The organism is Actinophytocola sp. (assembly GCF_035634895.1).
In the GTDB taxonomy this organism is placed as follows: Bacteria; Actinomycetota; Actinomycetes; order Mycobacteriales; family Pseudonocardiaceae; genus Actinophytocola.
This window is the reverse complement of sequence record NZ_DASQCC010000053.1, coordinates 1-56778: the sequence shown is the minus strand read 5'-3', so window position 1 is coordinate 56778 and position 56778 is coordinate 1. Positions and strand designations below refer to the sequence as shown.

Below are 56778 nucleotides of genomic sequence, written 5' to 3'. Positions count from 1 at the left end.
GAAGTCCTGCAGGAAGTCGCCGGTCGCGGCGTGGGCGGCGCGGAGCAGCGCCTGGTCCCGGACCAGCAGTACGCCGGTGCCGAAGGGCAGGAACATGCTCTTGTGCGGGTCCAGCGTGATCGAGTCCGCGCCGGTGATCCCGGTGAGCACCTCCCGGCCGCGTGCGGTCAGCTGGAACGCGCCGCCGTACGCACCGTCCACGTGGAACCACATGTCCTCGCGGCGGGCCAGCTCACCGGCGTCCGCCAGCGGGTCCACCGTGCCGGTGCTCGTCGTGCCGGCCGTGCCGACCAGCAGGAACGGCCGGCGGCCCGCGGCACGGTCGCGGGCGATCAGCGCGGCGGCCGCGTCGACGTCGAGGCGCAGCGCGGCGTCGACGGGCACCGTGCGGACCTGGCCGGCGGTCAGCCCGGCGATCCGCGCCGCCTTGGCCACGCAGTAGTGCGCCTGCTCGGTGACGTACAGCGTGCCGCGCGGGTCCGGACCACCCAGCCGGTCCTCGCGTGCGGCATGCAACGCCGCCAGCGTCGCGATCGACGCGCCGGACGTGAACAGCCCACCCGCGCCCGCCGGCAGCTCGAACACGTCGCACAGCCAGCGAACGACACTGTGCTCCAGCGCGGCGAACGCGGGTGCCGGCGCCGCCATCCCGGTGTACCGGTTGACCGCCTGGGACAGGAACTCCGCCAGCACCGAGCTGTACAGCCCACCGGCCGGGAAGTACGCGAAGTACCGCGGCCCGGCGCACTCGATCGCCCGGCTCGCGGCGTCGCCGAACCGGGCCAGCAGGTCGCCGAACTCGCCGGGACCGTCGGGCGGCGGCGCGAGCAGCCCCGCGGGCACCGGCGCGTCGTGCCCGCTCGCCGGCGCGTCCGCCAACCCCGCCACGAAGTCCTCGACGAACGCGGTCGCCGCCGCGGTCCATGCCCGCCTGGTCTGCCCGTCCGGTTCCATGCCGCGGGACACTAGGAGCCGGCCTCGCCCCGGGCTTGTACGTTATTGCGCTGATAGCGCCCCGGCGTGAGCCCGACCAGCCGCCGGAAGTGCCGCGACAGGTGCGACTGGTCGGCGAACCCCACGGTGACCGCGACCGCCGCCGCCGGCATCCCCTCGTCCAGCAGCGTCCGCGCCCGGCGGACGCGTAGCTGGTTGAGGTAGGCGTGCGGCGGCAGCCCGTACCGTGCCCGGAACGCCCGCAGCAGCGCGAACCGGCTCGTGCCGACCGTCGCCGCCAGCTCGCCGAGGCTCGGCGGGTCGACCAGCCGCGCGTGCAGGATGTTGCGCACCGCCGCTGTCTCGCGGGTGCCGCCGGCCATCGGCGCCACCCGTCGCCCACCGCCATACCCGCGCCACAGCAGGGAAAGCGCGGCCGACAGCAGTGTCTCCGACGCGAGCCGGTCTGCCGACTCGGCGGCCAGGTGAGCCTGCCCGAGGACCGCGGCGGCCGTGGGGTCGTCGACGACCGGCCTCGTGAACCACGGGGCCGGGCATCCGGTCGCCGCGGCCACCACGTCGACGCTCGGGTAGAACACCCGGTACGCCCAGCCGACGTCGTCGACCGGGCCGCCGGTGTGCACGACGTCCGGGTTGAGCAGCACGACCCCGCCGGTCGAGACCACGTGCCGCACCCCGCCGGCCCACAGGTCCTCGGTGCCGGCCCGCACCACACCGAGCGCGAACGTCTCGTGCGTGTGCCGGGCGAACCCGTGCCGCACGAACCGGGCCCGCATCAGGTCCACCCCGGCCACGGCCGGATGCCGCCAGTAGTGCGCGACGTCGCCGGACTCCATGACCGCCAGCTAACCACGAATTCGTTCAGGGGCTTGACTTTCTCGCAGATCTGGACATCACCCGCGGTCGCGTGGTGAGATCGGTGGGGCGGCTTTTACAACGATGTAAATCCGGGGTCCGGTCGTGTTCACCCCCACAGATTGGACGAGACGTTGAGAGCACACGGTTTGATCGCGGCGGTGTTGACCGGCCTGATGGTGGGCGGCGTCGCCGTCGCCGAGCCGGCCGGGCACCAACGGGTTCCCGACTACTCGACGGCGGAGGCGGGCAACCCCTTCGTGGACGGGTGGTACGCCGATCCGGACGTCGCGATCTACAACAACGAGTACTGGGTGTTCCCGACCTCGTCGCGGGTGTACGAGGAGCAGACCTACCTCGACGCCTTCTCCTCGGCCGACCTCGTCCACTGGACCAAGCACCCGAACGTGCTCACGACCGCCAACGTCTCCTGGGCCCGCAGGGCCGTCTGGGCGCCCGCGCCGATCGCGCGCAACGGCAAGTACTACCTGTACTTCGCCGCCAACGACATCCAGGACAACACCCAGCTCGGCGGCATCGGCGTCGCGGTCGCCGACCGGCCGGAGGGCCCGTACGTCGACGCGATCGGCAGGCCGCTGATCGGCCAGTTCGTGAACGGCGCGCAGCCCATCGACCAGGACGTCTTCATCGACTCCGACGGCCAGGCCTACATGTACTACGGCGGCTGGGGTCACTCGAACGTCGTCAAGCTGGGCGCCGACATGACCAGCCTGGGCACCTTCGCCGACGGCACGCAGTTCAAGGAGATCACGCCGCAGAACTACGTCGAGGGTCCGCAGATGTTCAAGCGGAACGGCAGGTACTACCTCATGTGGTCCGAGGGCGGCTGGACCGGGCCGAACTACGCGGTTTCCTACGCGATAGCCGACTCGCCGACCGGGCCGTTCCGCCGGATCGACAAGGTGCTGAGCCAGGACTCCGCCGTGGCACGGGGATCCGGCCACAACTCGGTGCTCAACATCCCCGGCACCGACACCTGGTACATCTTCTACCACCGCCGCCCGCTCAACCTCACCGACGCCAACCAGCGGCAGGTGAGCTACGACCGGATGTACTTCAACACCGACGGCGCGATCAAGCCCGTCACCATGCTGGTCAAGGACAACTTCAACGACGGCAACGCGATCGGCTGGAAGACCTACGGCGGTTCGTGGTCGGCGAGTTCGAACAGCTACACGACCACGTCCTCGCTGGGCGGGAAGGCGTTGCTGGAAACCAACTTCGGCGACCTGGTCTACGACGCGAACGTGACGGTGCGGTCCGGCGGCGGTGACGCCGGCGTCGTGTTCCGCGTGTCCGGGGCGGCCACGGGCGTGGACAGCTACCAGGGCTACTACGCCGGGATCACCACCGCGGGCCGCGTGCTGCTCGGCAAGGCCAACAACGGATGGACGCCGCTGGCGTCGACGCCCATGACCGTCCTCCCGAACACCACCTACCACCTCCGCGTCGAGGCGGTCGGCTCGTCGATCCGGGTGTACGTCAACGACGGCCTGAAGCTCTCGGTCACCGACACCAGCTTCACCAGTGGTGCCAACGGAGTTCGCGTGTTCAACGCGGGCGCGAGCTTCGACGACCTGGCCGTCGCCCATCGCTGACGCTAGCCGGTGGTGGCGGGCTGGTCCGACCGCAGTGCGGACATGACCTCGGTGCTGAACAGCTCCATGCTGCGGACCGTCCGCTCGTGGCTCAGCCCGCCGATGGCGAACAACCCGATGAGCTGGCCGAAACCCAGCTCGTCACGCAGCTCCCGCAACCGTGCGGTGACCGACGCCGGGCCGCCCACGACCGCGTACCCGCCGGACAGCAGGTCCTCGTAGGACAGTTGCGGGAACGGCGTCATCCCGGCCGCCAGCACACCACGCATCGACGACGGTGACATGTACCCCGGCGGGTTCATCAGCTCGGGGCCCTGCTTGAGTCCCTTGTGGAACAACCACATGAGCTGGTCGCGACCCTCGCGGTGGGCCTGGGCGTCCGTGTCCGCCACGAAGATCGGGATCGACAGGCCGATCTTCTCCGGATCAGGCTCGTAGCCCAGCTCCGCGGCGGAGTCGCGGTACCCGTCGAACCACCGGCGGACGACCCGCGTCGGCGCGTACACCGACATGTAGGTGTACCGGCGCTGCGCGACGAACCGCATCGTCTCGGTGCTGCCCGCGCCCGGGATGTAGATCGGCGGGTGCGGCTGCTGCAGCGGCCGGGGCCAGAGGTTGACGTAGCGGTACTCGTAGTTCGGGCTGATCCACTGGAACATCTCGTCGGACGTCCACGCCTTGATGATCAGGTCGTGCGCCTCGTTGAACCGGTCGCGCGACCTCGTCGGGTTGATGCTGTGCGCGAAGTACTCCCAGCCGATGCCCCGCACGAACCCGGACACGATCCGCCCGTTGCTGAGGTGGTCGAGCATGGCGATCTCCTCGGCCACCCGCAGCGGGTTGCCGCGGATGCCGATCGCGTTGCCCAGCACCATGATCTGTGCCCTGGACGTGCGCCGGGCGAGCGCGGCGGCCATGATGTTGGGCGACGGCATCAGCCCGTAGGCGGTCTGGTGGTGTTCGTTGACGGCGATCCCGTCGAAGCCCAGCCGTTCGGCGTGCTCCAGCTCGTCGAGGTAGCGGTGGTAGAGCCGGTTGCCGGTCTCCCGGTCGAAGTACCTGTTGGGAAAGGTGAGCGACGGCGAGGGGTACCGGGTGTCGAAGTCGTCCGGCAGGTACGGGTAGGGCATCAGGTGGAAGAAGACGAACTTCACCGGCTCGCTCCCGTCAGCTCGGTCAGGAACTCCGTGACGGCGGCCGCGAACTCCGCCGGGCGTTCGAAGTACATGGCGTGTCCGCAGTCCGCGACCACCCTCAGCTCGGCACCCGCGATCAGCCCGGCGTAGCGGTGACCGTGCTCGATCGGCACGACCCGGTCGTCGTCCGGCCAGACCACCCGGGTGGGCGCGACGATGCGGCCGAGCCGCCGCTCCAGCTTCGGGTTGCACAGGAACGGCGTCCACGAGAACCGCGCGAGGCCCGACATGTCGCGGTAGGCGGCCAGGATGTCGTCGATGCCGGGCTCGGCCGGGAACATGCCCGCCGCCTTGGCGGGATCGTGGAACAGCGCCGCGCCCAGCTGCTGGGGCGTCATCAGGAACAGGTCGGCGATCGGGTGCTCCGGCAGCCGCAGCCCGGCGGGGCTGAGCAGTGTCAGCGACTCGACGGCGTGCGGCGCGGCGACGGCCAGCTCGGCCGCGAGCCAGCCGCCGAACGACCCGCCGACGACGTGCGGGCGGTCCAGCCCGAGCCGGTCCATGACGTCGAGGTAGTGGTAGACGAGGTCGCTCATGTCCTCGACCTCGCCGAACTCGTCGGTCCCGCCGAAGCCGGGGTGGTCCGGCGCGTACACGCGGAACCGGCCGGCGAGCAGCTCGTGGAACTCGTGCCACTGCCCGGCGCCGCCGGCGGCGTGCAGGAACAGCAGCGGCGGCCCCATGCCGCCGCTCAGCAGGTGGACACGACCGCCAGGAAGCTCGAGATGTTCGTCGGTGTGTGCCATCCCGGCGACGCTAGGCGTGCCGTGGGCCGGCTTCGAGCCGTTTCGTGCGCCGCCGGGCCGCTTCCCGCATTGACTTGGCGGAGCGTGGTGGTGATCCTCGTAGTATGGCCGTGCTGGCGGCAGACATCCCCGATCCGGCGTTGATCCACACCGATGATCCGTACGAGGCAAGGGTTCGGACGCAGGAGTTCCTCGGCTGCGCGCACCGGATGACCGTGCTGGGGCGGGAAGCGCCGTTCCTGGCGGATGTCCGGTACCGGTCGGTGCACGGGCTGGGGCTGATGTCCTCGACGTACGGGCCGGCCGTCGAGATCGGCTGCTCCCCGCCGATCGACCTGGTCACCGTCAACTTCGTCCAGGGCGGCGAGATGCTCGTGGACGACGGCGGGCGGACCGCGGTCGCCGACGCGGCGCACGGCGCGGTGTTCTGCTTCCACGAGGAGCTGACCATGCGCTGGGCGCCCGGGCTGCGCCAGCTGATGCTGACGGTCGACAAACGGCTCGTGGACCGGCACCTGCGGACCCTGCTGGACACTCCGTTGCGGTCACCGGTGCGCTTCACCGGTGCGGTGCGCCCCGCCGGCGGCGGTCAGGCCATCCTGGCGGCCGTGCGGACGATGGTGCGGGCGCTCCAGCTGTGCGGGCCGGCGGGCCCCGCGCCGGTGCTGGCGTCGGAGCTCGAGCACGGCGTGCTGACGGCGTTGCTGCTCGGGCAGCGGCACAACTACACGGACGCGATCTTCGCGGCGCGGACGCTGCCGGCGCCGAGGGCTGTGCGGCGGGTGGTGGAGCTGGTCGACGCCGCGCCGGAGAAGCCATGGACCGTGGCGGACCTGGCGTCGTTCGCGGGGGTCAGCGGGCGGTCGCTGCATGCGGCGTTCCGGGGGCAGCTGGGCACCTCACCGATGTCCTACGTGCGGCGCCGCCGCCTGGAACGGGCACACGAGGAGCTGCTCGACCTCGACCCGGCCAGGGGGACCCGGGTCATCGATGTGGCTCTACGCAACGGTTTCACGCACACAGGCCGCTTCGCCGCGGCCTACCGCGCCCGCTTCGGCGAGTCGCCGTCCGCGACGCTGCGCCGCTGAGCGAGGAACCCGGTGATCCGCTCGCGCAGCTCGGCGGCGAGTCGCTCGTCGTCGGCCACGGCCCGGCCGATCTCGATGGCCTCGTCGAGGTCGGCCGGCTGCCCGGTCCGCTCGAAGCGGCGGAGCAGTGCCATCCCCAGGCTGTGCAGGGCGGCCGCCCGATCCGTCTCCTCCTCCAACGCCCCCTGCCGGAACAGCGAGATCGCCCGCTCCAGGTGGTGCGCCTGACCGGTCCGCTCGTACTCCCGCAGCCGCGCGGCGCCGCCCTCGGCGGGTGACGCCAGCCCGAACAACCTCCGCACCCGCGGCGGCGCCAGCCGCGGGTCGACCGTGTGCAGCTTCGTGTACAGGGTCTGCGCCATCCGCAGGTCGGCGTGCCCGAACCCCAGCGGCAGCGCCTGGAACCGGCACAGGTGCAGCGCCGCAACGCGGACCAGGCTGCCGGCGTCCGGCTCGCCCAACGCGGTCAGCTCGGTGACCAGCTCCAGCGCCCGCGCGTCCAGCACGCCGGACGAGTCCCCGTCGGCGTGCCGGGCGATGCGGGTGTCGAGGTCCGCGAGGAGCCGCTCCTTCACGGCTCACATCGTGCCATCTTCTGTCTGTGAGAACTAACTAAAGATTGTCCCAACACGTTCGTACCCGTCTGTGGGCCGCATTAACATTGCGGATCGGCCAGAAGTAGCGGCAATTCCCCGACCGGAAAGGGAGAACGCGTGGAGCGAAGCCAAGGCGTGGAGCGGAGCCGATGGGGCGTGGTCGTGGCGGCCGGGCTGTCGGTGTTCGTCGCCCAGTTGGACGCCACGATCGTGAACGTCGCACTGCCGTCCATCGAGGACTACTTCGACACCTCCACCTCACTCGTCCAGTGGGTCGTGCTCGGGTACCTCGCGCCGATCATCGGGCTGGGACTGTGCGCCGGCCGCTGGGTGGACGCGGTCGACACGCGCCGGGCCCTCACGCTGGCCTGCACCGGCTTCGCCGTGGCGACGGCGGCGGCCGGGCTGGCGCCCGGGATCGGGTGGCTGATCGCGGCACGGCTGGTACAGGGCACGTTCGGCACGGTGCTGCTCGCGCTCTCGGCGGTGCTCGGCACGGTGGCCGTGCGGCAGACCTCCCGGGCGCGGGCGTTCGGCGTGATCATGCTGTTCGGTACGACCGGCGGGGTGACCGGGCCGGCCCTGGGCGGGCAGATCATCGAGGCGCTGGGCTGGCGGTGGATCTTCTACCTGTCCATCCCGGCGATCGTGGCCGTGGTGCTGCTGGCGGCCGGCCAGCTGCCCCTCGGCGGCCGGCTGACCTGGCCAAGGCGCCGCTGGCTGGTCGAGGCCGCCACGTTCGGCGGCGGCGCGATCGCCGTCCTGGTGGGGCTCTCCCTCGCGGTCACCGAGAGTCCTCTGTGGCTGACCGTGGTGCTGGTGGCCGTGCCCCTCGTCGCGACGTGGTACCGGGGTCGGGACGCGGTGCCGGTGCGGGAGCTGCTGGGCACCCGGGGCGTGCTCGGCCCACACGTGGCGCTGGTGCTGGTGTACACGGGGTTCAACATGCTGATCTTCGTGCTGCCGTTCTTCCTGCAGCACGGACTCGGCACGACACCGGGCACCGCCGGGCTGGTGCTGCTGGCGTTCCCGATCGCGGCGCTGGCCACGAGCTACGGGGCCGGCATGGTCGCCGACAAGGTCGGCACCCGGCCGGTCGCGGTCGCCGGCGCCGGGGTGCTCGCGCTGGGCGCGGTCCTGCTGCTGCCCGCCGGCGGGGGACCCGCGGACCTGTTCTGGCGGCTGGCCGTCGTGGGTGCCGGGTTCGGGCTGTTCAACGGGCAGCTACAGGTGTTCCTCATGGGCAACACACCACGCGACCAGCTGGGACTGACGTCGGCGACGTCGAACCTGGTACGCCAGCTGGGGATCGCGTTCGGGTCGGCGACGGGGGCCGCGCTGTGGGCGGTGGCGGACTCCGCCGCGCTGCGCTGGGGCGCGGCGGTCGGCGCGACGTTCCTGGTGATCGCCGGCGTGGTCGTGGCACGCACCCGTGCCCAGGCGCCGGCCGAGGTCGCGTCGTAACGGGTCAGTGTGAATTTTCGGGCATTTCTTGGTTTGCATATTCCTGAAACGCCCGATATTGACCCGGCGTGCCCCGAACCAAGAAGCTCGGTTTCGGCTGTCGAATCTGGTTACTGTCAAGGAGAAGGCATGGACACCATGGACAATGCGGTCGTCGTCGTGGGGGCCGGTCCGGCAGGCCTGATGCTGGCCGGCGAGCTGCGGCTCGCCGGGGTCGACGTCGTCGTCGTGGAGAAGCTTCCCGCGCCGACCGGTGAGTCCCGCGGCCTCGGGTTCACCGTGCGCACCATGGAGGTGTTCGACCAGCGCGGGCTCCTGCCCCGGTTCGGCGACCTGCCCACGACCGCCCACCACCACTTCGGTGGCCTGACCCTGGACCTCGGCGTGCTCGACGGCGCCCATCTCGCCAACAAGACCGTCCTGCAGTCCCAGACCGAGCAGGTGCTGGAGGACTGGGCCACCGAGCAGGGCGTGGAGATCCGCCGCGGCCACGAGCTGGTCTCGCTCACCCAGGACGACGACGGCGTCGAGCTGGAGCTACGCGGCCCGCGCGGCGCCTACCGGCAGCGTTGCGCCTACGTCGTGGGCTGCGACGGCGGGCGCAGCATGGTGCGCAAGAGCGCCGGGTTCGAGTTCCCCGGCACGCCGGCGACGATGGAGATGTTCCTCGCCGACGTCCGGGACCTGCGGCTGCGTGAGCGCAAGTACGGCGAGACCGTGCCGGGCGGCCTCGTCATGGCCGGCGACCTCGAGGACGGGCTGACCCGGCTGATCATCTGCGAGCGTGGCACCACACCGAAGCAGCGCTCCGGCCCGCCCTCGTTCGCCGAGGTCGCGGCGGCCTGGCACCGGCTGACCGGCGAGGACATCTCGACCGGCACCCCGGTCTGGACCAGCGCCTACGGCGACGCCGTACGCCAGGTGCCCAACTACCGCCTCGGCCGCGTCCTCCTCGCCGGCGACGCGGCGCACATCCACCTCCCCGCGGGCGGGCAGGGCATGAACGTCAGCATCCAGGACTCGGTCAACCTGGGCTGGAAGCTCGCCGCCGTGGTCGGTGGCACCGCGCCGGCGGAACTGCTCGACACCTACCAGACCGAGCGGCACCCGGTCGGCCAGCGCCTGCTGACCAACACCCGGGCCCAGGGCCTGCTGTTCCTGGGCGGCACGGAAGTCCAGCCGCTGCGCGACGTGATCACCGAGCTGATCGGGTACGACAACGTCCGGCTGCACCTGGCCCGCATGGTCAGCGGCCTCGACATCCAGTACGACATGGGCGAGGGCGACCACCCGCTCCTGGGCCGCCGGATGCCCCACGTCGACCTCGTGGACCACGACCGCAAGACCAGCACCACCGAGCTGCTGCACCCGGGCCGCGGCGTGCTGCTCGACTGCGCGGACGACGCCGGCCTGCGGTCGGCCGCGGCCGCCTGGGCGGACCGGGTGGACGTCGTCACCGCCGTCCCGGTCGACGAGAGCGCGTTCCACGGCGCGGACGCGTTGCTGCTGCGTCCCGACGGCCACCTGGCGTGGACGAACGGCAGCGCGGCCGGTGTCGACCAGGCGCTGGCGCGCTGGTTCGGTCCCGCGTGAGGTACCCCCATCCACCACCGAACACGAGGACGGTCATGGTCTTCACCGACAGCGAGCTCGAGTACCTGGCCAGCCAACGACTCGGCAGGCTGGCCACCACACAGCCCGACGGCACCATCCAGATCAACCCGGTCACGTTCCGCTACAACAAGGCCACCGACACCATCGACATCGGCGGTCGCCACATGGGAAGGAGCAAGAAGTTTCGCAATGTCGCGGACAACGGCCGCGTCGCGTTCGTGGTCGACGACCTCGTCTCGCCGGAGTCGTGGCAGCCGCGGTGTGTCGAGACGCGGGGGCGTGGCGAGGCGATCGCCGAACCGGCCGACTCGGCCTGGGCCGGCGAGGACCTGGGCTGGGACGGTGCGATCATCCGGATTCATCCCCAACGAATCATCAGCTACGGAACCGAACCGGACGCGGCCCCGTTCACGAGCAACCGGCGTAATGTCGGCTGACTCGAAATGCTTGCCGGGCAACGGTTTTCGCCGTCGGCCGGCGTTCGTCGAGAGTTGCGGCCGGGACGCCGGCCGCAACCCCAATGGATCAACCTCGCTGACGGACAGGAATGATATTCCTCCGATCGGGTGGCTCTGACCGGGGCGCAGATGCGATCTTGTGCCCCACATGCCACTCCGACTATGGTCGGTTTCAGCTCAGCTCAAGGAAGACAGGGGACAGGGGCAGATGGATCTTTGTCGTGCGGCCGATGCATAGGCCACGAAATCGCTAGTGGCAGGTTAATGGGCTGGCGTCCACTTCCCAGCGCCGGTGCGATTGTCCATCAAAACAGAATTCATATTTAATAGCCGCAAGGCAAGCTGACCCGAAAGATCGCGCGGAGAAAATCTGCGCCTGGTCTTTTCTTCGGCTTGCCGGCTTTGGCGTGTGAAGGGGGTCGTCGCAATCGTGAGCGACGTCGTTTCTGCTGGACATGTCGAGATGGTGGCGCTCGGCGAGCTACTGCCGGGTGACTCACCGCGGATTCAGGGCGAGGACGTGACGCACGTACGGAACCTCGCCAAGACCAGTGACCCATTACCCCCGGTGGTCGTCCACCGCCCGACGATGCGGGTGATCGACGGCATGCACCGGCTCAAGGCCGCGCGGGCGCGCGGCGACGCCGAGATCGCCGTCGAGTACTTCGACGGCACCGCCGCGGATGCCTTTCTCCGCGCGGTGAAGGAAAACGTGGTGCACGGCCTGCCGCTGTCCCGTGCGGACCGGGAGGCGGCGGCGAAGCGGATCATCCAGTCGCACGCCGGCCTGTCGGACCGCGCCATCGCGACGGTGGTGGGGCTCAGCGCGCCGACCGTCGGCACGATCCGCCAGTGTTCGACTGACAGTTCTTTTCAGTCGAACAGCAGAGTTGGTCAGGACGGTCGGATGCGACCACTGAGTGCGGTCGACGGCCGGCTACGCGCGAGTCGGATCATAGCCGAACGGCCGGAGGCCTCGTTGCGGGCCATCGCGCGCGAAGCGAACGTCTCGCTGGGGACGGCACAGGACGTGCGGAAGCGGATGGACCGGGGCGAGGACCCGGTCCCCGCGAAGTTCGCGCCCCAGCTCGTGCCGCAGCCGCGTTCCGCGGAGGCCCCGATGGGCCTGCCCGCACTGCACCTGCTGCGGCGTGACCCGTCGCTGCGGCTGTCCGAGACCGGACGGGCGTTGCTGCAGTGGATGGGGGTGTGCGGGGCCGAGCACCGGCGTGAGGAGATCGTCAACGCCGTGCCGGAGCACTGCGTGCGGATCATCGTCGAGCTGGCCCGCAGCTGCGCGGCGAGCTGGACGCAGCTGGGTCGCGACCTCGAGCGCCGCACCGTCGTCAACAACGGGTGATTCCCCTCGGCCCACCTGCCCGCGCGGGGTAGGTGGGCCGAGGGGCATCCGTCAGCGCACCGGGTAGCGGTACCGCGGCGTCAGCTCGATGCGGTTGATCCGCCAGCCCTGCGCGGTGTTCACCACACCGACGCGGGCGCCGACCGCCGTCACGCTGACCGGCGGCACGTCGTCGTTGGCGCCGACGAGCACGCCGATCACGTTGGCGTGCGCGACCGCGTGGTCGCCGTCGAGCTCGATGCCGATGCTGCACCCGTTGTGCTGGGTGGCCCGGTAGGGGACGTTCAGCTCGCGGGTGCACTCGATGACCGCGGCCGCGCCGTTGATCGGCTCGCCGCCCGCCATCACCAGGGCGATGTCGTCGGTGTACAGCTCGTCGGTGCCGTCGAAGTCCCCCTCGTCCATCATCCGCCAGTTCCTGGCGAGGAGCTCGGAGATCTCGGCCCGGTGCGAGAGCTCGCGCAGCAGCGTCGCCTGTTCGGTCTCCAGCATGTTCGTCATCAATGCGCTCCCATCAGAGCCGGGGATTTCGAAATGCCCAGTCGAACTGGGCGGGACTCATGGTGACCCTGGCGTAATTAAGTGGGCGCGACAATCCCCTTGTATTTGTGTTGCGTTGTTGTTGACGGGTCTTTGAGGTTCTGACGAAAAGCGGTGTAAAGCGGACAAAACGTATTCCCCTAGTGAAGTTCTCGCAGGTTGGCTACAGTGCGGTTCAGGTGACCAGTTCACGGTCTCGCGGTGGATCGAGTGAAAATCCGCGTTTGCGGTCACCGTGAATATCGTTCAACATTCAAGAAAAGATGTGGGAGGGCGTGGCAGTTGGCAGTTGAAGTCGGTTTAGCCAGTTTCACGATCGCGCAACCACTACGGATCCTCATCGTCGCGGATCAACCAACCGACGCCGAGACGCTCGCGCGGGGCCTGGCCCGCTACGGGCACGGCGCGTTCACCGCGACCGACGGCGCCACGGCCATCGAGTCGCACGCCGATGCCGAGCTGGTCCTGCTCGACCTGGAGCTGCCGGACATCGACGGCCTGGAGGTGTGTCAGCGGATACGCCACGCGAGCGACATCCCGATCATCGCCTTCACGACCGGGATGCTCGACCGGGTGCTCGGACTGCAGTCGGGGGCGGACGACTGCCTGGACAAACCGTATGAGTTCCGGGAGCTGCTCGCGCGCATCGACGCGGTCATGCGGCGCTCCCGGCTGCGCGGGCTCGCGGACTACTCGGCCGACAACTCCGTGTCACACAACGGATCGCACGACAACGGGACGCTCAGGACCGACCGGCAGACGGTGTCCATCGGCTCGCTGACCATCGACACGGCGTACCGGCAGGTGCGTGTCCGGGGCAGGACCGTGGAGCTGACGCGCAAGGAGTTCGACCTGCTGCACTACCTGGCGACGAACTCCGACACGGTGGTCACCCGCAGGCGGCTGATGGCCGAGGTCTGGGGGGACCAGTCCTCACACGCGGCGAGCACGCAGGCCAGCCGCACCATCGACACCCATGTCAGCTCGCTGCGTGGCAAGCTCGGCGAGACCGGCTGGATCCGCACCGTGCGTGGCGTCGGGTTCCGGTTCGACAGTGGCGGCTGAGGAATTTACGTTCCGCTTGCGGATCTCTTGACACATTCTTGCCGGCAATCGCCTTGACGGTGACCGCCGGAACGATGAAGCTGAATATCAGCGCCGGCGAAACACTTCGGCCGGTAAACAAAACCATTCGTTGTTCTTGACCGCGGGTCGGTCGCGAAATAATGGCGATTCAAATTGTGAGGGAGATGGCGTGGACGCTCCAGTAATCGTCGTGGGCGCCGGGCCGGCGGGCCTGATGCTCGCGGCCGAGTTGCGGCTCGGCGGGGCAGAGGTGCTTGTTCTCGAAAGCCTTGCCGAGCGTTCCGGCGAATCCCGCGGGCTGGGACTGTTCATTCGCACGATGGAGGTCTTCGACCAGCGCGGGCTGATGCCACGCTTCGGCAACCCGGAGTCGAGCGCCCTCGGGCACTTCGGCGGGGTGCCGCTGGACTTCTCCGTGCTGGGCGGCACGCACCTGGCCAACCGGACCGTGCCGCAGTCGCAGACCGAGCAGGTGCTGGAGGAGTGGGCGGTCGCGCTCGGTGCCGAGATCCGGCGCGGGCACGAGGTCATCGGGCTCTCCCAGGACGACGACGGTGTCGAGGTCGAGGTCTCGGGTCCGGACGGCGTCTACAAGGCACACTCGGACTACGTCGTGGGTTGCGACGGCGGCCGCAGCGGGGTGCGCAAGGCCGCGGGCTTCGAGTTCGTCGGCACCGACGGCACCATGGAGATGTTCCAGGTCGACCTGCGCGGCGCGGACATCCGGCCACGTGAGATCGGCGAGAAGGTGCCCGGCGGCATGGTCATGGGCGGCCCACTCGGCGACGGCGTCTTCCGCATCACCATCTGCGAGCGCGACAACCCGCCGAAGAAGCGCACCGAACCACCCGCCTTCGCCGAGGTGGTCGCCGCCTGGCAGCGCCTCACCGGCGAGGACATCTCGCATGCCACGCCGGTGTGGATCGGCGCCTTCACCGAGGCCACCCGGCAGGTCACCGAGTACCGCCGCGGGCGCGTCATGCTCGTCGGCGACTCGGCGCACATCCACCTGCCGGCCGGCGGCCAGGGCATGAACACCAGCATCCAGGACGCGGTGAACCTGGGCTGGAAGCTCGCCTCGGTCGCACGGGGGAGCACGCCCGACTCGCTGCTGGACACCTACCACGGCGAGCGGCACCCGGTGGGGCAGCGGCTGCTGATGAACACCCGGGCGCAGGGCCTGATCTTCCTGCGCGGTGAGGAGATGGCGCCGCTGCGCCAGGTGCTGACCGAGCTGGTCGGCTACCGGGACGTGCACGAGCACCTGGCCAGGATGGTCTCCGGCCTCGGGATCCGGTACGACGTCGGCGGCGGCGACCACCCGCTGCTCGGCGACCGGATGCCGCACCAGGAGCTGATCTCGGGCGACGGCAAGACCAGCACCACCGAACTGCTGCGCCCGGCCAGGGGCGTGCTGCTGGACTGCGCCGACGACGCCGGGCTGCGTCGCGCCGCGCGGCCCTGGGCGGACCGCGTCGACGTGGTCACCGCCACCCCGCACGCCTCCGGCCCGATCGCCGGCACCGCGGCGGTGCTCATCCGACCGGACGGTCACGTCGCCTGGACCCCGGAGAGCCACGACGACCTGCCGGTCGCGATCGAGCGCTGGTTCGGTCCCGCCGCGCGAAGGAGTGGCTGATGCACAGCACCGGGCGCCAGGTGGCCATCACCGGGATCGGGGTCGTCGCGCCGGGCGGGGTGGGCGTCAAGGACTTCTGGTCGCTGCTGAGCGACGGCCGGACCGCGACCAGGACGGTCACCTTCTTCGACGCGGCGCAGTTCCGCTCGCGGATCGCGGCCGAGGTCGACTTCGACCCGGAGTCGCACGGCCTCGGCCCGCAGGAGCTGCGGCGGATGGACCGCGCCGCCCAGTTCGCCGTGGCCACCGCCAGGGAGGCGGTGGACAACAGCGGCATCGAGATGTCCGAGGTGGACCCGACCAGGGTCGCCGTCACCATCGGCAGCGCGATCGGCGCCTCGATGAAGCTGGAGGAGGAGTACCGGGCGGCCAGCGACGACGGCAAACTCGAACTGCTCGACGGGTTCTACGCGTCCAAGCACCTCTACGACTTCTTCGTGCCGAGCTCGATCGTCGCCGAGGTGGCCTGGAGCGTCGGCGCCGAGGGCCACGCGACGCTGGTGTCGTGCGGCTGCACGTCCGGGGTGGACGCGGTGGGCTACGGCGCCGAGCTGATCCGGGAGGGCTCGGCCGACGTGGTGGTCGCCGGGGGCACCGACGCCCCCATCACGCCGATCACGCTCGCGTGCTTCGACGCGATCAAGGCGACCTCGCCACGCAACGACGACCCGTCGCACGCCTCCCGGCCGTTCGACGCGACCCGCAACGGGTTCGTGCTCGGCGAGGGCGCGGCCATGTTCGTCCTGGAGGAGCTCGGGCACGCGCGGCGGCGCGGCGCGCACGTGTACGCCACGATCGCCGGCTTCGCGGGACGCTGCAACGCCTACCACATGACCGGCCTGCGCGCGGACGGCCGGGAGATGGCCGAGGCGATCCGCATCGCGATGGCCGAGGCGCGGGTGAACCCGGCGGACATCGACTACGTCAACGCGCACGGCTCGGGCACCAAGCAGAACGACCGGCACGAGACGGCCGCGTTCAAGCGCAGCCTCGGCGAGGACGCCTACCGCGTGCCGGTCAGCTCGATCAAGTCGATGATCGGCCACTCGCTCGGCGCGATCGGCGCCATCGAGGTCGCCGCGTCGGTGCTCGCCATCGCCAACGACGTCGTCCCGCCGACGGCGAACCTGCACACCCGGGATCCCGAGTGCGATCTCGACTACGTGCCGCTGACCGCCCGCGAGTGGCGCACCGACACGGTGCTCACCGTCGCCAGCGGGTTCGGCGGCTTCCAGAGCGCCATGGTGCTCACCGCGGAAGGGGAGAACCCATGACCACCACGACACCACACACGCCACCGCCCGCGGCGGACATCCAGGACGTCTGCCCGGCGACCCTGGTGACCATCCCCTCCGGGGGGACGGCCTACCTGGTGAGCCGCCACAACGAGGCGCTCCAGGTGCTGTCCGACCCGCTGTTCAGCCGCCAGGAGGTGTTCCGGACCCAGGGCACCAACTACACGGGCCCCGGCGCGTCGAGCACCGGCGACATGCTGCTGGACATGGACCCGCCGCAGCACTCCCGGATCCGCGGGCTGGTGGCCAAGGCGTTCTCGCGTCGGCGGGTGGAGGCCATGCGGCCCGGCGTGCAGCAGATCCTCGACGGGCTGCTGACCGACCTCGCGGCGCAGGGACCGCCGGCCGACCTGGTCGAGAAGCTGTGCCTGCCGCTGCCGATCACGGTCGTGTGCCAGCTGCTCGGGGTGTCCTACGACGACCGGGAGTGGTTCCAGGAGCGGTCCTACATCCTCGCGTCGACCGTCGACACACCGGAGACGAAGCTCAGGGCGGTCAACGAGCTGCGGGCGTACCTGACCGAGATCATCGCCGAGAAGCGCAGGTCCCCCAAGGACGACCTGATCAGCGAGCTGGTCTCGGCCCGCGCCGAGGAGCGGCTGTCCGAGGAGGAGCTGATCAACCTCAGCGTCCTGCTGCTGCCCGCCGGCTACGAGACCACGGCCAACCAGATCACCAAGAGCCTCTTCGCGCTGCTGGAGGTCCCGGACGAGTACGCGGCGCTGTGCGCGAACCCGGCCGGCGTGCCGGCGGCGTCGGAGGAGCTGATGCGCCTGCACCCGTCGGTGCTCACGCCGGGCTTCCGGGTGGCGACGAAGGACGTCGCGGTCGGCGAGGTGACCATCCCGGCCGGCAGCCTCGTCATCGTCTCCGACGCGCTCGCCAACCGGGACCCGGAGATCTTCGAGTGTCCACAGGACATGGACCTGCGGCGCAGGGAGAACCCGCACCTCGCGTTCGGGCACGGGCTGCACTTCTGCCTCGGCGCGGCGCTGGCGCGGGTCGAGCTGGAGGTCGTGATGACCGGCCTGGTGACGAGGTTCCCCGGCCTGCGGTTCGCGGTCGAGCCCGACACGATCCGCTGGCACACGCAGCGCCGGTTCCGCGGTCCGTCCGAGCTCCCCGTGACGTGGTGACCGACCGGAAGGCGGTGGTCACCGGCCTCGGGGTGGTGGCGCCCAACGGTCTCGGCACCCGGGACTACTGGGCGGCGACGCTCGCCGGGCGGAGCGGCATCGGCCGGGTCACCCGGTTCGACCCGTCGAGCTACCCGGCCCGCCTGGCCGGCGAGGTGCCGGGCTTCACCGCGAAGGACCACCTGCCCAGCAGGCTGCTGCCGCAGACCGACCACATGACGCAACTGTCCCTCGTGGCCGCGGACTGGGCGCTGGCCGACGCCGGTGTCCGGCCCGACGAGCTGTCCGGGTTCGACATGGGCGTGGTCACCGCCAGCTCCTCGGGCGGTTTCGAGTTCGGCCAGAACGAGCTGCGTGCGTTGTGGCGCAAGGGAAGCAAGTACGTCAGCGCCTACCAGTCGTTCGCATGGTTCTACGCGGTGAACACCGGGCAGATCTCGATCCGCAACGGGATGCAGGGGCCGAGCGCGGCGCTCGTCAGCGACCACGCCGGCGGGCTGGACGCCATCGCGCAGGCCCGCCGGCAGATCAGGAAGGGCACCTCGGTCGCGGTCACCGGCGCCGTCGACGCCTCGATCTGTTCGTACGGCTGGATCTCCCAGCTCGCGAGTGGACGGGTCAGCACGGCCGACGACCCGGCAAGGGCGTACCTGCCGTTCGACGCGGACGCCCGCGGGTACGTGCCCGGGGAGGGCGGTGCGCTGCTCATCCTGGAGGACGCCGAGACCGCCGCCGAGCGCGGCGCGCGGGTCTACGGGGAGATCGCGGGCTACGCCTCGACGTTCGACCCGAAGCCGGGCAGCGGCCGGGAACCGGCGCTGCGCCGCACGATCGAGCTGGCGCTCGCCGACGCGGACCTGGCGGCCGCGGACATCGACGTGGTGTTCGCGGACGCCGCGGGCGAACCCGGGCTGGACCGCGTCGAGGCCGACGCGATCACGGCCGTGTTCGGTCCGCGCGGGGTGCCCGTCACCGCGCCGAAGACGATGACCGGCCGGCTGTACTCCGGCGCGGCGCCGCTGGACGTCGCCGCCGCGCTCCTGTCCATCACGGACGGACTCATCCCGCCCACCGTCAACACCTCACCCGACCCCGACTACGCGCTCGACGTGGTCGTCGGCCGGCCGCGGCCCGAGCCGCCGCGCTCGGCGCTCGTGCTGGCCCGCGGCTACGGCGGGTTCAACTCGGCGCTGGTCGTCCGGGCGGCGTGCGGAGAAACAGGAGAGATGAATGAAGGAGATCACCATCCAGGAACTGACGACGATCCTGCGCGAGTGCGCCGGTGAGGAGGAGGGCGTCGACCTCGACGGCCAGATCCTCGACGTCGAGTTCGCCGACCTCGGCTACGAGTCCCTCGCCCTGCTGGAGGCCAGCGGCCGGATCGAACGTGACTACGGCATCGTCCTCGGCGACGACGCGCTGAACGAGGCACGCACGCCGCGGGCACTGCTCGAGATCGTCAATTCCCAGCTGCTCAGCGCCGACCTGGCCTGACAACCGTTTAGGGAGTGAGAATGGCTAAGCAACTCGTCGCCCTCGTCACCGGTGCCACGAGCGGGATCGGCCTGTCGACCACCCGTGTCCTGGCCGAGCAGGGACACCGGGTCTTCATCTGCGCACGCACCGCCGACAAGGTCACCGAGACCGTCAAGTCCCTGCAGGCAGAGGGTTTCGACGTCGACGGGACCAGCTGCGACGTCCGTTCGCCCGACGACGTGCGCGCGTTCGTCCAGGCGGCCGTCGACCGCTACGGACCGGTCGACGTGCTGGTCAACAACGCCGGGCGCACCGGAGGCGGCGTCACCGCGGACGTCCCGGACGAGCTGTGGCACGACGTCATCGCCACGAACGTGACGAGCGTGTTCCTGATGACCAAGGAGGTGCTCAACGCCGGCGGCATGCGGCGGAAGAACCGTGGCCGGATCGTGAACATCGCCTCCACCGCGGGAAAGCAGGGCGTCGTGCTCGGCGTGCCGTACTCGGCGTCCAAGCACGCGGTGGTCGGCCTCACCAAGGCGCTCGGCAACGAGCTGGCGCCCACCGGGATCACCGTGAACGCGGTCTGCCCCGGCTATGTCGAGACGCCGATGGCGCAGGCGACCCGCCAGCGCTACGCCGCGGCCTACGAGACCACGGAGGACGCGATCCTGGAGAAGTTCCAGGCGAAGATCCCGCTGGGCCGGTACTCCACGCCGGAGGAGGTCGCGGGACTGGTCGGCTACCTGGTGTCCGACACGGCCGCGTCGATCACCTCGCAGGCACTCAACGTCTGCGGCGGGCTGGGCAACTTCTGATCCCGGAAAGGAGAAAGCCATGGTGCAGCAGGTAACCCGCGAGGTGGAGCACGAGATCACCGTGCGCGCCGACGCGGACACCATCTACCGTTTCCTGGCCGAGGTCGAGAACTGGCCCCGGCTGTTCCCGCCGACCGTTTACGTCGACCACGTCGAGCGCTCGGCGGACGAGGAGCGGATCCGCATCTGGGCCACGGCGAACGACGAGGCGAAGAACTGGACCTCGCGGCGCTGGCTCAACCCGAAGGCACGACGCATCGACTTCCGCCAGGAGGTGTCGCCGCCGCCGGTGGCCTCGATGGGTGGCGGCTGGGTGATCGAACCGCTGTCCGACAAGGAGAGCCGGGTGCGACTGCTGCACGACTACCGGGCCATCGACGACGACCCGGCGAGCCTGGCGTGGATCGACAAGGCGGTGGACACCAACAGCCGCAAGGAGCTCGGCGCGCTGAAGGAGAACGTCGAGACCGCCATCGTGACGGCGGACCTGCTGATGTCGTTCACCGACTCGGTCGAGGTGGCCGGCTCGGCCAAGGACGTCTACCAGTTCATCTACGAGGCCGACCGGTGGACCGAGCGGCTGCCGCACGTCTCCCGGGTCTCGATGCAGGAGGACACTCCCGGGTTGCAGATCCTGGAGATGGACACGAAGACCAAGGACGGCTCGACGCACACGACGAAGTCGGTCCGGGTCTGCTTCCCGCACCAGCGGATCGTCTACAAGCAGACCACGCTGCCGGCGCTGATGTCGCTGCACACCGGGTACTGGGAGCTGCGCGAGCACGAGAACGGGGTCACCGCGATCGCCGAGCACACGGTGATCATCAACACCCTGAACGTCGCCAGGGTCCTCGGCCCGAACGCGGACGTCGACCAGGCCAAGGAGTTCGTGCGCAACGCGCTCGGCAACAACAGCCGCGCGACCCTCAACCACGCCAAGGAGTACGCGGAGCGGCAGAGCTGATGGCGACGCGGGATTCCGACACCGAGGTGCTCGTGGTCGGCGCGGGTCCGGTCGGCCTGCTGCTGGCCGGGGAGCTGCGGCTGGGCGGCGTGCGGGTGACCGTGCTGGAGAGGCTGACCGAGCCGACCACCGAGTCGCGGGCATCCGCACTGCACGCCCGCACGATGGAGTTCTTCGACCAGCGCGGTCTGCTGGACGGCCTGCGCCTGCCGAACCTGCCGCACGGTCACTTCGGCGGAATCCCGCTCGACCTCACGCTCGACTCGAAGTATCCGGGCCAGTGGAAGATCCCGCAGACGGAGACCGAGAAGCTGCTCTGGCGATGGGCCACCGGCCTCGGCGCCGACGTCCGCCGCGGGCACGAGCTGGTCGGGCTCACCGAGGACGCGGACGGCGTCGCCGTCGAGGTGTCCACGGTGGACGGTGTGCGCCGGCTGCGCGCGCGGTACCTCGTCGGCTGCGACGGCGAGGAGAGCACGGTGCGTCGGCTGGCCGGGTTCGCCTTTCCCGACGCGGGCGTGACCCGGGAGCTGATCCGGGCGGACGTCACCGGGATCGAGATCCCCGACCGGCGGTTCGAACGGCATGCGCACGGGCTCGCCACCGCCTACCGCTACCCCGACGGCCTCACCCGGGTGATGGTGCACGAGTTCGGCAGCACCACCCGGCCGCGCTCCGCGCCGCCGGCGTTCGCCGAGCTGGTCGGGGCATGGGCCCGGATCACCGGCGAGGACATCGGTGGCGGCACGCCGGTGTGGATCAACGCGTTCGGCGACCGCCAGCGGCAGGTCGACCGGTACCGGCGGGGCCGGGTGCTGCTGGCTGGGGACGCCGCGCACCAGCAGATGCCCTCCGGCGGGCAGGCACTGAACCTCGGCCTGCAGGACGCGGCGAACCTGGGCTGGAAGCTGGCCGCCACGCTCCGCGGTGTGTCGCTCGTGGACAGTTACCACACCGAGCGGCACTCGGTCGGCGCTCGGGTGCTCGCCAACATCACCGCGCAGGCCTCGCTGCTGCTCGGTGAGCACGGCGTGGACCCGCTGCGTGCGGTCCTCGCCGAGCTGCTGGCCGACGAGCAGGCCAGGGCGCGGGTGGCCGGGATGATCAGCGGCCTGGACGTCCGGTACGACGTCGGCACGGGCGACCATCCGCTGCTCGGCGCCCGCCTGCCCTACCACCGGGCGGCCTTCTCGGCGCTACGCGACGGAAAGGGCGTGCTGGTCGACTTCACGGGTCGCCGCGGCGACGTGGCGGACCGGGTGCGAGTGGTGGCCGCGGACACCGACCCGGGTTTCGGCGCGGCACTGGTGCGTCCGGACGGTTACGTCGCCTGGGTGGACGGCACGCGGGCGGAGCTGGAGACCGCGCTGGACCGGTGGTTCGGCGCGACGACGCTGCACACAACGGGAGGACGACATGGGCAAGCTGGCTGACCGGACGGCGCTCGTCACCGGTTCGAGCCGCGGCATCGGCCGCGCGACGGCCGAGCGGCTGGCGCGGGAGGGCGCGCTCGTCGCGGTGCACTACGCGGTGAACGCCGACGCCGCCGAGGAGGTCGTCCGGGGCATCGAGGCCGAGGGCGGCCGGGCGTTCGCCGTCCGGTCGATGTTCGGCGAGCCCGGCGACGTGGACCGGCTGTTCGACGGCCTGGAGCGCGGGCTCAAGGAGCGGACGGGCTCGGCGGAGCTGAACATCCTGGTCAACAACGCGGGGATCAAGTCGGTGCAGGCGCCGGAGGAGGTGACGCCCGAGGTCTTCGACGAGGTCATCGCGGTGAACGCGAAGGCGCAGTTCTTCGTGCTCCAGCGGGCGCTCGGGCTGCTGCCGGACGGTGGGCGGGTCATCAACATCTCGTCCGGGATCACGCGGTTCGGCAACCCGCAGGAGGTCGTGTACGGGATGAGCAAGGGCGCGGTCGAACAGCTGACGTTCCACTTCGCCCGGCACCTGGGGCCGCGCGGCATCACGATCAACAGCGTGGTGCCCGGCGTGACGGACAACGGCACCACCCCGATCTTCGCCGACCCGGACATCGTGGCGCACATCGCGAACATGTCGGCGCTGAAGCGAGTCGGGCAGCCGGCCGACGTCGCGGACGTGGTGGCGTTCCTGGCCACGGACGACGCCCGCTGGATCACCGGCGCGGTACTGGACGCGAGCGGCGGCTCGCTGCTCGGCTGAACCGCGCCCATGCACGCCGTGGCCCCCGCGAAAGGATGATCATGCTGGAAGAACCCGTTCGCCTGGCCGTGATCATCGGCGGGGTCCAGGGCAGTCACTTCGCGCCGGTACTGGCCAACTGGTTCGCCGGTGAGGCCAAGCAGCGCACGGATGTCAGCCTCGACGTCATCGACCTCGCCGCCGAGAAACCCTTACCCCTGACCAGACCCGCGCGCTCTGAAGCGGTGGCCGAGGCACTCGCCGCCATCAGCCCGCGCCTGGCCGCGGCCGACGCGTTCGTCGTCGTGACGCCCGAGTACAACCACAGCTTCCCCGCACTGCTGAAGAACACCATCGACTGGCATCTCGCCGAATGGCGGGCCAAGCCGGTCGGTTTCGTGTGCTACGGCGGCAGGTCCGGCGGTCTGCGTGCCGTCGAACAGCTCCGCCAGGTCTTCTGCGAGCTGCACGCCGTGTCCATTCGCGACACCATCAGCTTCCACGGTGACGACACCTTCGACGAGCACGGCCGGCCCAGGGACCCACAGGGCTGCGACGCCGCCGCCGAGAAGATGCTCGACCAGCTCGTCTGGTGGGCCGTCGCCCTGCGCGACGCACGCGCCAGACACCCCTACAGCGCATAAGGACGAGCCGATGACCCTCCCGGTGCTCTTCGGCGCCAACGTCGACCCCTCGCACGCCGACCCCACCGCGCCGCTGCGTGCCGCCGAACGGATCGAGCGTGCCGGACTCGACCTCGTCACCATCCAGGACCACCCGTACCGCCCGGGCTTCTACGACACCTGGACCCTGCTCACCTACCTCGCCGCCCGCACCAACCGCGTCACGTTCGTGCCGACCGTCGCCAACCTCCCGCTGCGCCCGCCCGCCGTACTGGCGAAGTCGGCCGCGAGCCTCGACGTGCTCACCGGCGGCCGGCTCCGGCTCGGGCTCGGCGCGGGGGCGTTCTGGGACCAGATCGTCGCGATGGGCGGCCCACGCCGCGCCGGCCTGGACCGGATCCGCGCGCTGGACGAGGCGATCGACGTGATCCGCGCACTGTGGAGCGACGCGCGGTCGGTGCGTGCCGGCGGCGAGTTCTACCGCGTGCGGGACGTCGAGCCCGGTCCACGACCCGGCGGCGAGCTGGCCATCTGGCTGGGCGCGAACGGTCCGCGCATGCTCGACCTGCTGGGCGCCAAGGCGGATGGCTGGCAGCCGTCGCTGCTGCACCTGGGACTGGACGACCTGCCGGCGGCGTCCGCACGCGTCGACGCCGCGGCCGAACGGGCCGGCCGCGTCCCGGGGTCGATCCGCAAGGTCTACAACATCACCGGGCTCGTCGGTCCCGAGTCGCCGCGCCCGTTCCGGGGATCGGCCGCGCAGTGGGTCGACCAGCTCGCCGTGCTCGTCGGCAGACACGGCATGAACGGCTTCGTCTTCTGGCCGGAGTCCGACTTCGACCGCCAGGTCGAGCGGTTCGCCGCGGAGGTCGTCCCCGCCGCCCGCGCGGCGCTCACCTGAACCGGGCCAGGACAACGGAAAAGGCGCGTCCAGGACGTCGATGTCCCGGACGCGCCTTTCCCGTTGTTCAGCCGGCCGTGAGCCGTTCCAGTGCGGCGTGCCACCCGTCCAGTGTCCCGGCCGCACCCGTCGGCAGCAGCGGCACGACCTCACTTCGTCCACTGCGGACCGCGGGGTGCCGCCGGGCCAGCATGGACAGGCCCCTGCCCGGTCCGGCCTCGACCAACGTGAACTCCCCGCTGGCGAGCAGCCCGTCCAGAGCGGGCCAGAACAGCACCCGCTCGGCCAGCTGCCGCGCCCAGAACCGCGCGGTCACCGCCTCGCCGGGCTGCACCGGCCGCGCCGTCCGCGTCGACCAGATCGGGATCTCGGGCGGAGCGAGGCTGATCCCGACGAACCCGGACTCGAACAGCGTCGCCGCGTCGGCGACCGCGGGGCAGTGGAACGGCTGCCGCGAGCCCACCCGCCGGCTCTTGATTCCGTTGTCCAGCAACGCCTTCGTCATGATCGTCAGGCGCGGCTCCGGGCCGGCCAGCACGGTCTGGCGTGGCGCGTTGATCGCACCGACCCCCATCCCGTCCGACCGGGCGCCGGCGTCGAACCACGGCTCCAGCTCGGCCGCGGTCGCGGCGACGGCGAGCATCCCGCCAGGCGGCGCGGTCGCCATCGCCGCCTGGCGGGCCAACATGATCTGCGCGGCCGCGCGCGGGTCGAAGACCCCGGCCAGCGCGGCGGCCGCCAGCTCGCCGACGCTGTGCCCGAGCAGGACCGACGCGTGGATGCCGTGCGCGGCAAGGGCTCGGCCCAGCGCGTGACCGAGCGCGAACAGCAGCGGCTGCGCCCGCGACGCGTCGTCCAGTGGCACCACGGGCTCGTCGGCCAGCCAGTCCGCACGCAGCCGGCCGCCCTCGGTTCCCATGAGAGTGAAGAACTCGTCCATGGCCGCCGTGAAGCCGGCGTCGGCGCCGTACAGTTCCACGCCCATCCCGCGGTGCTGCGCGCCCTGGCCGGCGAGCAGCACCGCGATCCGTCGACTGGCCATCAGGCCGATGGGCGCCAGTGGTAGAAGCTCGTGGCGAGGGCGTCGATCGGCTTGCGCCACGTCTTCGGGTCGTACGGGTCGATCAGCTTGTTGAGCTTCGCGCTGACGTCGATGAACAGCGGGTGCGGCATGGCCTTCTGGATGGCCTCCTCCGCGTTGTGGTCGTCGTCGAACTGCTGCAGGTGGAAGTACAGGTCGTTGTAGACGAACAGCTCGCGGCGCCGGGTGCCCATGAGGTGGGGCATCTCGGTCTCGTCGAAGGCCTTGAAATGGCCGGCGACCTCGCCGGTGGTGGACGGGTCCATTCGGCCCACGATCAGCGTGGTGTACATGGGGAGAGCTCCTTGCTTTTCGTTGGCGACTTCGAATCGAGCTTCTCGACTCGCCGGAAAATAGTCAATGCGTGTTCGTCAGAGCTTCCGCATTGTTCTGTCAAACCGGTTTGCGGGCGACCCACGCGTACAGGAAGACGTTTTCCGAACCGGCCGGCACGGGCCCGTCCGGGCGCCAGTGCGGCATCTGCACCACCCCGGGCTCGACGAGCTCGAGCCCCGCGGCGAACCGTGCGACCTGCTCGGCGTCGCGCATGGCGACCGGCTCGCCCGCGTCCGCGGAGATGCGCTCCAGCTGTCCGGCGGTCTCGGGCGTGAAGTCCGCGGTGAACTGGGAGAACAGCACGTAGCTGCCGGGCGCCAGCCGCTCGACGTACTGCGCGACCATGCCGTACGGGTCGTGCTCGTCCCCGAACAGGTGCATCAGGCCGATGAGCATCAACGCCATCGGCCTGTCGAAGTCGAGCAGCTCCCGCAGCTCGGGCAGGCCGAGCGTGCGGCCGGGATCGCGGACGTCGGCCTGGATCGCGGCGGTGCCCGCCGGCAGCAGGGTCCTGGCGTGGTCGAGCAGGATCGGGTCGACGTCCAGGTAGGCCACCCGGGCGTCCGGCACGACCGTCCGCGCCACCTCGTGGGTGCTCGGCGAGGTGGGCAGTCCCGCCCCCAGGTCGAGGAACTGGTCCACGCCGGCCTCGGCGGCGAACCGCACCGCGCGCTGGAGGAAGGCCCGGTTGGCGCGGACGACGTCCCGGACGAACGGCATCGCGGCGATCAGCTCGTCGCCCACCTGGCGGTCGGCCGGGTAGTTGTCCGTGCCGCCGAGCATGTAGTCGTAGACCCGCGCGGAATGCGGAATATCGGTGTCGAGGGAGGTATTCATGCTGGTATTTCTACCGAGCGGGTTCGCCGTTTGTCCACGGCTACCACGATTTACGGTCGCTTGACAGATTTCTTGAAGAGCTCTGACGTGTGGGCGTGTTGAAATCTTTCACGGCGGTGCGCATTGTTGTATTCCGGTGAAAGGGGAACGATGTCCGAAAACGGTGATCCGGCGGCGGTGTTGATGCGCCTGCTGTGGGGGTACACGACCACGGGACTGGTCGTCGCCGCGATGCGGCTCGGGCTGCCCGACCAGCTGGCGGGCGGACCGGCGACCAGCGCCGCGCTGGCCGCGGCGACCGCCACCGACGAGCCGTCGCTGAACCGCCTCCTGCGCGCGCTGTCCAGCATCGGGCTGACCGACGAGGTCGAACCCGGCCGCTACCGCCTGACCCCGGCGGGCGCGTTGTTACAGACCAAGAGCCCGACCTACGCGGTCGCCCGGGTGAGCACCGACGAGACGGTCGTCGACGGCTGGCGCGACCTCGACTACAGCGTCCGGAGTGGACGGCCGGCGTTCGACCGGTCGTACGGCACCGACTTCTTCACCCACCTGACCCGCGACCCAGGACTCTCCGCGCTGTTCAACGCGTCCATGGGGGAGGGCACCCAGGACACCGCCGACGCGATCGCCAAGCACCACGACTTCTCCCGGTACCGCACCGTGGTCGACGTCGGCGGCGGCAACGGGACCCTCCTGGCGGCGATCCTCGACGCCGAACCCGCCCTGCGCGGCATCGTCCACGACAGCCCCGAGGGTGTCGCGGAGGCGAGGGACACCCTGCGCGCGGCCGGGGTGGCGGACCGCTGCGAGGTCCACGCCGGCGACTTCTTCGCCGCGGTGCCCGAGGGCGGTGACCTCTACCTGCTCAAGAACATCCTGCACGACTGGGACGACGAGCGGGCGACCCGGATCCTCGCCAACTGCCACCGCACCGGCGGCCGGGTGCTGCTCGTCGAGTCCGTGCTGCCCGCACGTGTCGACCCGGCGGGCCCGCCGGACGCCTACCTCATGGACATCAACATGCTCGTCAACTTCGGTGGCCGGGAACGCACCGAGGCCGAGTTCCACGCGCTGCTGACCGCCGCGGGCTTCGCGCCGGCCCCGGCGGTCCGCGTGGCCGGCCTGGACGAGCACCTCATCGAGGGGACCCCATGACCACACCCTCGGTCGGCTCCGTGCACGCCCGGCTGCTGGACTGCGTGCAGGCGAACCTCGCGGTGCTCGCCGACCACCACCATGCCGCCGGCGCGCACCTCAACCTCGGCGCGACACTCCGCTTCCGCTGGCGCATCGAGCCCGGTGGGCTGCCCACCGTTGAACCGAGCCTCGCCGAACACGTCGCGGCGGCGGAGGACCTGCTCGGCCTGGTGGTCCGGGACCGCGCCACGGTCACCGGCGCCGAGCTGGTGGAGGAGGTCCGGGGCGGCGACTTCGTCTACGTGATCGCCGACGCGTACGAGCTGCCCTGGGTCCCCTACTTCGGCCAGCGGCACATGGAGCACAGCTTCCTGCTCGGCGCGGACTTCACGGTCATCGACGCCTACGCCAACGAGACGCCGTGGGGCACCGCCACGCCGGGCCGCTGGAAGCTCTCCCGTGACCAGCTGGCCGTGAAGAAGGCCGAGGTGATCCACTTCGACCGGGCCGGCACGGGCCTGCCGCGCCCGGTGGTGTCCGTCGAGGACACCTGCTTCGACGGCTACCTCTCCGCCTACGAGTCCTGCCCGGACCGGCTGCGGGCACTGGACCGGCTGACCCTGGAGACCTGGCTGTTGGCCAGGTCCCGCAAGCTGCACGCCAGGTTCCGCGAGCACGACGGGTTCCCGCTGGACGCCGAGCAGCGCGCGCACCTGGACCAGTGGGACGCGCTCGTCGAGCAGACCTACCTGGCCTTCCGCCGCGTCTCCCGGGGGCGGGGCGAGCCGGCGAGCGTGGTGCGGCGCCTCGGCGACGTCGTCGAGGCCGACAAGAAGGTCTTCGGCGGGCTCGTGGCGGCCGGTCCGAAGCCGGAGACCGTCCACATCGGCGCGAGCGGCGACGAGCCACTGCGCCGGGCGGTCGCGTCGGTGGTGAGCGCGGTGCTCGGCGTGCCGGACACCCAGCTCCTCGACGGCACCGAGTTCGCCGCGCTGCCCCGGTTCAGCTCGTTCCGGCTGGTGGAGATCATCGAGCGGCTGGAGAGCGAGCTGGGCGTCGAGCTCGACCCGGCCGACCTCGTGCCCGAGAACCTCCGCAGCGTCGACCACCTCTGCCGGATCGCCGGGCGAAGGGGAAACCAGTGACACTGCTGCACGACCTGATCGACGCCGCCGCGCGGGACTGGCCCGACCGGCCGGCGGTCACCGGCGCGGGCACGACGCTCACGCACGCGCGGCTCGCGGCGGCCAGCAGGCGGGTCGCCCGGTGGCTGCACGACGCGGGCGTGCGCCGCGGTGAGCGGGTGGTGGCGGTGGCGCCGTCGAGCGTCCTCGCGCCGGCACTGCTCTACGGGGCGTCGCGGCTCGGCGCGGTCGTGTCGCTGCTGCACGAGCAGACGAACGAGCGCGCGCTGGAGCACGTGCTGGACGACTGCGTGCCGGCACTGGTGGTCACCGACGACCTCGCCGAACCCGCTCGCGCACGGCACATCCCGGTGGCGACGACGGCCGAGCTCACCGAGTGCGCACTGGCCTCTGGAGACCCCGGGGACGCCGGAGACGCCGAAGACGCCGGGGTCCCGTCCGGTCCGCTGACCGTCGACCCGGTGTTGTTGATCTACACCTCGGGCACGACGTCCATGCCCAAGGCCGTGGTCAGCACGCACCAGCAGGTCGTCTTCGCGGTGCACGCGATCCAGTCAGTGCTGCGTTACCGCGACTCCGACGTCGTGTACTGCCCGCTGCCGATGTCGTTCGACTACGGCATGTACCAGCTGTTCCTCGGCGCGGTCTCCGGTGCACACGTCTGGCTCGGCCGCCCGGCCGAGGTCGGCCCCGGCCTGCTGTCCAGTCTCGACAGTACGAAGGCGACGGTCCTGCCCGCCGTGCCCGCCGTCGCCGAGGCGCTGGGGCGGCTGCTGCGGCGGCGGCCGGGGGCGGTGACCGGGCTGCGCCTGCTGACCAACACCGGCGCCGCGATGCCGGCGCCCGTCCTGTCCGAGCTGCGGGCGGCGATCCCCGGACTGCGGGTGCAGCTGATGTTCGGCCTCACCGAGTGCAAGCGTGCCACGATCGCGCCGCCGGACGCCGACCTGGCGCGGCCGGGCACCTCGGGGCTGGCGCTGCCCGGGACCGAGGTGTTCGCCGTCGACGAGTCCGGCTGCCGCCTCGGCCCCGGCGAGACCGGCGAGATCACCGTCCGGGGGCCGAACGTGATGTCCGGGTACTGGCGCCAGCCCGTGCTGACCGCGCGCCGGTTCGTCCAGCGGGACGGGCTCTTCCCGGAGCTCCGCACCGGCGACCACGGGTGGCTGGACGAGGACGGCTACCTCTACTTCATCGGCCGCCGCGACGACCTGTACAAGGAGCGCGGGTTCCGGGTGAGCGCCACCGAGGTGGAGGCCGCCGCGCGCCGGCTGCCCGCCGTGAGCTCGGCCGTCGTGCTGCCACCCGCGCCGGACCGCCCGGCCGTGCTGGTGGCCGTCAGCGACGACCCACCCGACCGGATCCTGGCCGGTATGCGGCAGGAGATCGAGGAGTTCAAGATCCCGGGCCGCTGCCTGGTCGTCGACCGGCTTCCGTTGACCGGCAACGGGAAGGTCGACCGCACGGCGGTGGCCGCGATGCTCGTGGAGGCCGACGGTGGATGAGCCGGTGGAGACGCCCGCCTACGTGTACGACCTCGCCGAGGTCCGTGCCAACCACGCGAACCTGCGTGCGGCGCTGCCCGAACGCACGGGCCTGTACTACTCCCTCAAGGCCAACCCGCATCCCGTGCTGCTGTCCGAGCTGCGGGCGCTCGGCACGCGGGCCGAGGTGTGCTCGCCCGGTGAGCTGGACGCCGCACTGGCCGCGGGATGGCCGGCGGCGGAGGTGCTCTACACGGGTCCGGGCAAGCGCGCGGCCGACCTCGCGCGGGCGCTTCGGCTCGGGGTGCGGGAGTTCTCCTCGGACTCCGTCACCGGCCTCGACCAGCTCGACGCCGCGGCCGCGGCCGAGGGCGTCACCGTCCGGTGCCTGCTGCGGATCAACGACGACCAGCCGGCCCCGGGCCAGGGACTGACGATGACCGGGGTCGCGTCCCAGTTCGGCGCGGACTCCTCCTGGGTCCTCGAACAGCCGGCACGGTTCGCCGGCCGCGACCACGTCGCGGTGACCGGCCTGCACCTGTACATGGGCACGAACCTCGACACCGTCGAGGCGCTCACCGCACAGTTCCGCCGCTCGTCGCGTACCGCGGCACGGCTGACCGAGGTGCTGGGCCGCCACGGCGCCGACATCGGCGTCCTCGACCTCGGTGGCGGCTTCGGCGCCCCCTTCGCCAAGGCGGGCAAGGCATTCGAGCTGACCGGGCTCGCGGCCGAGCTGGCGCGGATGTTCGACGAGGAGGTCCCGGGCTGGCGCACGGGCACGCCGGAGATCGTCTTCGAGTCCGGCCGGTACCTCGTCGGCACCGCCGGGACGCTGCTGACCACCGTGCTCGACGTCAAGCGCTCACACGGGAAGGAGGTGGTGGTGCTGGACTCGGGGATCAACCACCTCGGCGGGATGTCCGGCCTGCGCCGGCTGCCGCCACTGGTGCCGCACCTGGTGTCCGAACGCGACGATGCGCTGGACGCGCTGGACGCGATGGTGACCGGTCCACTGTGTACTCCGCTGGACCTCTGGGCACGGTCGGCCCGGCTGCCGCACGTGCGGCCCGGCGACGTGCTGGCCGTGCCGAACGTCGGCGCCTACGGGCTCTACGCCAGCCTCGTCGCGTTCCTCGGGCATCCGCTCCCGGTCGAGGTGGTCGTCGACGGCGACGACCCGGACGCGCCGCCCCACCAGTCACGACTGCAACTCGCCCGGCTCACCGCAAAGGAATGACACATGGATGCCCGTTTCACCGCACTGCTGGCGCCGTTCCTGAAGTTCAGCGACGACAAGGAGATCACGCCCGAGTCGAACCTGCGCGAGCTGGGCCTTGACTCCATGCAGTCCATCGAGCTGCTGTTCGCCATCGAGGACACCTACGGGATCTCGCTGCCGGACGACGAGCTGAACGACGCGACGTTCGCGACGGCCGGGAGCCTGTGGGACGCCATCGCGGCACAGCTGCCGGGGGCACGCGCATGACCGCACTCGACCTCGCCGAGAAGGCCGACCAGGTCGCCCACGTCGCCGAGGAGCACGCCGCGCACACCGACCGGGACGCGGCGTTCCCGGTCGAGTCGCTGGCGGAGCTCCGCCGCACCAGGCTGCTCGGCCTGCTGGTGCCGGCCGAGTACGGCGGCCTCGGCGGCACGGTCTCGGACGTCATCGACCTCGGCATCCGGCTCGGCCGCGCCGACATGTCCGTCGCGATGATCTTCACGATGCACTGCCAGCAGGTCGAGGCCGTCGTGCGGTACGCGGCCGAACCCCTGCGCTCGGCCCTGCTCGGGCGGGTCGGGGAGGGCCGGGAGTACCTGGCCTCGGTCACCACCGAGGCGGGCAAGGGCGGCCACCTGCTCAGCGCGGAGTCGGCACTGCACGGCGACGGCACCCGGCTCGGCATCGACCGCTTCGCGCCGATCGTGACCGGCGGCCAGCACGCGGACGGGTTCCTGATCACCATGCGCAGCCAGGACGCCGACTCGCCCAACCAGGTGTCGCTGGTGTACGCGCACCGCGACCAGCTCGACGTCAGCGGCTCCGGGGACTGGCAGCCGATGGGGATGCGGGCCAGCCACAGCATTCCGCTGAAGCTGATCGGCAGCGTGCCCGCGCACCAGGTGGTCGGGAAGGACTTCAAGGAGATCTCGACGACCGTCTTCGCGCCCATGGCACACCTCGGCTGGTCGGCCGCGTGGCTGGGGACGGCCGCCGGCGCGTTGTCCCGGGTGCTCCGGCTGCTGCGCGGGCCGGACGAGCGCAGGCGGTTCGACGTCGGCTCCGAGCTGCTGCTGACGAGGCTGTCCCGGTCGCGGCAGCGCCTGGACACGGTGCACGCCCTGCTCCGCAGGACCGCCGACACGGTCCGCGACGCGCCGGACCTGTCGCTGCCGAACCACCAGCTCCTGCTCAACGCCCTGAAGATCACGGCCGCCGAGCAGTGCCACGCGGCGGTGAACGACCTCGTGGAGGCGGTCGGGCTGCGCCACGGCTACCTGAAGGACTCGCCGACCCGGCTGGAGCTGGCGCTGCGGGACCTGCGCTCCGCGAGCCTGAACTACAGCAACGACCGCCTGAACCTGGCAGACGGCCGGCTGGCGCTGCTCGACCCGGAGGTCCGCTTTGTCTAGCGTGACGGCGCGGGCCCCCGGACCGCACGGACTCCACGGATTGCATGAGCTGGACGAGCTGCCCGCCGGCGCGTCGGGCCGGGAGGTCTGGCGCGCGCTCGGCCGTGCCGGGTTGATCGAGCAGGTGTACCGGGACGGCGCGGTGCCGGCGGGCGTGGACGCGACCCGGCTCGGCAGGCTCCTCGCGGCGGTCGACGAGCGTTTCCCGGTCGGCACGACGCTGTCGGTGTGCGTACAGCTGGCGACGGTCCTGCCGGTCCTGGCGAGCGGCGCCGGCCCCGCGGCGTGGGCGCTGGCCCGCGGGGTCGGGGGAGAGGCGGTGACCGCGCTGGCGGCGACGGACGGCGGCACCGGGTCCGACCTGACGGCGCTGGCGACCGAGGTGCGGCTCGACGAAGCGGAGATCGAGGTGACCGGCGTCAAACGCTGGATCACGAACGCGACCGCGGCCGACGAGTTCCTGGTGCTCGCGCGGCACCGCCCGGGCCGGCACTTCACCAACTTCACGTGGGTGCTGGTGCCGGCCGCGGCGCCCGGGGTGACGGTGACCCCCGCGGACACGTCACTGTTCGCCGGCGCCGGCGTCGGCCACGTGCGGTTCGACCGGGTGCGGCTGGCCGGCCGGCACGTCGTCGGCCGGCGGGGGCGCGGGTTGCCGAGCTTCGCACGGCACATCGGGACCGAGCGGCTCGCTGGTGCGCTGTGGGCGGTGGCGCTGTGCCGCCGGACACTGGCGGCGACGCGACGGCGGCTCGCCGAACGGCCGCACGGCGACGGGGTGCTGTGGGACCTGGACGGGGTTCGCCAGCGGTTCGCCGGGTGCGTGGTCGACGTGCGGCAGCTGGACGCCCTGACGCGGGAGTTCGGCGACCGGATCACGCGAGGGCGGGACAGCGGCGCGGCGGCGCTGCTGAAGGCGGCGGTGGGGCGCACGGTGGACCGCGTGCTGGCCGAGTGCGCGCAGCTGCAGGGGGCGGACGGGTTCGGGTCCGGCGGCGCCCAGGCGCTGCGTGCGCAGGCGGCGGTCTTCGGCATCGGCGGGGGCGTGACGGAGGTCGTGCTGTCCGCGGTGGCGGACGACGCGCTGGCGTGGCTGGCCGACCTCGGCACGACGTCGCGATCATGACCGCGCTCAGTTGCTACACGGCGAACCTCGTCGAGTACCTGTCCTATGAGGACCCCGAGGTGCGGCCGCGCCTGGCGGAGGCGATCCGGCTGGCGGTGCGGGCCGACGAGCCCGGTGGCGCGCTGGCGTTCTCCCACCACGCGCGGATCGACGGGGGCACCCTCGGCTACCGAAGCGCGGAGTCCTGGGCGGACACCCGGGCCGAGCTGCTGGCCGCGGGTCGCGCGCTGGTGGTGACCGACACGGCGTACGTGCCGTGGTCGCCCTACCCGCCGGACGCCCACGGTCCACACTGGATTCTCGTGCTGGGCGGGGACGGCGAGCGGTGGCACGTGGTGGACCGGTTCGGCGCGCTGACCATGCACGGCCGGCAGCGGCCGCACGAGGGCCGGCTGACCGATGCGGAGCTGCGGCGGGCGATGACCCCGATGCCCGCCGCCCCGGCCGCGGTGACTAACCGGGACGCCCATGCGCTCGGTGAGCGGATATCACTTCCCCCGGCGGCACACTATCGTTGGCTGGCAAGGGTTTCCGCCGAGCCCCTGCCCGCGGTGGAGTGGCTGGACGGCGTGCCGGCCCTGCGCCGGATCGCCTCCCGGCTGCTCGCCAGTAAGACCGCCCTCGCCGAGCACGTTGACGACCTGTGGGCGGCGGCGGTGCACCAGCAGTTCCGTCTCGGTCTGGTGGGGGAGGCCCGGCCACTGGTGGAGGCGTGGACGAAGCTGCCGCGGTCGCTTCGGTTCGCCGTCGAGTCGGCGCGCCGGGGGCGGCCACGCCCGGACCTGGTGACGACGGCGTTCGACCGGGTGATCGCGGCGACCGAGGACCTGACCGCGCTGTCGAGGAGGTGATGGACATGGACACGGACATGGACACGATGTACGACGTGTTCGCGGCGTCCGTGGCGGCGGGCCCGGACCGGGTCGCGCTCGAGATCGGCACGGCGGAGCTGACCTACGGCGAGCTGGCCGACCTCGCGGAGCGGCTGGCGGGTGCGCTGGTCCGGCGTGCGGGCGGGGTGCCGTCCCGGGTCGGCCTGCTCGCGGCGCGGAATGTGCTGGCGTACGCGGGATACCTGGCCGTCCAGCGACTGGGAGCGACGGTGGTGCCGCTGAACCCGGCGTTCCCCGTGGCGCGGAACGCGACGATCGCCCGGCTGGCCGGACTGGACGTCGTCCTGGCCGACACGGGCGTGGCTCTCCCGGTGCCGGTGATGGGCCTGTCCGAGGCGGAGGTACGCGCACTGCCGGCGGCCGACCCGCCGGACCGTGCCGCGCACCCGCGGGACATCGCGTACATCCTGTTCACGTCGGGGTCGACGGGGGCGCCGAAGGGCGTGCGCATCGAGCACCGCAACGTGCTCGCCTACCTGGCGCACGTGATCCCCCGCTACGAGGCGGGTCCCGGCGCGCGGTTCTCACAGTTCTTCGACCTGACCTTCGACCCGTCCGTGTACGACATGTTCACCGCCTGGGGGTCGGGCGCGACCCTGGTGGTGCCGACGCGCGGCGACCTGATCTCCCCGGCCCGGTTCGTCGACACACGCGGGGTGACGCACTGGAACTCGGTGCCGTCGGCGGTCTCGCTGGCGATGCGCATGCGTGGTCTGCGGCCGGCGAGCATGCCGGGGTTGCGGTGGAGCCTGTTCTGCGGCGAGCCGCTGACGCTGCGGCAGGCGGAGGCGTGGCAGGCGGCCGCGCCGGCGAGCGTGCTGGAGAACATCTACGGCCCGACGGAGATTACGGTGACGTGCGTGGAACACCGGCTGCCGCCGCGGCCGGGGGACTGGGCCCGCCCGGCCAACGGCACGGTCCCGATCGGCACCGTCTACTCCGGACTGGAGCATCTCGTCCTGGACGAGCAAGGACGGCCGGCCGGCGAAGGTGAACTGTGCCTGCGGGGCCCGCAGCGCTTCCCGGGCTACCTGGACGCCGCGGACGACCGGGACCGCTTCGTCACGTTCGACGGCGAGCGGGCGAGCCCGTACGACGGCTCGACCCCGCTGACGGACGAGCACTGGTACCGCACCGGGGACCGGGTGGGCCGCCACGAGGGCGAGCTCGTGCACCTGGGGAGACTCGACCACCAGGTGAAGCTGCACGGTTACCGGGTCGAGCTCGGCGAGATCGAGGCGGTGCTGCGCGAGCAACCGGGGGTCACGGACGCGGTCGTGCTGGCCCTCACCACGGCGAACGGCGAGGTGGAACTGGCCGCGGCCTACACCGGCGACCAGGAGGACGAGGACGCGCTGCTCACCGCGCTGAGCGCTCGCCTGCCCGGCTACATGGTGCCGCGCACGCTGACCGCGTTCGCTACATTTCCGTTGAACCAGAACGGAAAGATCGACCGCGGGGCGCTCGGGTCGGCTTTCGGCCCCGGGTCGTGAGCCGGGCGGGGAGGTCGAAGCGAGGGTCGGTCGGGTCCAGGTGGAAGCGGGTCACGGCGTGGACGCGGTCGCCGGCCATGGCGAGCACGAACAGGCCGGCCGGCCCGGCCGTCTCCGCATCCGGGTCGCCGAGGTAGGACGCGTACGCGACCTGACCGTTCACACTCGTCGGCACGAGGTGCATCACATGGTCGCCCCGGTTCTCGAACGCGGTCTCCAGGAACGTCCTGACCGCCGCCACGCCGTGGTACTCGTGCGGCGCCGGCGGCATCGACAGCCACGCGTCATCGGTCAGTAGCTCAACGAGACCGTCGATGTCGGCGGCCACGAACGCCGCCGCGAAGCGACGGCCCAACTCGCGTTCCGTGTCCCGGTCGGGGCGTGGCCGGGTCTGCGCGGCGAGGGCGGTGCGTGCCCGCTGCAGCGCACCCTTGACCGCCGTCCCGGTCGTGTCCAGCATGCCGGCCACCTCGTCGGTCGCGAAGCCGAGCACGTCGCGCAGCACCAGCGCCGCGGCCTGCCGGGGCGGCATCCGCTGGAGTGCGGCCACGAACGCCAGCCCGATCGCCTCCGTCGCCTCGTAGCGCGCCGCCGGCCCGGGCGAGGTGTCGGCGATGCCGGCCAGCAGGCTGTCCGGATACGGCCGCAACCAGGTGATCTCCGCCCGCCGCGAGGGTTCGGGCAGCGGGAACGGCGGCACCGGGTCCGTCACCGGCCGGCGGTTGCCGGCACGGATGGCGTTCAGGCAGCGGTTGGTCGCGATCCGGTAGAGCCAGGCCCGCACCGACGAGCGGCCCTCGAACCCGGCCAGCCCGCGCCACGCCGCCAGCAGCGTCTCCTGCAGCACGTCCTCGGCGTCGGTCAGCGAGCCGAGCATCCGGTAGCAGTGCAGGTGCAGTTCCCGCCGGTACGGCGCCACGAGCTGGGCGAACGCGTGCTCGTCGCCGCCCCGCGCCCGTGCCGACACCTGTCCGTCCACCGGCCGCATCCTGCCACGGCGAAACCAGCCCGGCGACCACCGTTCCGTTCGCGCCGGCGCCGGTGTCCCAACAGTGGCACCACCCCCGACACCACGAGGAGAGACCATGACCAGCCCAGCGGAGAAGATCGCACTCGCCTACTTCGAGGCCTGGACCAGCCACGACATGGACCGCGCCATGACCTACGTGGCGCAGGACGTCGTCTGCGACGCACCCGCCGGCCGCATCGAGGGCGCGGAGGCGTACCGCGACTTCATGACGCCGTTCGTGGGCATCCTGCGGAACGCGACCCTGACCGCCTCGTTCGGCGACGAGGAGACGGCCGTGGTCGTCTACGACACCGAGACCGTGCCGGTGCCGAGCGCCCCCGCCGCCGAGTGCGTGACCGTCCGGCACGGGAAGATCGTCCACAGCCGGTTCATCTTCGACCGCGCCCCCTTCGACGCCGCCCGGGCCGGCCGGCCCAGCTGACGGGGTCGGACCGGACCGGCGACGGTGCCGGGGCCCGCGGGCCCCGGCACCCACCGGTCAGAAGTCCTCGTCGAAGGTGACCGTGCCGGTCACCGCGACCTGGTAAGCGGACACCCGGCGTTCGAAGAAGTTGGACAGTTCCTGCACGTCCTGCAGCTCCATGAACGTGAACGGGTTCTTCGACCCGTACTCGGGCGCCAACCCCAGCGCCGCGAGCCGCCGGTCGGCCACGTGCTGCAGGTACTCCCGCATGTCCGCCAGCGTCAGGCCTGCCACCCCACCGGTGAGCAGGTCCTCCGCGAACCGCACCTCGGCCTCCACCGCCTCCCGCAGCATCTGCCGGACCTGCGCGTGCAGCTCGTCGTCGAACAGGTCCGGTTCCTCGCGGCGGACCGTGTCCACCACGTCGAACGCGAACGTCATGTGCATCGACTCGTCCCGGAACACCCAGTTCGTGCCGGACGCCAGACCGTTCAGCAGGCCCCGCGACCGCAGGAAGTACACGTACGCGAAGGCGCCGTAGAAGAACAGGCCCTCGATGCACGCGGCGAAGCAGATCAGGTTCAGCAGGAACGCGCGCCGGTCCGCCCGCGTCTCCAGCCGGTTCAGGTGCTCGATCGAGTCGATCCACCGGAAACAGAACTCGGCCTTGTGACGGATGGACGGGATGTTCTCCACCGCGGCGAACGCGGCCGCCCGCTCACTGTCGTCGGGCAGGTAGGTGTCCAGCAGCGTCAGGTAGAACTGGACGTGCACGGCCTCCTCGAACAGCTGCCGCGACAGGTAGAGCCGAGCCTCCGGCGCGTTGACGTGCTCGTACAGGTTGAGCACCAGGTTGTTCGCCACGATCGTGTCGCCGGTGGCGAAGAACGCGACCAGCCGGTTGACCAGGTGCCGTTCGGCGTCGGTCAGCTTGCCGAGGTCGGCGAGGTCGGTGTGCAGGTCCACCTCCTCGACCGTCCACGTGTTCCTGATCGCGTCGCGGAAACGCTCGTAGAACAGCGGATAACGCATCGGGCGGAGCGTCAGGTCCATCCCGGGGTCGAGCAGGGTCTGGTCGGTCACTGGCATGCCTCACATGACTCGGGGTTCTCCAGGGAGCAGGCGACGGCGTCGACGGGCCCGACGGGCCCGACGGGCTCGACGGGCTCGACGGCCTCGGCTGTCGGCACGGTCGCCTGCTGAATGCGGGTCGCCGGGCGCGACCGCAGGTAGTACGTGGTCTTGAGCCCGGACCGCCAGGCGTATCGGTACATCGAGGACAGCTTGCCGATCGTGGGAGACGCGACGAACAGGTTCAGCGACTGGCTCTGGTCGACGTAGGGCCCACGCGCGGCGGCGAGGTCGACCAACGCACGCTGCGGCAGCTCCCACGCCGTGCGGAACAGCAGCTTGGTCTCCGCCGGCAGGTTCAGCCCCTGCACCGACCCGTCGGCACGCTTGAGCTGGTCGCGGGTCGCGGTCGTCCACAGGCCGTGCGTCTTGAGCTCCGCCACCAGATAGGCGTTGACCTGAAGGAACTCGCCGGACAGGGTCTCCCGCTTGAACACGTTGGACACCTGCGGCTCGATGCACTCGAAACAGCCCGCGATCGACGCGATCGTCGCCGTCGGGGCGATCGCGACCAGCAGCGAGTTGCGCAGCCCGGACTCGGCGACCTTCGCACGCAGCGCGTCCCACCGGTCGGTCCGCGTCGGCGCCACGCCCCACAGGTCCGGCTGCAGCTGTCCCCGCGCCGCACGGGTTTCCGCGTACGCGGGATGCGCGCCCGCCGCGGCGGCGAGGTCCGCCGACGTCTCCAGCGCGGTCAGGTAGACGTCCTCGGCCAGCCGTGTCGACAGCTCCCGCGCCTCCTCGCCGTCGAATGCCAGGCGCAGTTTGAAGAACACGTCCTGCAGGCCCATCACCCCCAGGCCGACCGGGCGCCACCGCGGGTTGCTGCGGCCGGCCTGCTCGGTGGGGTAGTAGTTGATGTCGATCACCCGGTCGAGGAAGGTCACCGCGACGCGGACGGTCTCCCGCAACCGGTTCCAGTCGATCGCGCCGTCCACCACGTGCGCGCCGAGGTTGACCGAGCCGAGGTTGCACACCGCGGTCTCGTCGTCGTTCGTGACCTCGAGGATCTCCGTGCACAGATTGGACAGGTGCACGACGTTGCCGGCGTCCGCGGTCTGGTTGCAGGTCCGGTTCGCGGTGTCCTTGAACGTCATCCAGCCGTTGCCGGTCTGGGCGAGCGTGCGCATCATCCTGGCGTACAGGTCCCGGGCCCTGACCGTGCGCACGGCCCGGCCGGCCTGCTCCGCGGCGCGGTACGCCTCGTCGAACGCCTCGCCCCACAGGTCGGGCAGCTCCGAGATCTCGTCGGGGTCGAACAGCGACCAGTCCGCGTCCGCCTCGACCCGCCGCATGAACTCGTCCGGGATCCAGTTGGCGAGGTTGAGGTTGTGCGTGCGGCGCGCGTCCTCGCCCGTGTTGTCGCGCAGCTCCAGGAACTCCTCGATGTCCGGGTGCCACGTCTCCAGGTACACACACGCCGCGCCCTTGCGCCGGCCACCCTGGTTGACCGCGGCCACCGACGAGTCGAGTGTGCGCAGCCACGGCACGATCCCGTTGGAGTGGCCGTTCGTGCCACGGATCAGCGCACCCCGTGACCGCACTCGCGACCACTGCACCCCGATGCCGCCCGCGAACTTCGACAGCCGGGCGATCTGGCCGTAGCGCTCGTAGATCGAGTCCAGCTCATCGCGCGGCGAGTCCAGCAGATAGCACGAGGACATCTGGGTGTGCCGGGTGCCGGAGTTGAACAGCGTCGGCGAGCTGGGCAGGTAGGCCAGCGAGGACATCAACCGGTAGAAGCGGACCGCCTCGGCCGGGGTGTGGGACAGTCCACACGCGACACGCAGCAGCCAGTACTGCGGGCGCTCGACGACGGCCCTGCTGCTCGGGTGCCGCAGCAGGTACCGGTCGTAGACGGTCCGCAGCCCGAAGTACTCGAACCGATGGTCGCCGTCGTGGTCGACCGCGTCGTCGAGCTTGCGGGCGTGCGTGGCGACGAAGGCCGCGGTCTCCTCGCCGATCAGGCCCTGGGCGTGGCCGAGCGCGACGGACTGGCTGAACGAGTGGATACCCTGGCCGCGGACCTCCTTGTCGATGAAGGTGGCCAGCAGGCGGGCCGCCAGCTTCGAGTACTCGGGCTCCTCGGCGACCAGCTCCGCGGCGGTCTGGATCGACAGGCGGTCCAGCTCGACGGTGGTCGCGCCGTCGTAGAGCCCGCTGATCGTCCTGGTCGCGACCCGCAGCGGGTCCACGGTGGACAGTCCGGCGGCGCAGCGTTCCACGGCACGGACGATCTTGTCCACGTGCACAGGTTCGGTGTCCCCGCCACGTTTCCGGACACGCATGGTGTCCACGATGGTGGTCAACTGCACTCTCCTTCTCGGCGCGCGCGACCACCACCTGACAGCGGTGTCCGCACGCCCTCCCTCGGGGCCTGGAGACGCCCCACCCGCGGCGCGCGTGGGGGAGCGGGCAGGTCTTCGGACTCACGGGCATGCCGAACCACGGCGCGTCGGCGCGCCGCGTGTCGGTGGTCTACTGGCCGTCGCTTCCCGGACCGTCGGGCCCAGTGCTTCGTTGACGGCTGTCGTTCCCGTTCACCGCTGCGGGGCAGTCCCGGACTCGCACCGGGTTCCCTCTTGCGACGGGCGTCCATGGCGTGGACGCCCGAACCAGCTCACGACCACAATACATGGGCGGTCGATCGCGACAAGCACCCACATGTTGTGTCGGCGTGTCGCGACCGGGCGCCGGCCGCACCTTCACACTGTGAGTGGGAATCACCAGAACCGCACATTGCTTGACGACCTGGCTGTGCGAGTTCAACGATGTTCGTTGGATTCTCGTTGAATGCTGTTCGATAATGAGAACGGAGGCGGCGCAATGACGCGTCGGACGGTGTTGGGGGCCGTGCTCGTCCTGTTGCTGGCGATAGGGACGGTGGTCGGGTCGGGGGCCACCGCGACGGCGCCGCGGGCCGCGGCCGTCGAGAACGGCCTCGCGCGCACCCCGGCAATGGGGTTCAACAACTGGAACGCCACGAACTGCCGGGCGGAGTTCAACGAGCAGATGGTCCGCCAGATCGCGGACATCTTCGTCTCGCGAGGCCTGCGGGACGCCGGCTACAACTACGTCAACATCGACGACTGCTGGGCGCTGCCCAACCGTGACGGCGGCGGCAACCTCGTACCCGACCCCGCCCGCTTTCCCAGTGGCATCAAGGCGGTCGCCGACTACGTGCACGGCAAGGGCCTCAAGTTCGGCATCTACACCAGCGCGGGCACGAAGACCTGCAACGCCCTGGGCTTCCCCGGCGGCATCGGGCACGAGCAGCAGGACGCCAACACCTTCGCGTCGTGGGGCGTCGACTACCTGAAGTACGACAACTGCGGCGACCACCTCGGCCAGAGCGCGCAGGAACGGTACACGCGGATGCGGGACGCGCTGCTCGCCACCGGCCGGCCGATCCTGTTCTCCATCTGCGAGTGGGGTTCCAACGCGCCGTGGGACTGGGCGCAGCCGGTCGGCAACAGCTGGCGCACCACCGACGACATCCAGGACAACTGGAACAGCATGCTCGGGATCTTCAAGGCCAACGTGAGCCTCGCGGTCAACGCCCAGCGCGGCGCGTGGAACGACCCGGACATGCTCGAGGTCGGCAACGGCGGCATGACCGACACCGAGTACCGCAGCCACTTCTCGTTGTGGGCCATGATGAACGCGCCGCTGCTGATCGGCTCGGACCTGCGCAGCGACGGCCAGGCCACGTTCGACATCCTGACCAACCGCGACGTGATCGCCCTGAACCAGGACAGCCTTGGCGTGCAGGCCACCGAGATCGCGAACTCGGGCGGCCACCACGTGCTGACCAAGCCGCTGGACAACGGCGACGTCGCGGTCGCGCTGTTCAACGAGACCGCGTCGGCCGCCACGTTCGGCACGACGGCCGCCGCGGCCGGTCTCGGCAACGCGACCTCCTACCAGCTCAGGGACCTGTGGTCGAAGGCGACGACGACGAGCACCGGCGCGATCAGCGCGTCGGTGCCCGCGCACGCGACCGTGGTCTACCGCGTCAGCCGTGCGGGCACGTTCAGCACGCCGCCGGCCGGCACCACGCAGGTGTCGTCGCTGCCGGCGAGCCTGTCCGCCAGCGCGTGGGGCCCGGTCGAACGGGACCGCAGCAACGGCGAGCAGGCGGCCGGTGACGGCAGGACGCTGACGATCGGTGGCACCACCTACGCCCGCGGCCTCGGTGTGCACGCCCGCAGCGAGGTGCGGTACTACCTGGGCGGCCGGTGCACGTCGTTCCAGGCGTGGGTGGGCCTCGACGACGAGACCGGCGACAACGGCAGCGTCACGCTCGAGGTGTGGGGCAACGGGATGCTGGCGAGCAGCGGCGTGGTCCACGGCACCGACGCGGCGAAACGCGTCACCGCCAACGTGACCGGGCTGCAGTACGTCCATCTGGCCGTACTGCCCACAGTGGACGGTCCCCGCTACGACCACGCCGACTGGGCGGACGCCACGGTCACCTGTAGCTAGTGGTCGCTAGTCCTCCGCGAGCACGATCACGCGGTCGCCGCGGGACATGGTGAGCTGCGCGGACTTCGCGGGGTTGAGGCGTACGCCGTATGACGGCGCCTCCTGCGCGTCCTCGGCGAGGCGGTACCCGATCGCCGTCTCGCCGCGGATGCGTGCCGCCTCGATCAGGGTCGCGAAGTCGACCGCCTGGCCGAGCGCCACGTACTCCTCGCCGGGGCGCAGGTAGATCTCGGACCCCTCCGCCTCGAAGAGCTGCTTGAACACGGCCGACAGGTGCCGGTTCTCCGAGAGCTGCGTCAGCAGGAGGCTGATCAGCTTGCTGCCCACCACGAAGTCGTCCGCCTTGGTGACCTGGGCGAGCCGCTGGTTCCGCTCGTCGTTCATCTCGCTGACGATCGAGTACCGCTCGTTGCGGCGGAACTCCATGTCCCGCAGGTGAAGCAGGGTCACGAGCGTCTGCGAGTCGGCCTTCTCCGGCTCGACGGAGTCGTCGGCGAGCACGATCACGTGGTCGAACTCGCCGATCGCGAGCGTCTCCAGGGAGCTGCGGTCGGTCGGCTCGCAGACCTGGTACGCGGTGTGCAGGTTGCGCAGCTCGGCGGCCAGCGCCTTGACCCGAGGCTCGCCGTCCGGGTGTGCCGCCGCCACCTGCAGCCGCGAGCCCGGCGCGACGTAGTTGTCCAGCTCCTTCACGATCTTGACGCCACGCGCGTTCCAGCCGATCACGAGCACCCGCTCGGGCCGGACGGCCCGGCGCAGCGGGCGGACGATCGCGCGCGGCGCCCCGGGACGCACCGGCGAGGGCGCCAGCCGGATCGTCGAGTCGTCCCCGGCGACCAGGATCAGCTCGTCCTCGGCCTCGATGCGCAGGTCCGGCCGCGGGTTGAGCACGACCCGCCCGCGCCGGCGCAGTCCGACCAGCGTCGCGGTCTCGTAGGCGAAGAGCGCGACGCCGAACGGCGTGCCGGTCAGCGACGGCTCGGGCCGCAGGTAGATCTCGTCGCCGCCGAAGTCCAGCAGGTCGGTCACCACCACCGACAGCCCGGACTGCCGCGAGGACTGGACGACCAGCCGGGCGCCCAGGTCGTCGACGTCGACCACGCTCGCGTTCCGGCCGCCGGCCAGCCGCGCGGGCGGCAGGTTCTGCGCCTGCCGGATCGCGGCCACGATGTGCGGCGGGTTCTCGCCCCACCTGCGGCTGCTCAACGCGAGCAGCGTCTTGATCACGTCGGCGTCGGGGTCGTCGCCTTCCGGCGTGAGCACCATGACGGCCGACGCCTCCTGCGGGTTGACCAGGTCCAGGTCGGCCGGTTCGGTCGGGCTGCCGGTCCGGCACACCACCCGCAGCTTGCCGAGGGAGCCGAGTCGCGCGCGGATCTCGTCCTCCATCTCCACCTTGTCGCGGTCCGCGAGGACCGCGACGCACGGCCGGCGCTCGCTCGCCTTCGCCTCGGCCAGTTCGGTGACGATCGTGAACAGCTGCTCCGACCAACCCAGCAGGACGGTGTGCCCCTCCTCCACGACGCGGGAACGCCCCTTGCGGAGGTCCTCCAGCTTGGCGTCCAACCCGGTGGTGATCACCCCGACGAGTGCCGCGACGACAAAGATGCCACCGATCGTGACCGCGAACATCGAGAAGACCCAGAACGTCGACCCCTCGTCACCAGCCACCGTGCCGGGGTCCATCGCATGCAGCAGTGCCATCCACAGTGACTTGCCGATACCCCAGTCCTTGCCCTGCGGCAGCGGTCTGGCCAGGTAACCGACAATGCCGAACACGACCACGAGCACCGTGGAAAGAACCCCGAGCAGCCCGATCAGCGCTGGCGCCCCCCTCGACATCGTGTTGTCGAACCTGTACCGCAGCCGCTCACCAAACCCAGCTCCAGCCACGTCCCCTCCCCATATCCCCTGAAACGGTAGGAGAGGACTGTGCCACAAGACCCCGCACCGCCAACCAGCTTTCGCAACACCCCAACTCCCGCCCTCAAACACCGCGAGTCCCGCGTTCAAACACCGCGAGTCCCGCGTTGAAACACATCGAGTTGCGGGTTCGTGCAGGTCCTGGCCCGGCCGGTGTGCGCGAAACCGCAACTCGGTATGTGCGAACGCGGGACTCGGTATGTGTGAACGCGGGACTCGGTATGTCTGAGCGCGGGACTCGCGCCTCGCGCTCAGCTCGCTCTGCGCCGCGCGGGCCGCTGGTTGCGGCGTCTCCGGGCGGCGATCGTGCGCGGCGACCCGATCGTGGAGTGAGTGCGCGATGGGTTGTTCGCATGCTTGCCTGTGTGCAATCCTCCGGCCAGATGCCCGGGGTAGACACACCGGACGATCGACAGTCTGCTCCCAGGAGGAACGACGTGAGTGTGGACTCGTCCAGGTCGGCTATTCCCAGCCCGGCGAAGCGGGAGTGGCCGGGGCTCGCGACCCCGCCCCGGTCGCCGTTTCGGGCCGCGGTGGCGCGTCGGCTGTTCCTGCGTGCCGTGCGGCGGCTGCCGATCGAGGTGGAGCTGCCGGACGGGCGGCGGTTCGGCGGCGGTGGGCCGGTGATGCGGCTCGTCGAGCCGGCGAACTTCTTCCACCGCCTCGGCGCGGACGGGACGATCGGCCTCGGCGAGGCGTACATGGTGGGCGACTGGATCACCGACGCGCTGGTCGACGTGCTGACGCCGTTCGCGGCCAGGATGGACGGCCTGGTGCCGCGGCCGCTGCGGGCGCTCCGGCGGTTCGCGCGGCCACGCAAGCCGGCCCGCGAGCGCAACACGGTCGACGGCGCGCGGCAGAACATCGAACGGCACTACGACCTGTCGAACGAGCTGTTCGCACTCTTCCTGGACGAGTCGATGACCTACTCCAGCGCGTGGTTCGCCGCGGACGAGGACTCGCTGGGCGAGGCGCAGCTCCGCAAGGTCGACGCGATCCTCGACCTGGCCGGGGTGGGGCCGGGCACCCGGCTGCTGGAGATCGGCACCGGTTGGGGGACGCTGGCGCTCCGTGCCGCGCGGCGCGGGGCGGAGGTGACGTCGCTGACGATCTCGCCGGCGCAGAAGGAGCTGGCGGAGCGCCGGCTCGCCGACGCCGGGGTGGCGGACCGGGTGCGGGTGAAGCTGCAGGACTACCGGCACGAGACCGGGACCTATGACGCCGTGGCCAGCGTGGAGATGATCGAGGCGGTCGGACACCAGCACTGGGCGGAGTACTTCGGGATGGTCGACCGGGTGCTGGCGCCGGGCGGCCGGTTCGCCCTGCAGGCGATCACGATGCCGCACGACCAGATGCTCGCGACGAGGGACGTGCAGGGCTGGCCGCACAAGTACATCTTCCCGGGCGGGGAGCTGCTGTCGATCCCCGAGATCGAGGGGCAGGTCACCTCGCACACCCGGCTCCGCATCACGGAACGGCGGGCCCTGGGAGCGTCGTACGCCCGGACGCTGAGCACGTGGCGGGACCGGTTCCTGGAGCGCTGGGAGGCCGTCGCGGCACTGGGCTTCGACGAGACCTTCCGCCGCATGTGGGTCTTCTACCTGTCCTACTTCGAGGCCGGCTTCCGCGCCGACTACCTCGACGTCTGGCAGTTCCGCATGGACAAGTCCTGACCCGGCACCGCCGACCCGAGCGACACGGGCCGAGCTGAGGCCGCCACGACGTGTAGCGGACGTGTGCGTGGGTACCTCGACGGATGTACCCAACAGGAGGTCACCCATGATCTTGCGGCGGATCGCTCGCCCAATGCTCGCGGCCGTGTTCGTGTCCGGTGGACTGGACACGCTGCGTAACCCGAAGCCCCGGGTGGAAACGGCGGCGCCGGTGATCGACAAGGCCGTCGACCAGGTGAAGGACAATCTGCCCGAGCAGGTGCCGACGGATCCCGAACTGCTGGTGAAGGTCAACGCGGCCGCGCAGGTCGGCGCCGGGATCGCACTCGGGCTCGGCAAGCTCCCGCGCCTGTCGGCGCTCGTCCTGGCCGCGAGCCTCGCGCCCACCACGCTGGCCGGCCACCGGTTCTGGGAGCAGGACGACTCGGCGGACCGCGCCGCGCAGCGGATCCACTTCCTGAAGAACGTGGGTCTCCTGGGCGGTCTTCTCCTCGCGGCCGCCGACACCCACGGCAAACCGTCCCTTTCCTGGCGTGCGCAGCACGCGACCGGCGCACTGCTCGACTCCGTCCAGGAGACGGTCGAGGACGCGACCAGCTCGGCCCAGGAGACGGCGAAGTCGTTGAAGAAGAAGTCGGCCGCCCTGCTGCCCTGACCCTAGGGGTGGAACTCCGCCACGTGCCGGGCGAGCACGTCGTCGCCGAAGTCGTTGTCCGGGTCGCGCCAGACGGTGTGGATGTGGTTGACGTCGCGCTGGGTGTTGTCGTACTCGGCCAGTAGGCGGGGTCCCTGCAGGCGGTAGTAGTGGGGCTGCCCCGGCTCGGTCCCGCCTGCCCAGGCGAAGTGGATCTCGCCGAGCCGGTCGCCGGTGAACTTCGCGGCCTCCCGCTCGGCGAGCTCCTCGGGGAGCCGGCCGACATAGACCGCCAGCAGGGCGCGCAGCTGTTCCTGCTGGTCAGCGCTCATGTCCGCGGCCGGCACACCCTCGGTGGCCATGACCCCGACCCGCGGCCGGTTGCCACTCAGAATGTCCGGGGGAGCGACGGCCGACAGGATCGCCCGGGGATCGTCGAGGGAGCGGACCAGGCCGCGGGCGAGATCCTCCGCGGCGGCGAGCGGACGCAGCAGGTGTCCCCCGAGCAGCGGCGACGCGGCGGGGTCGGCGCCGAGGAAACCGGGGGTGCTGGCCGCCACCTCCCCGCCGACTACCAGGTACTGCAGCGACACGTGGTGACCGCCGAACCGCCACGACCACGGCCCGGCCGTGCTCGGCTCGCCGAAGACGCGTAGCCAGTACAGCTGGGGATCGCGGCGCCGCGCCCGCCCGCTCCGCTCGAGCGGCCAGCCGTCCACCTTGTCGAGCACGTGCTCCAGCCCCATGATCGTCGAGACGGTCACGTAACCGGCGTGGGACAGGCCGGTGGCGACCAGGCGCATGGCGTGGCTCTGCTGGCCGGGCCGCAGGTCGCCCAGCGGCAGGCCGCCGTGGTCGACCGGGGTGTAGTTCCAGCGGTGCCGTTCGGTGTCGGACGCCCACGGAAGCCCCGCGACCGCGCGCTGGGCGTCGTCGAGGCCGTCGAGCCAGGCCAGGGCCGCGTCGGTCATCCGCTGAGCCAGTGTCACAAGCAGGCACTCTACGCAGATGTGCGCCGCGTCACCCGAGCAGAAAGGGCAGGGTGAGCAGGGCGGTCCCGAGCGCGGGTCAGCGGCCGTCGCGGCCCTGCGGTGCGGACTTCTTGATCGGCCGGTTGGTCCAGGAGTCGAACAAGACGACCAGGCCCGCGAGGATGATCAGGACGATGCCGAGAATCGCGATGCCGCCCCACATGAAGAGGCCGGCGAGAATCAGCAGCGGCACCACGGCGAACAGACAGAACGGGTCGACCCGCCCGAAGTACTGCTGCCGCTGACCCGTCGAATTTCCGTACTGCCCCGCGATCGTCCTGCCGCCTATTCATCCGTGCTGGTCTCGAGTCCCCGCCCGAGGAGATTTGGGCCATCATAGTCGCCGCGCGGGCCGCGGATGACGGCAAGGTAACGCCGCCCGCGGTTCCTGGCCGAACGGCTGACGAAACCGCCCGACACCGGCCGGCTCGCCGAGGCGAACCGGCCGGTGCGGGTTGGTCAGGCCAGCGCCACGTAGGTGAACGCCAGGATGGTGCCGGGTCCGAGCAGTACGCCCATCGCCGCCGCGCCGTAGATCGGCTTGTCCTTCGTGTACATCGCGACGAGCAGGCCGACGGTCGCCGCGAGGGAGGCAAGCGTCAGCACCAGTACGACTATCGACATGTTTCGGCCTTCCGGAACGCGTGACACAACGGCCGCCGGCCAGGCGGTCGTTGTCGGGAGGTGGATCAGCTCACGCGAGCCGGGGGAGCGCGGGTGGACGGCGTGGCGGACAGCCCGAGGGCGACGGCCGAGCCGTTCGTGTCACCGGCGAGTGCGGGGTCGGGGAGGTCCGAGGCGCCGGTCGCCTGGGCGCAGACGGCCCACCAGCTGTCCGGCAGCGGCGTCGACAGCACGTGCCGCCCGGCCGTCGGAAGCCAGTCCCGCAGGTCGTGGTGGGTCGCCGGCGTGCCGGGCGCCAGCACGCCGAGGACCGCGGGACGGCCTTCGGCGGCGTCCGCCTGGGCGGGCGCGGTGGCACTCGCCATCCCGAGCAACGCGAGCAGCAGGACGAGCAAAACCCGCCCACGACCCGCCGTCGCCCGCACCCGCGCCACCCTTTCCAGGAGTCGACCTGAGCCACCGAGGCTACCTTGACCGGCAGGTCACGGCACACGATACCGAGATTGTCAACAATTATGAAGTCAATCTTGACCACGAAGTTGTGGACGCGTACATCTGGTACCGACCGTGACGTCGAGGAGGGAACGCATGGCGGCCGCACCACGTGGGCCCGGAGGGCGGTGGCACGTGACCGACGGCATCCGGTGCATGCAGATGCGTGGCGGCAGCTCGAAGGGCGCCTACTTCCTGCGCGAGGACCTGCCCGCCGACCCGCGCGAGCGCGACGACCTGCTCCTGCGGATCATGGGTTCCCCCGACGAGCGGCAGATCGACGGCATCGGCGGCGCGCACCCGCTCACCAGCAAGGTCGCCGTGCTCGCCCCGTCCACCGAAGCCGACGTCGACTACCTGTTCCTACAGGTGGTCCCGGACCGGGCCGTGGTCACCGACGCGCAGACCTGCGGCAACCTGCTCGCCGGCGTGGGGCCGTTCGCCATCGAGCGCGGCCTGGTCGCGGTCGCCGGTGACACCACCAGCGTGCGCATCCGGATCGTGAACCCGGCGATCAGCCTCGTCGAGGCCCGGGTGCGCACCCCCGGCGGACGGGTGCGGTACGACGGCGACACCGTCATGGCCGGCACCCCGTTCCCCGCGGCGCCCGTCCACCTCGCCTTTCCCGGCCGCGACGACCCGGTCTTCCCCACCGGCCGGCTCGTCGACGCGTTCGCCGGGCTGCCGGCGACCTGTGTCGACGCCGGCATGCCGGTCGTGGTCCTGCGTGCCGCCGACCTCGGCATCGAGGGCACCGAGTCGCAGGAGGACCTCGAAGCCGACCGGGCTTTGCGTGCCACGGTGGAGAACGTCCGCCTGGCGGCGGGCGAGGCGATGGGGTTCGGCGACGTGCGGGACACGACCGTCCCGAAGGTCACCATCGTGTCCGCGGCGCGGCGCGGCGGCACCGTCAGCACCCGGACGTTCATCCCGCACCGCGTGCACGACGCGATCGGCGTCCTCGGCGCCGTGTCCGTCGCGGTCGCCGTCCGCACCCCGGACACGGTCGCGTACCCGGGCGTGCCGGTCGCGGCCGACGTCCATCTCGAACACCCGACCGGCACGTTCGACGTCGCCGTCGACCTCGATCCCGCGGGCCCGGCGACCCGCGTGCGCCGCAGCACGGTCGTGCGCACGGCCCGCAAGCTGTTCGACGGCCTCGTCTGGCCCCGCGGTGGAAAGGCAACCGAATGACCCAGCTCTCGCACGATCCCGACGGGCGCAGGGACATCGCCCACGTCGGTCCGGTCGAGCTGTACACCCCCGTGCTGGACGCCTCCCGCGACTTCTTCGTCGACCAGATGGGGCTGCGCGAGGTGCACCGCACCGAGGACTCCGTGTACGTGCACACCTGGGACGACTACCAGTCGTGGACCGTGCGGCTCATCCAGCGCGACACGGCCGGCATCGGCCGCACGTACCTGCGGGCCGCCAGCCCGCGGGCCGTCGACCGGATCACGGCCGCGGTCGACGCGGCCGGCATCGACCGTAAGGTCGTCGCCGACGCGCGCGGTCTCGGCGAGGTCCACCTCTTCACCGACCCCGACGGGCACGAGCTGGGCCTGTACTGGGACGTCGAGTGGTACCGGGCCGACGACACCGACCGCCCCGCGCTGAAGAACCAGGCCGCGCGCTACCCCGGCCGGGGCGCGAATCTGCGCCGCCTCGACCACGTCAACTACCTGACCGCGGACGTCCCCGAGACCGCGGCGTTCCTGCGTGACGTGCTCGGCGCGCGGTGCACGGAGCAGATCGTCGCCGACGACGGCAGCCCGCAGGCGATCTGGTACTCACTGGGCAACAAGACCTACGACCTCGTGTACACGGAGGACTGGACCGGGCACCGGGGTCGGCTGCACCACGTCGCGTTCGCCACCGACACCCGCGAGGAGATCCTGCGCGCGGCGGACGTCTGCCTCGACGCGGGGGTGCACATCGAGACGGGGCCGCACAAGCACGCCATCCAGCAGACGTTCTTCCTGTACGTGTGGGAGCCCGGCGGCAACCGGATCGAGCTGTGCAACGCCGGCGCCCGGCTCATCCTCGCGCCCGACTGGAAGACGATCAGCTGGACCCGCGAGGAACGCGCCAAGGGCCAGGCATGGGGCCTCAGGACGATCGAGTCGTTCCACACGCACGGCACGCCGATCGTGGACTGAATGGCTTGCGGAGCACGGATGGTCGAGGAGGAGCGAGCGTGATCATCGACTGCCACGGTCACTACACGACCGCGCCGGCCGCCCACACGGACTGGCGGGCCGCCCAGATCGCGGCGTACGAGTCGGGACATCGGCCACCGCCGTACCCCGCGGTGTCCGACGACGAGATCCGGTCGTCCATCGAGGACGGTCAGCTGCGGCTGATGCGGGAACGCGGCGTCGACCTCACGATCTTCTCGCCCCGCGCGTCCGCCATGGGCCACCATCTCGGCGACGAGACCACCAGCACCGCCTGGGCCCACGCCTGCAACGATCTCATCGCCCGGGTCGTGTCCCTGTTCCCGGACGACTTCGCCGGCGTCTGCCAGCTGCCGCAGTCGGCCGGCGTGCCGATCGAGGGCTCGGTCGGCGAGCTGCGGCGCTGTGTCGAGGAGCTGGGGTTCGTCGGCTGCAACCTCAACCCCGACCCGAGCGGCGGGCACTGGACCTCCCCGCCGTTGACCGACCGCTACTGGTACCCGATCTACGAGGCCATGGTCGAGCTGGACGTCCCGGCCATGGTGCACGTCTCCGCGGTCACCAACCCGAACTTCCACGCGACCGGCTCGCACTACCTCAACGCCGACACCACCGCGTTCATGCAGCTCCTGCAGGCGGACCTGTTCACGGACCTCCCAGGCCTGCGCCTGGTGATCCCGCACGGCGGGGGAGCGGTGCCGTACCACTGGGGCCGGTTCCGCGGGCTCACCGACATGCTCGACCGGCCGCCGCTCGCGGATTCGTTGATGCACAACGTCTTCTTCGACACCTGCGTGTACCACCAGCCCGGCGTCAACCTGCTGTTCGACGTGATCGACATCGACAACATCCTGTTCGGCTCGGAGATGATCGGCGCGGTGCGCGGCATCGATCCGCAGACGGGCCACCACTTCGACGACACGCGCCGCTATGTCGAAGCCCTGTCGCTCGGCGCGCGGGACCGGCGCAAGGTGTTCGAGGACAACGCCCGCCGCGTCTACCCCCGCCTCACCGCACGTCCCTGACCAATCCCGCGGACCACGCTCGTCCTGTGCGGGGCGATGCGCGGTCGGCCATCAAGCTCTGGCAGTTCGGGCACGAGCGTTTCGCCTGGTACCGGCGCCATTAGGGTCTGGGAGGTAGGCGAAATCGCAGTGAGGTGTGCCGCTCGTGAATGACGTGTTCTCCGGTGAGGTCCTGGTTGTCGGTGGGGGTCCGGTCGGGTTGTGGTTGGCTGGTGAACTGGGGCTCGCCGGGGTCCGTACCGTCCTCGTCGAACGGTTGGCCGAGCGGAGTCCGCATTCGAAGGCCCTCGGCATCCACGCCAGGACGCTCGAGGTGTTCGCCGCCCGCGGCGTCGTGGACGAGTTCCTCGACAACGGCATCAAGGTGCCTGCCTGGCACTTCGGCATGCTGCCCCAGAAGCCGGACTACACCGGCCTCGCCACTCCCTACCCGTTCATCCTCGCGTTCCCGCAGTCGCGCACCGAGGAGATCCTCGAACGGCGTGCCGTCGCGCTCGGCGCGCGGATCCTGCGTGGCCGCGAGGTGACGGCCCTGCACGATGACGACGAGTCGCTCACCGCCGAGCTGGCCGACGGCAGCCGGATCACCGCGCGGTACGTCGTCGGCGCCGACGGCGCGGGAAGCACCGTGCGCCGCCTCGCGGGGATCGGCTTTCCCGGGGTCGACGGCACGGCGTTCGGCTTCCTCGGCGACGTCGTGCTCGACGCACCGCCACCGCCGGGGCTGACGCTGCACAACGAGCACGGCGCACTGGTCGTCGCCCCGGTCCCGGGCGGCTTCTTCCGGCTGACCGGGTACGACGCCGCGGACCAGGAGCCCGGCCGCCGCACGGTCACCCTCGAGGAGCTCCGGGCGAGCGTGACCCGCATCGCCGGCACGGACTTCGGGCTGCGGGACCCCAACTGGCTCAGCCGGTTCAGCAGCGCCACCCGGCACGCGGAGACCTACCGGAAGGGCCGGGTGTTCCTGGCCGGCGACGCGGCGCACATGCACTTCCCCGCCGGCGGTGTCGGCCTGAACGTCGGCGTGCAGGACGCGATGAACCTCGGCTGGAAGCTGGCCGCGGTGCTGCGTGGTCGAACGGCCCCCGGCCTGCTCGACACCTACCACGACGAGCGCCACCCCGTAGGCGTCGACCTCGTCGAGCACACCCTCGCCCAGACCGCCCTGCTCACCGCCGTCAGCCCGGAAGGACGCGCGCTGCGGGACCTGTTCGGCAAGCTGATCAGCACCCAGCCGGCGATGGCCAGGGAGCTGGCCGAGAAGCTGTCGGGCATCGCCGTCCGGTACCCGCCGCCCGACCCGGACGCGCACCCGCTCACCGGCACCCGAGTGGCCGACACCCGCCAGCTCCTGGTCTCCGGCCGTGCGGTCCTCCTGGCCCCCGGCGCTCAGGAGCTGAAGGACGACGCCGCCGCCCTGGGCATCGACGTCGTCGACGACACCCCCGACGACACCCTCGACCTGCCAGGGATCACCGCGGCCCTCCTCCGCCCCGACGGCCACCTCTGGTGGGCCACCGAAACCCCCGACCCACTCCCAGCCTCCCGCCACGCCCTACAAACCCTCACCACCCCACAAAATCGCGAGTCCCGCACCCGCACATAGCGAGTCCCGCGTTCAGACATACCGAGTCCCGCGTTCGGACACAGCGAGTCCCGCGTTCAGGCATAGCGAGTCCCGCGTTCGGACATAGTGAGTCCCGTTCACGCGGCGAGTCCCGCGTTCGTGCATCGCGAGTCCCGCGTTCGCGCGTGGTGAGTCCCGCGTTCGGGCATAGCGAGTCGCGTTCTCGTGCGCACCGAGATCGGGCGCCATGCACGGTGGCACGAGCTTCGGCGCCCGATCATGTCAGCATCGGAGGGCGGCGCGAACTAGCATCTCCGGCATGGGTCGATGGGAACCGGACGCGCGGGGCAGGCTCGGGCAGGCGGCGCTCGAGCTGTTCGCCGAGCGCGGGTTCGACCAGACCACGGCCGCGGAGATCGCCAAGCGGGCGGGCGTTACGGAGCGGACGTTCTTCCGGCACTTCGCCGACAAGCGCGAGGTGCTGTTCAGCGGTTCGCAGATGCTCCACGACTTCATCGTGGGCGCCGTCACCGATGCGCCCCCGGCTGTGCCGCCGATCGAGGCGGTCGCCGAGGCCGTGGCCGCCGCCGGGGGCCACATGCAGGAGCGCCGTGAGCTCGTCGCCCAGCGGCAGGCGGTCGTCGAGGCGAACCCCGAACTGCGCGAGCGCGAGCTGGCCAAGCTGTCCTTCCTCGCCGCCGGGCTCACCGACGCGTTGCGTGGCCGCGGGGTCCCCGACCCGGCCGCGCGGCTGACCGCCGAGGCCGGCATGGCTGTCTTCCGCGTCGCCTTCGAGACCTGGATCAAGGATCCGGTCGGGAACGACCTGCCCCAGGTGGTCAGGGCGTCGTTCGCCGAGCTGCGGGCCGTCACCTCGGGGCAGTGATGCGGGCGCGGCTGGCACGGCTGATCCGCGAGCGGCGGGCTCCCGGCCTGCGCACCGCCAAGACGACCCTGGCGGCGATGCTGTCCTACCTGGTCGCCGAGGCGATCGGCACCAGCGACAAGCCGGTCCTCGCGCCGCTGACAGCACTGCTCGTCATCCAGGTGACGATGTACGACACGGTCCGGCACAGCGTGCAGCGGGTGGCGAGCGTCCTGGCCGGGGTGCTGGTCGCGGTCGGGGTGGCGGAGCTGGTCGGACTGAGCTGGTGGAGCCTGGGCGCGGTCGTGGCCCTGTCGCTGGTGCTCGGCAGGCTCCTGCGGCTGGGTCCGCAGCTGCTGGAGGTCCCGATCAGCGCGATGCTGGTGCTGGCGGTCGGCGGTGACGGGGACGTCGCCGACAGCCGGGTGTACGAGACGCTGATCGGGGCGGCGGTCGCGGTGGTGGTCAACCTGCTGATCGCGCCGCCCCTGTACCTGCGGCCGGCGGGCGAGGCGGTGCGGGAGCTGGCCGACCGGATCGCCGAGTTCAGCCGCGAGCTGGCGGCGACGCTGCGCAGCGGCTGGTCGCGTGCCGAGGCGGACCGCTGGCTGACGGCGGCACGGGGGATGAACGCCGAGGTCGAGCGCGCGGACCGGGTGCTGGTACGGGCGGAGGAGGGCGCGCGGCTGAACCCGAGGGCCGGGCAGACCAGGCGGGAGCAGCCGCGGCTGCGGATCGGGCTGACCGGCCTGGAACGGTGCCAGATGTCGCTGCGGGAGGTGTGCCGGGCGCTGCTCGACCGCACCTACTGGGTGCCCGAGGAGGAGGCGGGCGGCGTGTACCCCCTGGAGCAGCGGACCGTGCTGGCGGACCTGCTGGAGGTGGCCGCCGACGCCGTGTCTTCGTTCGACGACCGCGATCGGCTCGCCGGATACCTGACCGAGCTGGTGCGGCA

The 56778-nt window shown here is 71.2% G+C and carries 54 protein-coding genes and 1 riboswitch (1 of these 55 only partly in view); of the genes, 37 read left to right on the top strand and 17 right to left on the bottom strand.

Annotated elements, in window-relative coordinates:
* A protein-coding gene (locus VET29_RS07770; protein WP_324916672.1) for a pyridoxal phosphate-dependent decarboxylase family protein crosses the window boundary here: on the bottom strand, positions 1-954 show its 5' portion. It extends 402 nt beyond the left edge of the window; 954 of the gene's 1356 nt are visible here — the first part of the coding sequence; it begins with the start codon at positions 952-954; its stop codon lies off the left edge, out of view.
* 11 nt (positions 955-965) lie between these two features.
* Entirely contained in the window at positions 966-1790 is an 825-nt protein-coding gene (locus VET29_RS07765; protein ID WP_324916668.1) for an AraC family transcriptional regulator, read from the bottom strand.
* A gap of 153 nt (positions 1791-1943) precedes the next feature.
* Between VET29_RS07765 and VET29_RS07760 the strand changes: the two genes are divergently transcribed.
* Positions 1944-3428, top strand: coding sequence for a family 43 glycosylhydrolase (locus tag VET29_RS07760; protein ID WP_324916664.1), 1485 nt, complete (start codon positions 1944-1946; stop codon positions 3426-3428).
* Positions 3429-3430: 2 nt separating this feature from the next.
* On the opposite strand, the gene VET29_RS07755 is transcribed toward VET29_RS07760, so the two are convergent.
* Both VET29_RS07755 and VET29_RS07750 read right to left on the bottom strand, forming a co-directional pair.
* The gene (locus VET29_RS07755) at positions 3431-4582 is read right to left on the bottom strand and encodes an LLM class flavin-dependent oxidoreductase (RefSeq protein WP_324916662.1); all 1152 of its coding nucleotides are present in this window, start codon (positions 4580-4582) and stop codon (positions 3431-3433) included.
* Positions 4579-5370: an alpha/beta fold hydrolase gene (locus tag VET29_RS07750; RefSeq protein ID WP_324916659.1), complete on the bottom strand. Its 792-nt coding sequence runs from the start codon at positions 5368-5370 to the stop codon at positions 4579-4581. Before VET29_RS07750 ends, VET29_RS07755 begins: the two co-directional genes overlap by 4 nt.
* A 104-nt stretch (positions 5371-5474) precedes the next feature.
* Here VET29_RS07750 and VET29_RS07745 point away from each other — a divergent pair, with 104 nt between their 5' ends.
* Positions 5475-6458 carry an AraC family transcriptional regulator gene (locus VET29_RS07745; RefSeq protein ID WP_324916656.1) on the top strand — a complete coding sequence of 328 codons (984 nt, stop codon included), beginning with the start codon at positions 5475-5477 and terminating at the stop codon, positions 6456-6458.
* Here the strand turns inward: VET29_RS07745 and VET29_RS07740 are convergent.
* A complete protein-coding gene (locus VET29_RS07740; protein WP_324916653.1) occupies positions 6410-7033 on the bottom strand; it encodes a hypothetical protein in 624 nt (207 codons plus the stop codon). The two genes, VET29_RS07745 and VET29_RS07740, sit on opposite strands and share 49 nt — an antisense overlap.
* Before the next feature lie 138 nt (positions 7034-7171).
* Here VET29_RS07740 and VET29_RS07735 point away from each other — a divergent pair, with 138 nt between their 5' ends.
* The 4 genes from VET29_RS07735 to VET29_RS07720 all read left to right on the top strand — a co-directional run bounded on the left by VET29_RS07735 (position 7172) and on the right by VET29_RS07720 (position 11950).
* Positions 7172-8518 carry an MFS transporter gene (locus VET29_RS07735; protein ID WP_324916649.1) on the top strand — a complete coding sequence of 449 codons (1347 nt, stop codon included), beginning with the start codon at positions 7172-7174 and terminating at the stop codon, positions 8516-8518.
* 129 nt (positions 8519-8647) lie between these two features.
* Positions 8648-10111 (top strand): FAD-dependent monooxygenase, encoded by a 1464-nt coding sequence (locus VET29_RS07730; protein WP_324916646.1) that lies wholly within the window; start codon positions 8648-8650, stop codon positions 10109-10111.
* Between the two features lie 35 nt (positions 10112-10146).
* On the top strand, positions 10147-10569 hold the full coding sequence (locus VET29_RS07725) for a PPOX class F420-dependent oxidoreductase (RefSeq protein ID WP_324916642.1): 423 nt from the start codon (positions 10147-10149) through the stop codon (positions 10567-10569).
* A gap of 451 nt (positions 10570-11020) precedes the next feature.
* Entirely contained in the window at positions 11021-11950 is a 930-nt protein-coding gene (locus tag VET29_RS07720) for a ParB/RepB/Spo0J family partition protein (protein WP_324916639.1), read from the top strand.
* A 51-nt stretch (positions 11951-12001) separates the two neighbouring features.
* Here the strand turns inward: VET29_RS07720 and VET29_RS07715 are convergent, their stop codons facing one another.
* Positions 12002-12451, bottom strand: a complete 450-nt coding sequence (locus VET29_RS07715) for a nuclear transport factor 2 family protein (RefSeq protein ID WP_324916636.1) — start codon at positions 12449-12451, stop codon at positions 12002-12004.
* 321 nt (positions 12452-12772) lie between these two features.
* Here VET29_RS07715 and VET29_RS07710 point away from each other — a divergent pair, with 321 nt between their 5' ends.
* From VET29_RS07710 to VET29_RS07655, 12 genes are all read left to right on the top strand, one after another.
* Entirely contained in the window at positions 12773-13555 is a 783-nt protein-coding gene (locus VET29_RS07710) for a response regulator transcription factor (RefSeq protein ID WP_324916633.1), read from the top strand.
* A gap of 190 nt (positions 13556-13745) precedes the next feature.
* Complete coding sequence (locus VET29_RS07705; RefSeq protein ID WP_324916630.1) at positions 13746-15215, top strand: FAD-dependent monooxygenase; 1470 nt, start codon at positions 13746-13748, stop codon at positions 15213-15215.
* Positions 15215-16489 (top strand): beta-ketoacyl-[acyl-carrier-protein] synthase family protein, encoded by a 1275-nt coding sequence (locus tag VET29_RS07700; protein WP_324916627.1) that lies wholly within the window; start codon positions 15215-15217, stop codon positions 16487-16489. Before VET29_RS07705 ends, VET29_RS07700 begins: the two co-directional genes overlap by 1 nt.
* Positions 16486-17646 carry a cytochrome P450 gene (locus VET29_RS07695; RefSeq protein WP_324916623.1) on the top strand — a complete coding sequence of 387 codons (1161 nt, stop codon included), beginning with the start codon at positions 16486-16488 and terminating at the stop codon, positions 17644-17646. The genes VET29_RS07700 and VET29_RS07695 overlap by 4 nt, the downstream gene beginning before the upstream one ends.
* Positions 17640-18932, top strand: a complete 1293-nt coding sequence (locus VET29_RS07690; protein ID WP_324916620.1) for a ketosynthase chain-length factor — start codon at positions 17640-17642, stop codon at positions 18930-18932. The genes VET29_RS07695 and VET29_RS07690 overlap by 7 nt, the downstream gene beginning before the upstream one ends.
* Positions 18877-19140, top strand: a complete 264-nt coding sequence (locus VET29_RS07685; RefSeq protein ID WP_324916617.1) for an acyl carrier protein — start codon at positions 18877-18879, stop codon at positions 19138-19140. The genes VET29_RS07690 and VET29_RS07685 overlap by 56 nt, the downstream gene beginning before the upstream one ends.
* Before the next feature lie 20 nt (positions 19141-19160).
* Complete coding sequence (locus VET29_RS07680; protein ID WP_324916613.1) at positions 19161-19940, top strand: SDR family NAD(P)-dependent oxidoreductase; 780 nt, start codon at positions 19161-19163, stop codon at positions 19938-19940.
* A gap of 19 nt (positions 19941-19959) precedes the next feature.
* Positions 19960-20904, top strand: a complete 945-nt coding sequence (locus tag VET29_RS07675) for an aromatase/cyclase (RefSeq protein WP_324916610.1) — start codon at positions 19960-19962, stop codon at positions 20902-20904.
* Positions 20904-22337, top strand: coding sequence for an FAD-dependent monooxygenase (locus tag VET29_RS07670; RefSeq protein WP_324916608.1), 1434 nt, complete (start codon positions 20904-20906; stop codon positions 22335-22337). The genes VET29_RS07675 and VET29_RS07670 overlap by 1 nt, the downstream gene beginning before the upstream one ends.
* Complete coding sequence (locus VET29_RS07665) at positions 22321-23085, top strand: SDR family oxidoreductase (protein WP_324916605.1); 765 nt, start codon at positions 22321-22323, stop codon at positions 23083-23085. The genes VET29_RS07670 and VET29_RS07665 overlap by 17 nt, the downstream gene beginning before the upstream one ends.
* Positions 23086-23126: 41 nt before the next feature.
* Positions 23127-23708, top strand: coding sequence for an NAD(P)H-dependent oxidoreductase (locus VET29_RS07660; RefSeq protein ID WP_324916601.1), 582 nt, complete (start codon positions 23127-23129; stop codon positions 23706-23708).
* 10 nt (positions 23709-23718) lie between these two features.
* Complete coding sequence (locus VET29_RS07655) at positions 23719-24588, top strand: LLM class flavin-dependent oxidoreductase (RefSeq protein ID WP_324916598.1); 870 nt, start codon at positions 23719-23721, stop codon at positions 24586-24588.
* A 67-nt stretch (positions 24589-24655) separates the two neighbouring features.
* On the opposite strand, the gene VET29_RS07650 is transcribed toward VET29_RS07655, so the two are convergent.
* The 3 genes from VET29_RS07650 to VET29_RS07640 all read right to left on the bottom strand — a co-directional run bounded on the left by VET29_RS07650 (position 24656) and on the right by VET29_RS07640 (position 26842).
* A complete protein-coding gene (locus tag VET29_RS07650) occupies positions 24656-25630 on the bottom strand; it encodes an acyltransferase domain-containing protein (protein ID WP_324916593.1) in 975 nt (324 codons plus the stop codon).
* Positions 25630-25962, bottom strand: coding sequence for a TcmI family type II polyketide cyclase (locus tag VET29_RS07645; protein WP_324916590.1), 333 nt, complete (start codon positions 25960-25962; stop codon positions 25630-25632). The genes VET29_RS07650 and VET29_RS07645 overlap by 1 nt, the downstream gene beginning before the upstream one ends.
* Before the next feature lie 100 nt (positions 25963-26062).
* The gene (locus VET29_RS07640; protein WP_324916587.1) at positions 26063-26842 is read right to left on the bottom strand and encodes an SAM-dependent methyltransferase; all 780 of its coding nucleotides are present in this window, start codon (positions 26840-26842) and stop codon (positions 26063-26065) included.
* A 150-nt stretch (positions 26843-26992) separates the two neighbouring features.
* On the opposite strand from VET29_RS07640, the gene VET29_RS07635 reads away from it, so the two are divergent.
* The 9 genes from VET29_RS07635 to VET29_RS07595 are packed head-to-tail and all read left to right on the top strand — an operon-like array spanning position 26993 to position 36760.
* Positions 26993-28000: a methyltransferase gene (locus VET29_RS07635; RefSeq protein WP_324916584.1), complete on the top strand. Its 1008-nt coding sequence runs from the start codon at positions 26993-26995 to the stop codon at positions 27998-28000.
* Positions 27997-29127 (top strand): acyl carrier protein, encoded by a 1131-nt coding sequence (locus VET29_RS07630; protein WP_324916581.1) that lies wholly within the window; start codon positions 27997-27999, stop codon positions 29125-29127. The genes VET29_RS07635 and VET29_RS07630 overlap by 4 nt, the downstream gene beginning before the upstream one ends.
* Positions 29124-30632, top strand: a complete 1509-nt coding sequence (locus VET29_RS07625; protein ID WP_324916578.1) for a class I adenylate-forming enzyme family protein — start codon at positions 29124-29126, stop codon at positions 30630-30632. The genes VET29_RS07630 and VET29_RS07625 overlap by 4 nt, the downstream gene beginning before the upstream one ends.
* Entirely contained in the window at positions 30625-31851 is a 1227-nt protein-coding gene (locus VET29_RS07620; protein ID WP_324916575.1) for a type III PLP-dependent enzyme, read from the top strand. The genes VET29_RS07625 and VET29_RS07620 overlap by 8 nt, the downstream gene beginning before the upstream one ends.
* A 3-nt stretch (positions 31852-31854) precedes the next feature.
* Positions 31855-32100: an acyl carrier protein gene (locus VET29_RS07615; RefSeq protein ID WP_324916572.1), complete on the top strand. Its 246-nt coding sequence runs from the start codon at positions 31855-31857 to the stop codon at positions 32098-32100.
* Positions 32097-33248, top strand: a complete 1152-nt coding sequence (locus VET29_RS07610) for an acyl-CoA dehydrogenase family protein (protein ID WP_324916569.1) — start codon at positions 32097-32099, stop codon at positions 33246-33248. The genes VET29_RS07615 and VET29_RS07610 overlap by 4 nt, the downstream gene beginning before the upstream one ends.
* Positions 33249-33288: 40 nt before the next feature.
* On the top strand, positions 33289-34374 hold the full coding sequence (locus VET29_RS07605; RefSeq protein ID WP_324916564.1) for an acyl-CoA dehydrogenase family protein: 1086 nt from the start codon (positions 33289-33291) through the stop codon (positions 34372-34374).
* The gene (locus VET29_RS07600; protein WP_324916561.1) at positions 34371-35225 is read left to right on the top strand and encodes a hypothetical protein; all 855 of its coding nucleotides are present in this window, start codon (positions 34371-34373) and stop codon (positions 35223-35225) included. Before VET29_RS07605 ends, VET29_RS07600 begins: the two co-directional genes overlap by 4 nt.
* A gap of 5 nt (positions 35226-35230) precedes the next feature.
* The gene (locus VET29_RS07595) at positions 35231-36760 is read left to right on the top strand and encodes an amino acid adenylation domain-containing protein (protein ID WP_324916556.1); all 1530 of its coding nucleotides are present in this window, start codon (positions 35231-35233) and stop codon (positions 36758-36760) included.
* Here the strand turns inward: VET29_RS07595 and VET29_RS07590 are convergent.
* A complete protein-coding gene (locus VET29_RS07590) occupies positions 36687-37739 on the bottom strand; it encodes an RNA polymerase subunit sigma-70 (protein ID WP_414636456.1) in 1053 nt (350 codons plus the stop codon). The genes VET29_RS07595 and VET29_RS07590 overlap by 74 nt on opposite strands.
* A gap of 106 nt (positions 37740-37845) precedes the next feature.
* On the opposite strand from VET29_RS07590, the gene VET29_RS07585 reads away from it, so the two are divergent.
* Positions 37846-38211 (top strand): nuclear transport factor 2 family protein, encoded by a 366-nt coding sequence (locus VET29_RS07585; protein ID WP_324916547.1) that lies wholly within the window; start codon positions 37846-37848, stop codon positions 38209-38211.
* Positions 38212-38268: 57 nt separating this feature from the next.
* Here the strand turns inward: VET29_RS07585 and VET29_RS07580 are convergent, their stop codons facing one another.
* Positions 38269-39282 (bottom strand): ribonucleotide-diphosphate reductase subunit beta, encoded by a 1014-nt coding sequence (locus VET29_RS07580; RefSeq protein WP_324916544.1) that lies wholly within the window; start codon positions 39280-39282, stop codon positions 38269-38271.
* Positions 39273-41633 (bottom strand): ribonucleoside-diphosphate reductase subunit alpha, encoded by a 2361-nt coding sequence (locus VET29_RS07575; protein WP_324916541.1) that lies wholly within the window; start codon positions 41631-41633, stop codon positions 39273-39275. The genes VET29_RS07580 and VET29_RS07575 overlap by 10 nt, the downstream gene beginning before the upstream one ends.
* A gap of 88 nt (positions 41634-41721) precedes the next feature.
* A riboswitch (cobalamin riboswitch) is annotated at positions 41722-41959 on the bottom strand.
* A gap of 191 nt (positions 41960-42150) precedes the next feature.
* On the opposite strand from VET29_RS07575, the gene VET29_RS07570 reads away from it, so the two are divergent.
* Positions 42151-43809, top strand: a complete 1659-nt coding sequence (locus VET29_RS07570) for an NPCBM/NEW2 domain-containing protein (RefSeq protein WP_414636455.1) — start codon at positions 42151-42153, stop codon at positions 43807-43809.
* A gap of 6 nt (positions 43810-43815) precedes the next feature.
* Here the strand turns inward: VET29_RS07570 and VET29_RS07565 are convergent, their stop codons facing one another.
* The gene (locus tag VET29_RS07565; protein WP_324916538.1) at positions 43816-45702 is read right to left on the bottom strand and encodes a CASTOR/POLLUX-related putative ion channel; all 1887 of its coding nucleotides are present in this window, start codon (positions 45700-45702) and stop codon (positions 43816-43818) included.
* A 467-nt stretch (positions 45703-46169) separates the two neighbouring features.
* Here VET29_RS07565 and VET29_RS07560 point away from each other — a divergent pair, with 467 nt between their 5' ends.
* Both VET29_RS07560 and VET29_RS07555 read left to right on the top strand, forming a co-directional pair.
* Positions 46170-47405, top strand: coding sequence for a cyclopropane-fatty-acyl-phospholipid synthase family protein (locus VET29_RS07560; protein WP_324916535.1), 1236 nt, complete (start codon positions 46170-46172; stop codon positions 47403-47405).
* A 106-nt stretch (positions 47406-47511) separates the two neighbouring features.
* On the top strand, positions 47512-48060 hold the full coding sequence (locus VET29_RS07555; RefSeq protein ID WP_324916532.1) for a DoxX family protein: 549 nt from the start codon (positions 47512-47514) through the stop codon (positions 48058-48060).
* A gap of 2 nt (positions 48061-48062) precedes the next feature.
* Here VET29_RS07555 and VET29_RS07550 read toward each other — a convergent pair whose 3' ends face one another.
* The 4 genes from VET29_RS07550 to VET29_RS07535 form a co-directional block, all read right to left on the bottom strand.
* Positions 48063-49028, bottom strand: a complete 966-nt coding sequence (locus VET29_RS07550) for a DUF3500 domain-containing protein (protein WP_324916529.1) — start codon at positions 49026-49028, stop codon at positions 48063-48065.
* Between the two features lie 79 nt (positions 49029-49107).
* A complete protein-coding gene (locus VET29_RS07545; protein WP_324916526.1) occupies positions 49108-49263 on the bottom strand; it encodes a hypothetical protein in 156 nt (51 codons plus the stop codon).
* A gap of 266 nt (positions 49264-49529) precedes the next feature.
* On the bottom strand, positions 49530-49694 hold the full coding sequence (locus tag VET29_RS07540) for a hypothetical protein (RefSeq protein WP_324916523.1): 165 nt from the start codon (positions 49692-49694) through the stop codon (positions 49530-49532).
* Between the two features lie 65 nt (positions 49695-49759).
* Positions 49760-50119, bottom strand: a complete 360-nt coding sequence (locus VET29_RS07535) for a hypothetical protein (protein WP_324916520.1) — start codon at positions 50117-50119, stop codon at positions 49760-49762.
* Between the two features lie 163 nt (positions 50120-50282).
* On the opposite strand from VET29_RS07535, the gene VET29_RS07530 reads away from it, so the two are divergent.
* The 6 genes from VET29_RS07530 to VET29_RS07505 all read left to right on the top strand — a co-directional run.
* Positions 50283-51380, top strand: coding sequence for a PrpF domain-containing protein (locus VET29_RS07530; protein WP_324916517.1), 1098 nt, complete (start codon positions 50283-50285; stop codon positions 51378-51380).
* Positions 51377-52345 carry a VOC family protein gene (locus VET29_RS07525; protein ID WP_324916514.1) on the top strand — a complete coding sequence of 323 codons (969 nt, stop codon included), beginning with the start codon at positions 51377-51379 and terminating at the stop codon, positions 52343-52345. The genes VET29_RS07530 and VET29_RS07525 overlap by 4 nt, the downstream gene beginning before the upstream one ends.
* 38 nt (positions 52346-52383) lie before the next feature.
* Entirely contained in the window at positions 52384-53388 is a 1005-nt protein-coding gene (locus tag VET29_RS07520) for an amidohydrolase family protein (RefSeq protein ID WP_324916511.1), read from the top strand.
* Between the two features lie 145 nt (positions 53389-53533).
* Positions 53534-54997, top strand: a complete 1464-nt coding sequence (locus tag VET29_RS07515; RefSeq protein WP_324916508.1) for an FAD-dependent monooxygenase — start codon at positions 53534-53536, stop codon at positions 54995-54997.
* Between the two features lie 280 nt (positions 54998-55277).
* Positions 55278-55844, top strand: a complete 567-nt coding sequence (locus VET29_RS07510) for a helix-turn-helix domain-containing protein (RefSeq protein WP_324916503.1) — start codon at positions 55278-55280, stop codon at positions 55842-55844.
* A partial coding sequence (locus VET29_RS07505; protein ID WP_324916500.1) for an FUSC family protein occupies positions 55844-56778 on the top strand: 935 nt, incomplete at its 3' end. The genes VET29_RS07510 and VET29_RS07505, both read left to right, overlap by 1 nt.

Coding starts and splice junctions, on each gene's coding strand:
- VET29_RS07765 (WP_324916668.1), bottom strand. CDS start 1,790: ATGGAGTCCGGCGACGTCGCGCACTACTGGCGGCATCCGGCCGTGGCC.
- VET29_RS07750 (WP_324916659.1), bottom strand. CDS start 5,370: ATGGCACACACCGACGAACATCTCGAGCTTCCTGGCGGTCGTGTCCAC.
- VET29_RS07745 (WP_324916656.1), top strand. CDS start 5,475: ATGGCCGTGCTGGCGGCAGACATCCCCGATCCGGCGTTGATCCACACC.
- VET29_RS07730 (WP_324916646.1), top strand. CDS start 8,648: ATGGACACCATGGACAATGCGGTCGTCGTCGTGGGGGCCGGTCCGGCA.
- VET29_RS07725 (WP_324916642.1), top strand. CDS start 10,147: ATGGTCTTCACCGACAGCGAGCTCGAGTACCTGGCCAGCCAACGACTC.
- VET29_RS07715 (WP_324916636.1), bottom strand. CDS start 12,451: ATGACGAACATGCTGGAGACCGAACAGGCGACGCTGCTGCGCGAGCTC.
- VET29_RS07700 (WP_324916627.1), top strand. CDS start 15,215: ATGCACAGCACCGGGCGCCAGGTGGCCATCACCGGGATCGGGGTCGTC.
- VET29_RS07695 (WP_324916623.1), top strand. CDS start 16,486: ATGACCACCACGACACCACACACGCCACCGCCCGCGGCGGACATCCAG.
- VET29_RS07685 (WP_324916617.1), top strand. CDS start 18,877: ATGAAGGAGATCACCATCCAGGAACTGACGACGATCCTGCGCGAGTGC.
- VET29_RS07680 (WP_324916613.1), top strand. CDS start 19,161: ATGGCTAAGCAACTCGTCGCCCTCGTCACCGGTGCCACGAGCGGGATC.
- VET29_RS07675 (WP_324916610.1), top strand. CDS start 19,960: ATGGTGCAGCAGGTAACCCGCGAGGTGGAGCACGAGATCACCGTGCGC.
- VET29_RS07670 (WP_324916608.1), top strand. CDS start 20,904: ATGGCGACGCGGGATTCCGACACCGAGGTGCTCGTGGTCGGCGCGGGT.
- VET29_RS07665 (WP_324916605.1), top strand. CDS start 22,321: ATGGGCAAGCTGGCTGACCGGACGGCGCTCGTCACCGGTTCGAGCCGC.
- VET29_RS07660 (WP_324916601.1), top strand. CDS start 23,127: ATGCTGGAAGAACCCGTTCGCCTGGCCGTGATCATCGGCGGGGTCCAG.
- VET29_RS07655 (WP_324916598.1), top strand. CDS start 23,719: ATGACCCTCCCGGTGCTCTTCGGCGCCAACGTCGACCCCTCGCACGCC.
- VET29_RS07650 (WP_324916593.1), bottom strand. CDS start 25,630: ATGGCCAGTCGACGGATCGCGGTGCTGCTCGCCGGCCAGGGCGCGCAG.
- VET29_RS07645 (WP_324916590.1), bottom strand. CDS start 25,962: ATGTACACCACGCTGATCGTGGGCCGAATGGACCCGTCCACCACCGGC.
- VET29_RS07640 (WP_324916587.1), bottom strand. CDS start 26,842: ATGAATACCTCCCTCGACACCGATATTCCGCATTCCGCGCGGGTCTAC.
- VET29_RS07635 (WP_324916584.1), top strand. CDS start 26,993: ATGTCCGAAAACGGTGATCCGGCGGCGGTGTTGATGCGCCTGCTGTGG.
- VET29_RS07630 (WP_324916581.1), top strand. CDS start 27,997: ATGACCACACCCTCGGTCGGCTCCGTGCACGCCCGGCTGCTGGACTGC.
- VET29_RS07615 (WP_324916572.1), top strand. CDS start 31,855: ATGGATGCCCGTTTCACCGCACTGCTGGCGCCGTTCCTGAAGTTCAGC.
- VET29_RS07610 (WP_324916569.1), top strand. CDS start 32,097: ATGACCGCACTCGACCTCGCCGAGAAGGCCGACCAGGTCGCCCACGTC.
- VET29_RS07600 (WP_324916561.1), top strand. CDS start 34,371: ATGACCGCGCTCAGTTGCTACACGGCGAACCTCGTCGAGTACCTGTCC.
- VET29_RS07595 (WP_324916556.1), top strand. CDS start 35,231: ATGGACACGGACATGGACACGATGTACGACGTGTTCGCGGCGTCCGTG.
- VET29_RS07585 (WP_324916547.1), top strand. CDS start 37,846: ATGACCAGCCCAGCGGAGAAGATCGCACTCGCCTACTTCGAGGCCTGG.
- VET29_RS07580 (WP_324916544.1), bottom strand. CDS start 39,282: ATGCCAGTGACCGACCAGACCCTGCTCGACCCCGGGATGGACCTGACG.
- VET29_RS07570 (WP_414636455.1), top strand. CDS start 42,151: ATGACGCGTCGGACGGTGTTGGGGGCCGTGCTCGTCCTGTTGCTGGCG.
- VET29_RS07555 (WP_324916532.1), top strand. CDS start 47,512: ATGATCTTGCGGCGGATCGCTCGCCCAATGCTCGCGGCCGTGTTCGTG.
- VET29_RS07540 (WP_324916523.1), bottom strand. CDS start 49,694: ATGTCGATAGTCGTACTGGTGCTGACGCTTGCCTCCCTCGCGGCGACC.
- VET29_RS07530 (WP_324916517.1), top strand. CDS start 50,283: ATGGCGGCCGCACCACGTGGGCCCGGAGGGCGGTGGCACGTGACCGAC.
- VET29_RS07525 (WP_324916514.1), top strand. CDS start 51,377: ATGACCCAGCTCTCGCACGATCCCGACGGGCGCAGGGACATCGCCCAC.
- VET29_RS07510 (WP_324916503.1), top strand. CDS start 55,278: ATGGGTCGATGGGAACCGGACGCGCGGGGCAGGCTCGGGCAGGCGGCG.